This window comes from Nocardioides sp. NPDC047086, assembly GCF_040643685.1.
In the GTDB taxonomy this organism is placed as follows: Bacteria; Actinomycetota; Actinomycetes; order Propionibacteriales; family Nocardioidaceae; genus Nocardioides.
Genome location: NZ_JBEYUV010000020.1, coordinates 1 through 56,121, shown reverse-complemented (window position 1 = coordinate 56,121; position 56,121 = coordinate 1). Strand labels below are relative to the sequence as shown.

Below are 56,121 nucleotides of genomic sequence, written 5' to 3'. Positions count from 1 at the left end.
AGCTGGTCGGCGCGACGCTGAAGGCCGCCGAGATCCCGTTCGCACTGGCCGGCGGGTACGCGGTCTGGACCCGAGGCGGCCCCGAGAGCACCCACGACGTGGACTTCGTGCGCCCCCAGGAGTGCGTCGAGGACGCCGTGCGCAACCTGGTCGAGAACGGGATGGACCGGGTCGGCGCCCCCGAGGACTGGCTGGTCAAGGTCGGTCGCGACACGGTGGTCGTCGACCTCATCCACCGGCTCCCGACCGGGCCCGTCGACGAGGAGCTGCTGGTGCGCTGCACGGAGCTGCCGGTCGACTCGGTCACCATGCCCGTCATGTCCGCGACGGATCTGCTCATCTCGCGCATGCTGGCCCTGAGCGAGCATGCCTGCGACCTCTCGCCGATTCTCGGCGCCGCCCGTGCCCTGCGCGAGCAGGTCGGCTGGCGGCTGGTGCGACAGGAGGCGACGATGCCTGACCCGATTCGTGTGGCGGCAGTGGGTGACGTACATCTGGCCGACGACCTGCGCGGCCGCTACGCCCCGCTCCTCACCGACATCTCCGAGGAGGCCGACGCGCTGCTGGTCGCCGGAGACCTCACCCAGCACGGGACGGTCGAGGAGGCCGAGGCGTTCGCCGACGAGTTCGACGCCGCCGACGTGCCCGTCCTCGTCGTGCTCGGCAACCACGACTACCACTCCGGGGCCGAGCGGGGCATCGCCCGACTGCTGGAGGACCGCGGGGTGACCGTCCTCGAGGGCACCTCGGCCACCATCGACACCGATGCCGGCCGCCTCGGCGTCGCCGGCATCAAGGGCTTCTGCCTCGGCTTCGTCGGCCGGAGCGCCGCGGACTTCGGCGAGCCCGAGATGAAGGCCTTCACCGGCCACGGCATCGAGACCGCCAGCCTCCTGCGCAGGGCCCTCGACGACCTCGCCACCGACGAGCCGGACGTGACCGTCGCGCTGTCGCACTTCTCCCCCGTCGACGACACGCTCATCGGCGAGCCGAAGGAGATCTGGCCGTTCCTCGGCAACTACCGGCTCGGCGAGGCGATCGACGAGACGGGTGTGGATCTGGCGGTCCACGGCCACGCCCATGCCGGGCGCGAGAAGGGTCTGACCCCGGCCGGGGTGCCCGTACGGAATGTCGCCCAACCCGTCATCCAGTCGGCGTTCCGTGTCTACGACGTCGTCCCCAGGAGGTCGGCATGAACGAGCAGAAGACGCGAGATCTCGAGCGCGCGATCGCGACCGACCCACGCACCCACGAGCTGGGCATCCGGGTCCAGGTACGCGGCGACCACCTCGTCGTCTCCGGCGAGGTGGCCTCCGAGGAGCGCCGGGCCACGGTGCTCGAGGTCGTCAGGGAGCACGAGCCCGGGCTCGACATCGTCGACCACATCATGCTCAGCGCCGAGCCAGGTCCGGGAGGACCCGACCACGAGCAGATCGACCCGCCACGAAGGAGCTGATCATCGATGAACGGCACCATCGTGGCGGTCGTGGTCGGGATGATCCTGTTCTGGAGCGTCCTCACGCTCATCGCAGCGCTCCTCGACCGGCGCCGCAGCCGGCAGATCGACGACGACCTGGCCAAGATGGAGCGCAAGCACCACCTCGTCGGCCGCGACCGGTACGGGAGCTTCGACCAGCGAACCCGCTGAGCCCGCTCAGGCCCCGGGTGGAAGCCTGGTGAAGTCGGGCTCTCGCCCCTCGGCGAAGGCGACCAGCGCCTCGATGTTGGCCGGCCCGCCGAGAAGCTCGGCGAACTTGGCGTTCTCGAGCTCCCGCGCGGCCTCGATCCCGGGACGCAGCGACGCGATCATCGTCTCCTTGACCGCCACCAGGCTGCTGATCGGCCTCGCGGCGAGCGTGGCGGCGTGGTTCCAGGCCACCTCGAGGAGCTCCTCGGGCGCGGTGACGCGCCAGACGAGCCCCATCTCGTGGGCCTCCTCGGCACTGAACCAGTCCCCCGACAACAGCATCCAGGCCGCGTTCTGACGTCCGATCAGTCGCGGGAACAGGAAGCTCGAGGCCGCCTCCGGCGCCACCCCGAGGGTGGTGAACGGCGTCTTGAACCTCGCCTTCGTCGAGGCGAGGACCAGGTCGGCGAAGCCGAGGAGCGTCACGCCGATGCCGAGCCCCAGACCGTTGACGGCCACCACCAGCGGCTTCGAGAACGCGGCCAGGGCGTCGACGAGGCCGATGAACCCGTGCGAGGCACCGTCGTCGGCACCCGAGGCGGTCTCCTTCATCTCCACGAGATCGGTTCCGGCCGAGAAGGCCCGACCAGTCCCGGTCAGCAGCACGACGGCCACCTCCGGGTCCTCGTCGGCTTCGCGCAACGCCTCCGCGAGGGCGACGTAGAGCGACTGGCTGAAGGCGTTGAGCTGATCGGGACGGTTGAGGGTCAGCGTACGGACGCGGTCGCGGTCCTCGATCAGGAGCAGGTCGGACATCAGGCCCCCAGGATCAGGTCGGCGGCGCGCTCCCCGATCATGATCGAGGGCGCGTTGGTGTTGCCACCGGTGATCGAGGGCATCACGCTCGCGTCGGCGACGCGCAGGCCGTCGATGCCCAGCACCTTCAGGGACGGGTCGACCACGGCGCGCTCATCCGACCCCATCCGGCAGGTGCCGACGCCGTGGTAGACGCTGTGCAAGATGTTGGGCAGCAGCTCACGGGTCGCCTCCGGGGTGGCGTAGGACGGTCCGGGCGAGATCTCGCCCTGGTTGTCGCCGAGGCCCACCATCATCTCGCGCACCTTGGCGATCCCGTCCAGGAGCACCTCGGTGTCCTTGCCCGCCGTCAGGTAGGCCGGGTCGAGCAGCGGGTGCGCGAGCGGGTCGGCGCTGGCCAGGCGTACGGTGCCGCGGCTCTCGGGATAGATCAGCGTCGGCAGGATGCACAGACCGGGCTTGCTCGTCGGCGGCCGGATGGCCTTGTCGCCGTCCTGGTTCGGGAAGGGGTAGACCCAGTACAGGACGTGCAGCTGCAGATCGGGGACCTGATCGGCCAGGGCGCTGCGTACGAAGCCGAACGCCTCGAACTGCGAGCCGGCCGCCCAGCCCTTGCGGGTGAGCCGCGACTTCGCGAAGCCTGCGGCGAAGTACGCGGGCGTGGGCCGCCGCAGCGCCGAGTCCATCCGGAACGAGACCGGCACGAAGAGATGGTCGTGGAAGTTGTCGCCCACCGGGAGGTCGGCGTGGACCTGGATGCCGTGGTCGCGGAGGTGGTCGGAATGACCGATTCCGGAGAGCATCAGCAGGTGCGGCGAGCCGTAGACACCGGCCGAGACGATGACCTCGCGGGTCGCCCGGATGGTCTGCTTGTCGCCGTCGGCACCGACGACCTCGACGCCGGTGGCGCGAGAGCCCTCGATCCGGACCCGAGTGACCTGGGCCTTGGTCAGGACCAGCAGGTTCTCGAGCGGCTGCTCGCGCAGGTAGGCCTTCGAAGCCGAGTAGCGGCGGCCCTCGGCGGCGCTGAGCTGGACGACGCCGACGCCCTCCTGCTCCTTGCCGTTGTAGTCGTCCAGCGCACTGACGCCGAGCCGCTTGGGCGCCTCGTCGAGCCAGGTCTGCGTGGCGGGGGTGAGGTCCTTCTGGTAGCGCACCTTGACCGGTCCACCCTGGCCGCGGAACTCGTCCCCGCCACCCTCGAAGTCCTCCATCCGCTTGAACGCCGGCAGCACGTCGTCGTAGGACCATCCGGTCGCACCGTCGGCCGCCCAGTCGTCGAAGTTCTGGCGGTTGCCGCGCACCCAGAGCATGCCGTTGATCGAGGACGAGCCGCCCAGCACCTTGCCACGGGTCATCGGGATGACCCGGTCGAGGGCGGCGCTCTGCGGGACCGACTTGTAGCCCCAGTCGACCAGCTTCTTCAGCTGCGGCGTCGAGAGCATCGCGGCGACGGCGCCGGGGAGCTCGAGGAGGTTCTTGATCCCGAAGGCGGTGTCCTTGGTGCCCGCCTCGATCACGATCACGCTGGCACCGCTCTCGGCCAGCCTGCGGGCGGTGGCACAGCCCGCGCTCCCGGCGCCTACGACGATGTAGTCGGCTTCCATGTTCACTTCTCTCTCCCGGTGATCCCTTCCGCAAAGACTAGAACACGTTCTACTGTTGTGTCATGCGCCACGGCATCGTCCTGTTCACCTCGGACCGCGGCATCGCGCCCGCCGAGCTCGCCACCGCCGCGGAAGAGCGTGGCTTCGACACGTTCTACGTGCCCGAGCACACCCACATCCCGGTACGCCGCGACGCCCTGCACCCCACCGGCGGCGCCGAGCTCCCCGACGACCGCTACCTGCGTACGCTCGACCCCTGGGTGACGCTCGGGACGTGCGCGGCCGTGACGTCGAGGATCGGACTCTCGACCGCGGTCGCCCTGCCGGTCGAGTCCGACCCGATCACGCTCGCCAAGACGATCGCGACCCTCGACCATCTCTCCGGCGGCCGGGTCTCCCTGGGTGTCGGCTTCGGCTGGAACACCGACGAGCTCGCCGACCACGGCATCCCCGGCGACCGCAAGCGCACCGCACTGAAGGAGTATCTGGAGGCGATGCGCGCACTGTGGACCCAGGAGGAGGCGGCCTACGACGGCGAGTTCGTCTCCTTCGGCCCGTCCTGGGCCTACCCGAAGCCTCCGCAGGGCCGGATCCCGACGATCGTCGGCGCCGGCGGCGGACCCAAGACGCTGCGCTGGATCGCCCGCAACGCCGAGGGCTGGATGTCGACGCCGACCGAGGCCGGCATCGGCGACAAGGTGAAGACGCTGCAGGACGAGTGGGAGTCGGCCGGCCGCGAGGGCAAGCCCGAGGTCCGGGTGCTGGTCGCCAAGAAGCCGACTCCGGAGGACCTCACCGAGTGGTCGGTCGCCGACGAGCTGATCTGGGGCGTCCCCGACACCGAGCCCGCCGGCGTTCTCGACTACCTCGACAAGCTCGCCGGACGCCTGGATCTGACCTGACCGACCGCCGACTCGGCGTCATCGGCTCGCGAGCACTCCCCTGAGGAAGGTCACCACGCGGGCGAGGCCGGCCCGCGACGCGGGCGAGATCCCGGGCAGGGTGAGGTATGCATGGGTCGCCAGGGCCGGGCGATGGACGGCGACCTCCACCCCAGCCGTACGCAGCGCCGCGGCGTAGCGCTCGGCGTGCGAGCGCACCGGGTCGAACCGCGCGGTGAGCACCAGCGCGGGCGGCAGACCCGCATGGGACCGCGCTCGCAGCGGCGAAGCCGACCACTCCTCGGCGAGCGACCCGTCGCGGCCGAGATAGTGCCCGACGATCCCGCCCAGCCCCGGACCGCGCAGGCCGACGAGCACGGTCCAGCAGTCCTCGACGGCCGCCGGATAGGGATGCTCCGGCGCGAGCCGGCAGGCCGGTACGACCACGACCGCCCCCGTACGGACCGCGATCCGGCCCGCCATCCAGCGCGACTGCTCGGGCGATCCCCAGCACCAGCCGCCACCGTGGAACGCCAGCACGATCGGCCGCCCCGAGGACGGGGCGGCCCGCGGGGCGTGGATGCGCATCCGGATGCCACCGGCCCAGGCCTCGCGCACCGTCGCGCCCGGTTCGTCGGCTCCGAAGACCCAGGTCAGGCGACGGTCCGCCAACAGCGCAGCCCGCCGCCGGCGCAGCTCGACCAACCCGTCCACACCGCGATCCTGCACCTGGACAGCGGTCCTCGTCATGACATCCGGCCGACCGGCGACCGAACGCCGGCCCACAGCTCACCCAGGCTGCCCGCACGGTAGAACACGTTCTACTATGATCGGGACATGAGTGACATCAGCGAGATCGAGCAGCTCAAGTACCGCTACGTACGCCTCCTCGACACCAAGCAGTGGGACGAGTTCGCCACCTGCTTCTGCGATGACGCCACCGCCGACTACGCCGGGCTCTCGTTCACCTCACCCACCGAGCTGGTCGACTACATGCGGGCCAACCTGCCCCCGGAGATCATCACGATGCACCACCTCCACCACCCCGAGATCGCGGTCGACGGCGATGCGGCCACCGGCCGCTGGTATCTCCACGACAAGGTCTTCGCCCCCGCCTTCGAGTTCGCCCTCGAAGGGGCCGCCTTCTACGAGGACCGCTACACCCGTAAGCCGCAGGGCTGGCGCATCGCCCACACCGGCTACCAACGCACCTGGGAGCTCACGACCAGCCTCAAGGACCTGCCCAGCAGCAAGTTCACGGGCCCGGGCGGACCGGCCACCCGCGCCTGAGGTCAGGAGTCGTACGCCGTGCGGTGCCGCGGCTGGTAGATCTGGACGTCGTCGGCACCGGGGACACGCACCATCGCGACCAGGCCGTAGCCGTGGTCGGCGACGTCTCCGTCGAAGATCGCGCCGCGAGCCTCGAGCTCGGCCTTGGTCGCCTCGATGTCGTCGCAGATGAAACTGATCTGGTGATGGCGAGGCGAGGAGTAGTCCCGTCCCTCGTGGGTGCCGCCGGTGGGGTGGATGCCCATCTCGCTGGGACCGGTGGCGAAGATCAGCCACCCATCACCCTCGTCGATGTGCGGGAGCTGGAGCACGTCACGGAAGAACGCCCGGGTGGCACCGGGATCGTCGGAGTAGACCAGCGTGTGACAGGCGAGGATCATGCCGCCGACGCTACCCCCGGCGATAGGTTGGGGCCATGCGGATCGCGTTCGGAGCCGACGACGAGAACGAGACGACGCGAGCCGTGCTCGCCGAGCTGCGCGAGCGCGGGGAAATCGAGGTCATCGAGACCGACTCCTGGCCCGACCTCGGTGCCGGCATCGGCCGGGCGGTCGTCGAGGGCCGCGCCGAGGTCGGCGTGGTGATGTGCTGGACCGGGACCGGCACGGCGATCGCCGCCAACAAGGTCGCCGGCGTGCGCGCCGCCCTCGCCTGGGAGCCCTGGATCGCCCGCGGCGCGCGCCTGTGGAACGACGCCAACGTCCTGGCGATGAGCCTCAAACGACTCGCTCCCGACATCGCGGTCGAGGTCACCCGCGCATTTCTCGACGAGACCGATCCCGACCCCGAGGAAGAGGCCGCGATCAACCGCCTCGACGAGCTGTGAGCGCGGCAGCGCCGACGTCCGGGGTCACCAGTTCACCTCATGACACTGCCGGGTCGGGGCGGTCTCGGTCTGGAGGGTGGCGTGCTCGATGCGGTGCCGGGTAGCGAGCGCGGTCTGCGCATCGGCCAGCACGGCCTGGGCATCGGTGCCGGCGCCCAGGACGAGATGCGCGGTGGCGACGTGCATCCCGGAGGTCAGCGTCCACAGGTGCAGGTCGTGGACGCCGTCCACGCCCGGGACCGCTTCAAGGTCGGCGACGACCTCGTCGACCTCCATGCCGTCGGGGACGTGCTGGCCGAGGACCGCCAGCACCTGCCGTCCCAGAGCGACGGCGCGTACGGCGACGAAGACCCCGATCGCGACGGCGACGGCCGTGTCCCACCACGCTTGCCCGGTGGCGGCGACCAGCAGTCCTGCCGCGATCACACCGACGCTTCCGGCCGCGTCGGCGACCACCTCGAAGTAGGCGCCCTTGAGGGTGAGCGACTCGCTCGCCCCCGCGCGCAGGAGCAGGATCGAGACCAGGTTGACGGCCAGGCCGATCGCGCCGACCACGAGCATCGCCCCGGTCTGGACCTCGGCTCCCTCCCCGACGCGACCGATGGCCTCGAGCACCACGTATGCAGCGACCCCGAGCATCACCAGGACGGTGAGCCCGGAGGCGAACACCTCCACCCGGTAGGAGCCGTAGGTGCGCCGACCGGAGGTGTCGGCGCGAGTGGCGATCCGGGTCGCGACCAGCGCCGCACCCAGAGCGACGACGTCCGCGGTCATGTGGCCGGCGTCCGAGATCAGGGCCAGCGACCCCGACCACAGCCCGGCGACGAGCTCGACCACCAGGAACGCCGCTACCATGACGAAGGTGACGGCCAGCCGCCACCGGTGCCTACCGCCGGCGTGGCCCACAGCGGCGCCGTGTCCATGTCCGTGACCGTGGCCCATCAGCAGCAGCCCTGCTCGGCGGAGTCGTGGCACGCCTCCGGGTCGGTGACCAGGATCAGGTCGTGCAGGTCGGCCAGCGCGTGCGCGATGCGACCGTCAGCGAGCTCGTAACGCGTGCGCCTGCCCTCGGGGACGGCGACCACCAGCCCGCAGCCGCGCAGGCAGGCCAGATGGTTCGACATCGACTGGCGGGTCACCCCCAGCGAGTCGGACAGCTCGGCCGGGTACGCCGGGCCCTCGCGCAGCTGCATCAGCACGCGGGCCCGGGTCGCATCGGAGAGGGCGTGCCCGAACCGGGCGAGGGCGTCCAGCGAGGAGGTGGTGGCGGTGACCATGCCGCGACAGTACAGCAAACTATGTATCCATCAAAAGCTGAACCATGGCGACCTCGGTCAGTCCAGCTCCCGGTAGTTGCTGCGGAAGAACAGCAGCGGCTCGGTCACGGCGCCCTCCTCGAGGTCCAGGACGCGGCCGACGACGAGGTAGTGGTCGCCCTCCTCGTGGACCGAGTGGACGGCGCAGTCGAGATAGCCGACCGCCCCGTCGAGGTGCGGGTCGCCGTGGTGCGCCGACGGGGTCCAGGAGATGTCGGCGTACTTGTCCGCGGCACGTGAGGCGAACTGGTTCGAGACGGCCTCCTGGCCGGCGGCGAGGATGTTGACCGAGAAGTGCCCGGCGCGACGGATCCGGGCCCAGGCGCGCGAGGACTTGGTCGGCGCGAAGAGGATCAACGGTGGTCGCAGCGAGACCGAGGAGAACGACTGGCAGGTCATCCCGACGGGTCCCTCCGCGGTCTGCGCCGCGATCACGGTGACCCCGGAGGCGAACCGGCCCAGCACCGTACGGAACAGGGCGTCCGCCTCGGCGTCGGCCGAGGTCTCCGGTGGCGACGGTGGCGCCTCGAAGTCGAAGCGACCGTGGAAGGACTCGATCAGCTCCGGATGCGGCCAGCTCTCGGCGGCATCGGGAGACATCCCATCAGGCACCTCTATACGCATACCCGATCACTGGCCTACGCCGAAGTCGTGGCCCCAGTACGAGACGGCCGTGGACTCCCGGGCGACCCATCTCTGGTCGTCGACCTGCAGTCCCTCGGTGCCGAACTCGATGTCGAAGCCACCCGGCGACTTCACGTAGAAGGAGACCATCTCGTCGTTCATGTGCCGACCGAGCGTCGCCGAGAGCTTCGCGCCGTACTTCTTGACCCGCTCCAGCGCCCTGCCGACGTCGTCGAGCTTGTCGACCTCGAGCATGATGTGGACGCACTTGGAGTCGTTGGGGAACGGCAGGAACGCCAGCGAGTGGTGGCGCGGGTTGATCCCGAGGAAGCGCAGCCAGATCTTCGTGCCCGGCTCCTTGCCGGCGAACTCGCCGGGCATGCTCATCGAGTCGCGCAGGCGGAACCCGAGCGTGTCGCGGTAGAACTCCAGCGCCTCGACGTCGTCGGAGACCGGGATCACCACGTGGCCCATCCCCTGCTCGCCGGTGACGAAGGTGTGGCCGTAGGGCGAGACCGCCGGGCGACGCTCGTAGGTGATGCCGTGGAAGAGCTCGAAGACGTTGTCGAAGGGGTCGCGGAAACGCAGCATCTCCTGCACCCGGCGCTCGGCGAGCTCCTCGGGAGTGCCCTCCTCCACCTCGACACCGGACTTCTCCAGGTGCTCGCGCGCCTGTGCCAGCGCGGTGTGGTCGGCAACCTCCCAGCCGACGCAGCTGAGCTGGTCCACCTCGCCGGGCTCGATCACGAGCCGCGCCGAGACCTCGTCGATGCGGTAGTACAGGTGCTCCGGGTTCGGACCCTTGGCCGTCACCAGCCCGAGGACCTTCTCCGCGAACGTACGCCATTCCTCCGGGTCGGCGCTGGTGACGCGTACGTAGCCCATGGACCTGATGTCGATCATGCGCGCTCCTTGTGCCTCTTCAAGCTGTGCCGTTTTAGAAACGCGACCGCGATCTCGCGGAACTCGTCGGCGGCCTCGATCTGTGCCCAGTGCCCACAACGCGGAAAGACATGCAGCTGCGCCTTGGGAATCAGCTTCAGGGCGGGGAACGCGCCGTCGAGCGGGTTGACCCGGTCCTCGCGTCCCCAGGTGAGCAGGGTGTGGTGCTTGAGCTGGTGCGCCTCGCGCCACAGCATGCCGTCCTCGGCGGTCTCGGGGTTGTAGAACGACCACCCCATCGACGCCATCGCCTCGCGCGCGCCGGGTGCGGTCGCATCCGCGAACCGCTCCTCGACCAGCTCGTCGGTGACCAGCTTCTGGTTGACGACCATGGTCGAGATGAACGCCTTCAGCGCCTCGCGGGTCGGGTCGCCGGAGAAGTCCATCAGGCGCTGTACGCCCTCGGTCGGATCGGCATGGAAGAGGTTGAGCGAGAGCCCGCCCGGTCCCATCAGCACCAGCCGGCCAACTCTCTCCGGATACGTGAGAGCGATCCGCATCGCCGTCCCACCGCCGAGCGAGTTGCCCAGCAGGTGCACCTTCTTCAGGCCCAGCTCGTCGAGAAGGGCGATCACCGCGTCGCCGGCGAAGCGGTAGTAGTTGCCCACGACCTCCGGCTTGTCGGAGGCCCCGAAGCCCGGCTGGTCGACCAGGATCGTGCGGAAGTCGGCCGCGAAGCCCTCGAGCGCCGAGCCGAAGTTGGACCACGACGAGGCCCCGGGGCCCCCGCCGTGAAGCATCACCAAGGGCAGTCTGTCGTCCTGAGACGCACCGAGGTCGTAGTAGCGCAGCGAGATCTCCCCCGCCGCCTCGGTCTTGATCGCGACGTCGTGAGCGACGTCCTCCTTCAGCAAGGCCATGTCAGTACATCCCCGGGTCGACCTTGTGCCCGAACTCGGAGGCGCCGTACATCTGCAGCGCCCGCTCGGGATCGTTGGCGGCGTGGACACGACCCGCGTGGGCATCGCGCCAGGCGCGCTGGAGCGGGGTGCCGTTGGCCAGCGCGCGGCCGCCGGAGGCCTCGAAGAGCAGGTCGATCGCGTCGATCGCCCGCTGGGTGCCGAGGACCTGGTCGCGGCGGATCCGCAGCCGCTGGGTGATCGGGATCTTTTCGCCGCGGGCGACGTGGGCCTGCTGCTCGCGGATGTTGCCCATCAGCAGCGCCCAGGCGGCGTCGATGTCGGAGGAGGCGGTCGCCACGCGGACCGCGGCGAAGGGGTCCAGCGACGCTTTCTCACCGTAGGAGGCGCGGACCCGGTTCTGCTGCATCGTCACGTGCTCGTCGTAGGCGCCACGGGCCATGCCGATGATCGGCGTCGTGATCGTGGTGGTGAACAGCGAGTGGAACTGCAGCTTGTAGAGGTCGCCGGTGTTGACCGCCTGCCCGGGACCCTTGCACCGACCGGTCTCGGCCATCGAGAGCGTGAAGCTCTCCGGGATGAAGACGTCCTCGACCACGATGTCGTTGGAGCCGGTGCCGGCCAGACCGACGACGTTCCAGACGTCGACGATCTCGTAGCGCTCGCGCGGCACCAGGAACGTACGGAAGTCGACCACATGGCCCTCGTCGTTGAAGACGAGCCCGCCGAGCAGCACCCAGGTGGCGTGCGCGCAGCCGGAGGAGAACGACCAGCGTCCGGAGAGCTGGAATCCGCCCTCGACCAGCGAGGCCTTCCCCATCGGCGCGTAGGAGGAGGAGACCCGGGTGTCGGGGTCCTCGCCCCAGACCGCCTGCTGGGCCTCGTCGTCGAAGAGCGCGATCTGCCAGGGGTGCACGCCCAGGACGCTGGAGACCCAACCGGTCGAGCCGCACGCCGAGGCGATGTCGCGTACGCAGGTGTAGAAGTCGACCGGCTCGGCCTCGAGACCGCCGAACCGGGTCGGCTGGAGGAGCTTGAAGAAGCCGACCTCCTCCAGCTCCTTGACGCTCGCCTCGGGCACGACCCGGAGACGCTCGGTCTCCTCGGCACGCTCCCTGATCGCGGGCAGCAGGTCCTGCACCCCGTCCCTGACGGTCTGTGCGTCCTTGTGGGGGCGCTGTGTCGGTTCGCTCACCGCTCTGCCTTCCTGCATGGTGTCCCAGATGTCCTCGGGCGGCGCGGGTCGTGCGCTGCCGATGGATCAATCCTAGAACACGTTCCAGTTTTGTCGAGTCCCCGGGCGTGTTTCGTCGACTGTCGTCTATGGTAGAACGTGTTTCAGTTCTTAGATAGCACCGGCTGATCGCACGAGGTTGAGGGAGCACCATGGGACGAACCGACGAGGAGACCTACGACGTCGTGGTCGTGGGCGCCGGAGGCGCCGGGATGACCGCCGCGCTCGCGGCCGCCCGCCGTCACGGGCTCGAGACCGTCGTCATCGAGAAGAGTGCGTACTTCGGTGGATCGACTTCGCGCTCAGGCGGCGGGGTCTGGATCCCGCGCAACCACGCCCTCGAGGCGGCCCACCAGAAGGACTCCCCCGAGGCCGCCAGCCTCTACCTCGAGTCGATCGTCGGCGACGTCGTGCCCAGTGAGCGCCGCGAGACGTTCCTGGACCGTGGCCCGGAGGTGCTCTCCTTCGTGTGCGAGAAGACGCCGGTGCGGTTCAAGTGGGTCCCCGACTACGCCGACTACCACCCCGAGGCCCCCGGCGGCCGCGGCGCCGGCCGTTCCGTCGAACCGGTCCCGCTCGACGCCCGGGTGATCGGCTCCGAGCTCGACCGGCTGCACCCGCCCTATACGAAGTCGCCGGTCAACATGGTGGTCACCCAGGCCGACTTCCGAAAGATCAGCCTCGGCATGCGCACGATCAGGGGCCCGATCACGATGGTCAAGATCGCGGTCGCCCGGATCCTCGCCGGCCTGCTCGGCAGGAAGATGTACGCCATGGGCGCGGCGCTCGCGATCGGGCTGCGCAAGGGGCTGAGCGAGGCGGGTGTCCCGATCCGCTACGAGACCGAGCTCGTCGGCCTCGTCACCGAGGGCGGCCGCGTCGTCGGCGTCGAGGTGCGGAAGGGTGAGTCCGGTCCGACCAGCGTCATCCGGGCGCGCCGCGGCGTGATCCTCGGCTCCGGTGGCTTCGAGCGCAACCTGGAGATGCGGGAGAAGTACCTGCCCGCGCCGACGTCGGTCGAGTGGACCACCGGCGCCTTCTCCAACACCGGCGGCGGGATCCTGGCCGGGATCGCGGCCGGCGCCGACACCGACCTGATGGACGAGTCCTGGTGGGGCCCCACGATCCCGTTCCCGGGGCGGCCGTGGTTCGCGCTCGCCGAGCGCAACCTGCCCGGCTCGATCATCGTCAACGGTGCCGGCAGGCGGTTCATGAACGAGGCGCTTCCCTACGTCGAGGCCGTGCACGAGATCTATCGCGGCCAGGAGAGTGGCATCTCGCACGTGCCCGCCTGGCTGGTCTTCGATCAGCGCTACCGCAACCGCTACATCTTCGCCGGGCTGGGTCCGGGCCAGCCGTTCCCGGGGCGCTGGCTCAAGGACGGCGTCGTCGTGAAGGCCTCCACGGTGGTGGCACTGGCCGAGAAGATCGAGGTGCCCGCCGACGGCCTGCGCGAGACCCTGGCCCGTTTCAACGGCTTCGCCGAGTCCGGTGTCGACGAGGACTTCCATCGCGGCGAGTCGACCTACGACAAGTACTACTCCGACCCCACCGTCAAGCCGAACTGCTCGCTCAACGTCATCGACCAGGCGCCGTTCTACGCCGTCAAGATGGCCCCCGGCGACCTCGGCACCAAGGGCGGTTTGGTCACCGACGAACGCGCCCGCGTGCTCCGCCCCGACGGCTCCGCCATCGAGGGCCTGTACGCCGCCGGCAACGCCTCCTCCGCCGTCATGGGCCGCACCTACGCCGGCCCCGGCGCCACCATCGGACCGGCCCTGGTCTTCGGCTATCTGGCCGCCGAGGACTGCGCTCTGAAGGCTGTCTCACCCGAGCAGGGCAACTGATGCCCATCGACCCCACCAAGGCCATCGGCGCCTCGCTGCCCTCCCAGTCGTTCTCGTGGACCTCGTCCGACGTGCTGCTCTACCACCTCGGCATCGGCGCCGGCTCGCGTCCCGGTGACGCGACCGACCCGGCGGCGCTGCGCTATACCCTGGACTCCGAGGCCCTGACCGTGCTGCCGTCCTTCGGGGTCGTGGCGCCCACCTTCCACGTCACCGAGCCGCCCTCGCTCGACCTGCCGGGCTGCGACATCGACCTGGCCTCGGTGCTCCACGGCTCCCAGGAGATCAGGGTCGACGGCCCGATCCCCACCTCCGGCGAGGCCGTCGTCTCGACCCGGATCGTCGAGGTCTGGGACAAGGGCAAGGCGGCCGTCATCGTCCAGGAGGGCGTCGCCGCGACTCCGTCCAGCGACCCGCTGTGGACGGTCCGGAGCTCGATCTTCGTACGCGGGGAGGGCGGCTTCGGGGGTGAGCGCGGGCCCTCGACCTCGCTGCCGGTTCCCGACCGAGCGCCGGATGCGGTGGCTGCGTACGACGTCACGGAGCAGCAGGCGCTGCTCTACCGGCTGTGCGGCGACCGCAACCCGCTGCACGCCGACCCCGGTTTCGCCGCGAAGGCCGGATTCCCGAAGCCGATCCTGCACGGGCTGTGCTCCTACGGGATCGTCCTGCGCGAGGCGACCGGCCTGCTCCTGGACGGCGACGCGACCCGCGTGGCCGGGTTCGGCGCGAGGTTCGCCGGGATCGTCTTCCCCGGCGAGACGATCTCGATCGAAGCCTGGGACGAAGAGCCGAAGATCCTGATCAGAGCCACGATCTCCTCGACGGACCCGGCCCGCGACGGCGCCCCCGTCCTCGCCGACTGCTACCTGGAGGCGACCGGAGCGAGGTCGCGCGGCGAGCTTGCTCGTCCGCTTGCGCCGAGCGAGGGAGCGACCGAGCGAAGCGAGGAGGTGCGATGAGCCGCGTACGTCGGTCGAGCCGGATTCGTGAGGAACGAGCGAATCCGTGTCGAGACCAACACAGTCGATCCGCGTCCCGTGAGGGCTGTGTTGGTTTCGACACGCCTCCGCCTAACGGCTCCGGCGGCTCAACCAGCGGGAGGCGGGTGCGATGAGCATGAGCGGCACAGCGCTCCCTGACGTACTCTCCCCCGCCGACGTCGAGGAGCGCTTCGGCGGCTGGTCGGAGGAGACCGACGTGATCGTGGTCGGCTTCGGCGTGGCCGGCGGCGCCGCGGCGCTGGAGGCGGCCCGGGCCGGCGCCCGCACGATCCTCCTCGAGCGCGCCGCCGAGCCCGGCGGCACCTCGGCGATGGCGGGCGGCCACTTCTACCTCGGTGGCGGCACCGCGGTGCAGAAGGCGACCGGGATCGAGGACTCGGCCGAGGAGATGTTCAACTACATCCACGCGGTCTCCAAGGAGCCCGAGGACGACAAGATCCGGGCCTACTGCGACGACTCGGTCGAGCACTTCGACTGGCTCGAGGCGCTCGGCTTCGAGTTCGAACGCACCTTCTGGCCCGGCAAGGCCGTCATCCAGCCCGGCACCGAGGGGCTGATGTACACCGGCAACGAGAAGGTCCACCCCTTCCGCGACCTCGCCGTCCCGGCACCGCGCGGCCACAAGGTGCCGGTTCCGGGCGACACCGGCGGCGCCAAGCTGGTCGTCGACCGGATGGCCGACCGCCTGGCCGAGACCAGCGCGGAGATCCGCTACGAGACCGGGGCCACCAACCTGGTGATCGACGACGGCCGGGTCGTCGGCCTGGCCTGGCGCCGGTTCGAGCAGCGCGGCGCGATCCGGGCCAAGGCGGTCGTCCTCGCCGCCGGCGGCTTCGTCGGCAACGGTGACATGGTCGCCGAGCACACGCCCCGGCTCGGCGAGAAGCTCTTCCCGCTGGCCTCCACCTACGACGACGGTCTCGGGCTGCGCCTCGGCGCCTCGGCGGGCGGCCGCTGGCGGTTCATGGACGAGCCGTTCCAGACCGCGCCGTTCTACCCGCCCTCGATCCTGCTCACCGGGATCATCGTCAACAAGCACGGCAAGCGGTTCGTGCCGGAGGACTCCTACCACGCCCGTACGGCCGCCTTCGTCATGGAGCAGCCGGACTCGGCCGCGTTCCTGATCGTCGACTCCGCGCACATCGAGCACCCGAAGATGCCGCTGTGCCCGTTCATCGACGGCTGGGAGACGGTCGAGGAGATGGCGGCCGGCCTGGGCGTACCCTTCGACGCCCTGAACGCGACGCTGACCTCCTACAACACCCACGCCGCCGACGGCGAGGACCCGGAGCTCCACAAGGCACCGGAGTGGACCGAGCCGCAGGACACCGGTCCGTGGGGCGCCTACGACCTCTCCCTCGGCAAGGCGCTGTACGCCGGGTTCACCATGGGCGGTCTGGCGACGACCGTCGACGGAGAGGTACGCCGCGAGGACGGCTCCGCGATCGCCGGCCTCTACGCCGCCGGCGCCTGCGCGGCCAACCTCGCCCAGGACGCCAAGGGCTACGCCTCCGGCATGCAGCTCGGCGACGGCTCCTACTTCGGACGACGGGCCGGGAGGCATGCTGCCGGACTGGGCTGACCGGCCCAGGCGACGGGCCCAGGTGACGGGCCTCACAGACGCGGCGCGTTCGGCGAGGCCACCCGTCGGCCGACTCCGGCGCCCGACTATCCTTGACAGACGCGCACGAGGCGAACTGTTGCCATATCACATATCTGCCCAGACGTGAATGGCCACGGTAAAAATTGGGACCTTCGACCCTACGCGCATCGAGAGCTCGGCTGGTTATGTATACGCGACGCCGCGGGCATCGCCGGTGCTGCCGCTCCCGACGCGTCCGCAGGCCCTCGTTCCCCACTCGACGCCTGTCGCCGAACTAGCCGAAAGGAATCCCCATGTTCGACTTCCGGAGCCCGGCCGGCCTCATGGTCATCGCCGCCCTGGTCGTCATCGCACTTGTGGTGGTCGGCGCTATCGCCGGCAACAGCCCTTCCTGATCCTGAGCTTCCTGGCAAGGAAGCCGCTGGCCCCGGCTCGATGAGCCGGGGCCGCGTCTGTTCTGTCTCGTTCGTCCGGCTCAGCGCGTGAAGACCGCCACCGTCCGGGCCGGCACCGTGAAGGTGCCCGAGCCCGCCTCGAACGAGGCCGACCTCACGACCGCGTCCGTGCCCTCGGCCTGGGTCGGGTGCAGCCGGTAGCCGGCGCCCGCGGCCTCCTTCACCCGCTGCTGCTGCGTCGTCGTGGTCGCGTTGAGGACGACGACGAGGTCACCCAGACGCATGGTGATGACACCCGGCGTCTCGTCCTTGCCCGAGAGCGGGAAGCTGAGCTTCTCCTGGACCTGGCCGGTGGTGGCCAGGTGGAAGGCCGGCTCGGTCGTACGGATCCTCAGCAGGTCCTGATAGGCGGCCGAGGCACCCTCGATGTCCGCGCAGTCGGGGCCGGCGGCCGAGGCGAGCAGCGGCTTCGCGTAGGGCCACTTGTCGCGGTTGTCGGTGGCCGGCGGCAGACCGCGACCGAAGCCGTTGCCGTCCTCGCAGTCCCAGTGGATGGCGTTGAACCAGTCCCCGGAGTCGTAGGAGTTGCGGTCCAGCGACTTCGAGCGCAGCAGGTCGGTGCCCGCCTGGGAGAGCGCCGGACCCTGCGAGAGCGCGGCCGTCGCCATGGCGAGCACCTGCATCCGGGAGCGGTCCGCGGTGCTGGTCAGGGCGGGCAGCTTGAAGGTGAGCGCGTCGTAGAGCGACTCGTTGTCGTGGGCGTCGGCGTAGGCGAGCGCGTCTCCCGGCGCGGCCGCGTACCCGGCCGGCGAGCCGTTGTAGTCGACCTCGGCCCCCTTCACCTGGCGGCCGTGGGTGTCGGTGAAGGTGTAGTCCGCGAGGTTGCCGGACAGCCCGACCTTGATCAGGTCCTGGTAGTGCATCAGCCGGGCCCGCTGCTCCGCCTCGGAGCCGTTGGCGGTCGAGGAGTTGGGATCGGTGTAGAGGCCGCTCGCGAACCCCTGGACACCCGGATCGGCGTCGAACGGGCCGCCGCCGCGTACGGCATCTCGGGCACGGTCGCTGAAGGTCGCGATGCCGGTGCCGGCCATGTTCTTCTGGGTGGCCTGGACGAAGCGGGCGTCGTCGGCGATCTCACCGAAGTTCCAGCCCTCGCCGTAGAGGACGATGCTCTTGCCGTCGACCCCGTCCTTCTCGAGGGTGAGCGCGTCGAGGGCCTCGCGGACGGCCAGGATGTTGGCCTTGGGGTGGTGGCCCATCAGGTCGAAGCGGAAGCCGTCGACCTTGTACTCCTTGGCCCAGGTCACGATCGAGTCGACGACGAGCTTGCCCATCATCGCGTTCTCAGGAGCGGTGTTGGCGCAGCAGGTGGAGTTGGCCACCGAGCCGTCGGCGAGGAGCCGCTGGTAGTAGCCGGGCACGATCTTGTCGAGCACGGACGTCTTCGCCTGGCCGCTGCTGGTGGTGTGGTTGTAGACCACGTCCATGACGACGCGCAGGCCGTCCTCGTTGAGCGCCTTCACCATCTCGCGGAACTCCACGGTGCGGTCGGCGCCGTCCGGGTCGGTGGCGTAGGAGCCCTCCGGGACCGTGTAGTGGTAGGGGTCGTAACCCCAGTTGTACGCATCCCCCGCGGCTGCCGCGGCGACGCACTCCTGCTGCTTCTCGCTGTCCGGGGCGTACGACTCGAGGTCGCAGTCCGGGGTGGCCTGGTCGCTCTTCTCCTCCGGGATGGTGGCGATATCGAAGGCCGGCAGCAGGTGGACGTACGACGTACCGGACTCCGCCAGCTCGCGCAGGTGCTTCGAGCCGTCGCTGTCCTTGTCGGCGAAGGCGAGGTAGCCGCTCGGGTGGTCGCTGGTCTCGTCCTCGACGGAGAAGTCGCGGATGTGGAGCTCCTGGATCTGGGCGTCCTTCATGGCCACGGCCTTCGGCTTCTTCAGACCGGTCCAGCCCTTGGGGGCGAGCGCCCTGTCGCCGAGATCGACGAGGAGACTGCGTTCGGAGTCGGCGGTGAGCGCGACCGAGTACGGGTCGGTGACCTTGTTGGTGACGACCTTCTGCACGCTCGGTGCCCACACCGTCACGAGGTAGCGGTACTCCTTGCCGCGCCAGGCCGAGGCGGACCCGGTCACGGACCAGACGCCGCCGGCGTCGTCGCGACGCATCGGCACGGTCTTCCCGCCGACCTCGAGCTTCACCGTGTGCGCCGTCGGCGCCCACACGGACAGCGTGACCCTGCCGCCCTTGAACACCGGCCCGAGCGAGGCCTTCTTCGCCTTCGCGGCGTAGAGGTCGTCGAGGATGCCCTGCGTCTGGACGCCGGTGCCCGTGACCAGGGCGCCGTTGCCGAGACGCTGGGTGAGCACGACCTGGCCGGCGAGCGCCTCCCGGATCCGGTCGCGGTCGCGAGGATCCACGGTGAAGGCGGCGTACTCCTTCAGGTGCGGGAACCGCGCCTTCTGCGCCTCGCTCAGCGACGCGGCCTGGAGCCGCAGCCAGCGGCCCTCGCTGCTGAGGGCACCCTCCTCGACGCTGATGCCGCCGTCGCGGTCGTAGGCCAGCTGGGTGGACAGCGCCGAGCCGCTGGCCCTCTCCTTCGGCAGCACGACGGTGGTTTCGTCGATCCACTGTGCGTGCGCCTTGGCGAGGTCGAGCTCGGGGGCCGAGCCGACCGAGGGGAGCAGATAGCCGGTGTCACCGGAGTTGAGCCAGACCTCGTGGCCGTACGTGGTCAGGTCGAGCGAGCGGTCGTTCGGGATGTCCTTCTCGTCGCCCTTGTGGACGATGTAGTTGAGCGAGGTGGCGCCGTCGACCAGCGGCACCTCGAAGGTGACACCGTAGGCGTCCTCGCCGGTGGGCTGCAGCGGCTTGGACCACTCGGTCGGGGTGGCCGCACCGGTCCAGGTGTGCAGGCCCCAGCCGGCGTAGTCGCCGTCGGCGCGGTGCAGGTGGATGACGGCCTTCGACGTGTCGGGCGCCGGGTAGACCCCGTCGGGCCTGGTGGTCTGCTGGCCGTCCCTGCCGGCCTCGACCCAGACCTCGCCGGTCTCGGCGAGGTCGATCGTCCGCTGGGCTCCGTCGGCGGTGCCGTCCTTCTCGAGCGTGTACGTCACCGAGGACGCGCCGTCGGCTAGCTTCACCCACGCGAAGGTGCCGTAGGCGTCGCGGCCGCTGAACCTGCCGCCCTGATCGCCGGCCCGCAGGGTCCAGCCGCTGTAGTCGCCATCGGCGCGCCGGTAGTGCACAACGGCGTAGTCCCGGTCGACGGCGCTCGGATTCTCGGCCTCAGGGACCGCTCCGGCCGTCGTCTCGGCGAGGTCGCTCGCGGTGCGCCCGTCGCGGTCGACCACCACGGCCTTGTAGCGCAGGGCGGTGCCCTCGGCGACGGCCGCAGGGACGTACTGGGTGATCTTGTAGGGGGCGTGGTCGACGGAGCCGAGGGTGCGCCACTTCCCGTTGCCGATCTGGGCGGCGAAGACGACGCGGGCGCCGGCGGTCTTTCCCGGGTCGGCGGTGAGGGTGACCATGCCGGTGGCGCCGGCCTCCGGGGCGTTCAGCGAGAGCGCGGGCCTCACGTCGGCCTTCGGGAGCTCGTCCTCGGCGCGCAGCACGACCGAGGAGAGCGCGGGGACGGTGACCTCGAGCTTCCCGTCGACCGCCTCCGGGGTGGCCTCGCCGCCGTAGACCGCCTGGAAGGCGGCCGACTCCACCGGCAGCGTGACGGTCTTCGCCTCTGTCGCGTTGTTGACCGCGACGACGTACTCACGGTCCTCGCCGGTGCGCGAGAAGGCATAGACGGAGTCCGCGGCGTAGAGCTCCTTCTGGACCCCGTCGGTCAGCGCCGGGTGGTCCTTGCGGAGCTTCGCCAGCGCGGCGATCGCGGTGTAGATCGGGTGGCTGGTGTCGTACGCATCCACCGCATGGGTGCGGTCGGTGCCGAGCTGGTCGTCGTCGAGGTAGTCGGCGACCTTCGAGGCGAACAGGGTCTGACGGGCGTCCTTGTCACCGCCGGCGCCGGTGAAGCCCTGCTCGTCGCCGTAGTAGACGACCGGGTTGCCGCGGGAGAGGAACATCAGCTCGTTGGCGAGCCGGGCACGCTGGACCAGCTCGGCGTCGGTCGCGTCGGGGTGGTCGGCCGCGAGGAAGGTGCCGATCCGGCCCATGTCGTGGTTGCCGAGGAAAGTCACCTGCTCGTAGGCGTTGGCCTTGTCGGTGGCGTACTTGTAGTCGTCGGCGAAGACTCCTGCGAGCCGGTCGACCGGAGCGCCCAGCGAGGCGTAGGCGCGGGCCGCGTCCTGGAGCGGGAAGTCGAGGGTGGCGTCGAGACGGCCACGGGTGACGTACGGAGAGGTGACGTCGCTGTCGGCGGAGTAGACCTCGCCGAACATGAAGAAGTCCTCGCGACCCTGCTTGGCGGCGTAGGCGTCCAGGGCGGTCGCCCACTCGGTCCAGAAGTCCAGGTCGACGTGCTTGACGGTGTCGATGCGGAACCCGTCGATGTCGAAGTCGCGGACCCACCGCTGGTAGATCTTCGTCATCCCCTCGACGACCTCGGGGCGCTCGGTCCACAGGTCGTCCAGGCCGCTGAAGTCGCCGTAGGTGGTCGACTCGCCCTCCCACGTGGAGTCGCCGCGGTTGTGGTAGAGCGTCGGGTCGTTGAGCCAGGAGGGCACCATCTCGCCGGTGCTCGCCGGGGTGTAGGGGAACGAGTCCTCGTCGACCTTCACCCCGTCGGAGGCCGGGTCGGCGTCGTCGAATGGACGGCCCTCGGAGTCGAGGTAGGGGAAGGCACCCTTGGGGCGGTAGCCGTACGTCTTCTCGGCGTAGTCGACGGTGTCGGCGGTGTGGTTGGTGATGACGTCGAAGAAGACCTTCATGCCCTTGGCGTGGGCCGCGTCGATGAGGGTCTCGAGGTCCTCGTTGGTGCCGAAGTGCGGGTCGACCTGGGTGAAGTCGGTGATCCAGTAGCCGTGGTAGCCGGCCGAGGCGTTCGCGCCCTCGCCCTGGACGGGCTTGTTCTCGAAGATCGGCGCCATCCAGATCGCGGTGGTGCCGAGGCCCTTGATGTAGTCGAGCCGCTCGGTCAGACCCTGCAGGTCGCCGCCCTGGTAGAACCCCTTGTCGGCCGGGTCGAACCCGGTCGACATCCGGGTGCCGGTCAGGCCGCCCTTGTCATTGCCGGTCTCGCCGTTGGCGAACCGGTCGGGCAGCACGAAGTAGAACTGCTCCTTCGTCGCGTCGTGACGGGCCGGCTCGGCGGCCAGCTTCGCGTCCGAGGGTGGCTTCGGCGCGGCGGCGGTCGCCGGGGCCGATGTCGCCGTCTGCAACGCCGTGGCGAGCAGTGCGGTCGCGAGCGCGGTCGCGACCATCCGGGGCGCGCCGTGTGCGCCACTTCTTCGATTCACCGGTGGGGCCTCTCTGGGTTGGGCGGGGTCAGGTGGCCGACCGTCCGGCACCCCTGCGTTCGGGTGCCGGACGGTCGGCGCAAGGGGTCAGCTGCAGGTCATCGCGCCGACGTGCAGCGCGAGGGCCGTGTTGGACCCGAGGGTGGCGGTGAACTGACCGGAGCCGTTCACGGTGACGTTGTTGCCGGTCTGTACGTCGCAGTAGGTGCCCGCTGCCAGCGACGTCTGGAAGGTGCGGGTCAGCGAGGAGGACTCGTGGTTGATCGCGACGTACGCCTTGCTGCCGCGACCGAAAGCGATCTGGTCGCCACCGTTGTCCCACCAGTTCGTGACGGACTGGCCGCGGGCGGTGTTGCGGAAGGCGACCATCTTCTTGATCTCCGGCCAGGCGTGCTGGCACTTCCAGCCGTTCTGCCAGCAGGCTGTGACCGCGCCGGCGTTGGGCGGGCCGGCGTCCTTGTCGCTCCACTCGTAGCCGGAGTTGATGTCGGGCGAGCCGTAGGGCCAGGCCAGCATGAAGACGTTGGCCAGGGTGTAGTTGGCGCCGTCCTTGTAGTTGAGGGTGTCGCCGCCGCGCTCGGTGTCGTGGTTGTCGACGAAGACCGCGGAGCTGCCCGAGGCCATGTAGCCCCAGCCCTCGCCGTAGTTCTTCAGGTAGGCGAGGTTCTCGTTGTTGAAGACGCGCTTCAGGTCGCGGGCGTAGCGGAACTCCTGGACGTCGCCGTTGCCGAGGTACTCGCTGGGCGAGACCGCCTCCCCCGCGCCGAAGATGGCCTCCTGCTTCCAGTAGACGTTGGGGTTGCTCAGCCGCGACTTGATGTTGGCCAGGTCGGAGGCGGCCATGTGCTTGGCGGCGTCGATCCGGAAGCCGTCGACGCCGAGCGAGAGGAGGTCGTTGAGATAGCCCGCGATCTTGCCGCGGACGTAGTCCTCGCCGGTGTCGAGGTCGGCGAGACCGACCAGCTCGCACTCCTGGACGTTGGTGCGGTCCTGGTAGTTGCTGATCGTGGCCGTGCAGTTGTCCAGGTCGTAGCTCGAGTAGAGGCCGGGGTAGTCGTACTTGCTGTACGACGAGCCGCCGGTGCCGGTCCCGGAGCCCGCGGACATGTGGTTGATGACGGCGTCGGCGACGACCTTCACACCGGCGGCGTGGCAGGTGTCGACCATGTTCTTGAAGGCGGTGCGGTCGCCCAGCCGGCCCGCGATCCTGTAGCTGACGGGCTGGTAGGACGTCCACCACTGGGCGCCCTGGATGTGCTCCTGCGGCGGGGACACCTGGACGTAGCCGTAGCCGGCCGGGCCCAGGGTCGTGGTGCATTCTTTGGCCACCGATGCGAAGTTCCATTCGAACATCACCGCGGTGACGTCCTTGGTTCCCGGTGGCGCGGCCTGTGCGGGGGTGGAGAACGGGATGGTGAGCGCGGCAGCGGCTCCCGCCGAGAGGGCAAGTGCGGCGGCCATGGCCCTTCTCCCGATGAACTGTCTGGCCATGGTTCCTCCTGCGTCGAAGGCTGAATCTTGCTGCAAGATCTTGCAGAGAGACCGTAGAGTGATCACCATCACACGTCAACCCTCAGGAGTGCACAGAGAGAACTTGCACCGTCAGAACGAGATCTGACGGTGCAAGTGTTTGCGCAATCTTTCAGCGCGAGGTCAGGAGGAGGTCAGCACCAACCCGCTCGTGGGTACGCCGGTGCCCGCGGTGACGAGCACATGGGCGGCGCCGGCGACCTGGTTCACGGAGGTGCCGCGCACCTGACGTACGCCCTCGGCGATGCCGTTCATGCCGTGCAGGTAGGCCTCGCCGAGCTGGCCGCCGTGGGTGTTGATCGGGAGGCGGCCGCCGAGCTCGATGGCTCCGTCGCGTACGAAGTCCTTCGCCTCTCCCCTGGCGCAGAAGCCGAGCTCCTCGAGCTGCATGAGTACGTAGGGGGTGAAGTGGTCGTAGAGGACGGCGGTGTCGATGTCGGCCGGGGTGAGGCCGGACTGGCGCCAGAGGTCCTTGGCGACCACGCCCATCTCCGGGATGCCGATCTCGTCGCGGTAGTAGGAGGTCATCACGTACTGGTCGGCGGCGCTGCCCTGGGCGGCCGCGGCGATCGTGACCGGCGGGTGGGGCAGGTCGCGGGCGCGCTCGGGGCTGGTGACGACGATCGCGACCGCGCCGTCGGACTCCTGGCAGCAGTCGAGCAGGTGCAGCGGGTCGGCGATCAACCGGGAGGCCTGGTGGTCCTCGAGCGTGATCGGCTTCTGGTAGAAGAACGCGTTCGGGTTGGTCGCGGCGTGGCGCCGGTCGGCGACGGCGACCGCTCCGAAGTCGGCGCTGGTCACGCCGAAGTCGTGCATGTAGCGGCGCGCCTGCATGGCGACCGTCGCCGCGGGCGTGCTGAGGCCGAGCGGGTAGGTCCAGGAGTTGTCGATGCCGTTGGTGTTGACCTGCTGCGCGGCCCAGGGCTGCACCTGGCCGAAGCGCTGGCCCGAGCGCTCGTTGAAGCCGCGGTAGGCGACGACGACGTCCGCGACCCCGGTCGCCACCGCCATCGCGGCCTGCTGGACCGTCGCGCAGGCCGCGCCGCCGCCGTAGTTGATCCGGGAGAAGAACCTCAGGTCACCGAGACCCAGCTCGCGCGCGAGGGCGATCTCGGAGCTGGTGTCCATGGTGAACGTGGTCAGCCCGTCGACGTCTGCCGGCTCGAGGCCGGCGTCCTTCAGGGCGGCTCTGGTCGCCTCGACGCTCAGCTGGAGCTCGGAGCGGCCGGACTCCTTGGAGAACTCGGTCGCACCGATACCGACGATCGCGGCCTTCTTGCTCAGACTCACGCGGCGACCCTCACGGTTCCGGTCACGTGCGCACCGAGGGAGACCGCGCCGGTGACGGTGATCGTGGCGATCCCGTCGCTGACGTCGGTGACCTCGCCGGAGAACGACAGCGTGTCGTAGGGGTAGGCCGGGGCACCGAGGCGGATCGAGATCCCCTTGATCTGCACGTCGGTCCCCGCCCAGTCGGTGACGTAGCGCTCGCACAGCGCCGTCGAGGTGAGGATGTTCATGAAGATGTCCTTCGAGCCGGCTGCCTGGGCCCGGTCGCGGTCGTGGTGCACGTCTTGGAAGTCGCGCGTCGAGAGCGCGGTCGAGACGACCAGCGTCGGGGTGATCGGGAGCTCCCAGAGCGGGATCTCGTCGCCGACCTTCACTGTGCCGACCTTCATCATGGCCTCCTCCAGATCGGGAGCGTCAGCTCCTCGTCAATGACGTTCCAGTCGACGACGAGCCGTTCGCCGATCCGCAGGGCGTCCTGGCCCTCGGGCGGCACGCCGGTCACCTCCGCCACCATGCGTACGCCCTCGGGCAGGTCGAGAAGCGCCACCACCAGCGGAAGCTCCTTGCCGGGGAGCTTCGGGGCGTGGATGACGGTGAACGAGTAGACCGTGCCCTCGCCGCTCGCGACGACATGGCCGCGGTCGTAGGCCTCGCAGCTCAGGCACGCGGGCCCCGGCGGGTGTCGCAGGGTGCCGCAGGCGTTGCAGCTCTGGATCCGCAGCTCCTGCTTGGCGGCGCCATCGAAGAAGTACGCGTTGTCCCGGCCGATCACCGGCCGCACCGGGCCGCTCATGCCGCACCGCCCTTGGCCTTGGGGATGCGCCGTATCGAGCTTGTCGAGATGAACTTGAGGACGCGGAACAGCATCGTCGCGACCCGCTCCTCACCGACGTACCAGGTGCTTCTCGAGGTCACGAAGTAGCCGACGCCCATGCCGGTGCTCTTCGGGCCGACGACGGAGTCGAGCGCGGTGGTGACGCGGACCTGCTCGCCGACGCGGAGGTAGCGGTCGTAGCTCTGCTCGGAGTTGGTGCCGAGGACGCCGTTGAAGCCGGCGTCGGTGAGCACGTTCATCATCGCGTGGAGCGGATCGCGGTCGGGATGACGACCGCCCTGGCCGTACATCGTCCACACCTGCGCCATCGACGGCGGCGCCTCGCCCTGATGGAAGCGCTCGGACTCCAGACCCATGGCCTCGAGCCAGTTGTTGATCGTGGGCTGGTTGACCAGGTCACGAGCCTCGCGCTCGGCGGCCTCGCCCCACGCCTTGACCTCCTCGGCGGCGGCCATGATCTTCTCGTGGATCGCGTCGTCCACCAGCGACTGCTCCGGCGCGCTCATCGCGGCACCCTCGGCATCCCGAGACCGAACATCGCGATCAGCTCGCGCTGGACCTCCTGGACGCCGCCACCGAAGGTGAGCACGAGGTTCCGCTTCGCTTGGGCGTCGAGGTAGTCGAGCAGACTCTTCGTGACCGGGTCGCCTGGATCGCCGTGTCGATGGACCAGCGCGATCAGGTCGGCGAGCAGGTGCTGAACCTGGTCGGCGGCGAAGACCTTCGAGGAGGACGCGTCCGCGACCTCGATCTCGCCCGCCTCGGCCGCTCGGGCCACCTCCCAGTTGAGCAGCTCGTTGACCCGGAAGACGGCGGTGGTCTTCCCGATCAGCGCGCGTACGTCCGGACTGTCGGTGACACCCTGGGCCGTGGCCCAGCGCAGGACCCGGTCGCGCAGACCCTCGATCCGCCCAGCCGGGCCGAGCATGACGCGCTCGTGGTTGAGCTGGGTCGTGATCAGCTTCCAGCCCTTGTTCTCCTCCCCCACCAGCATGTCGGCGGGGACCCGGACGTCGTTGAAGTAGGTCGCGTTGACGTGGTGGGAGCCGTCGGCGGTGATGATCGGGGTCCAGGAGAAGCCGGGGTCGGTGGTGTCGACGATCAGGATCGAGATGCCCTTGTGCTTCGGGGCGTCCGGGTCGGTGCGTACGGCCAGCCAGATGTAGTCGGCGGCGTGACCGCCGGTCGTCCACAGCTTCTGACCGTTGACGACGTAGTGGTCGCCATCGCGGCGTGCGGTGGTGCGCAGGGAGGCCAGGTCGGTGCCGGCCTCGGCCTCGGAGTAGCCGATCGCGAAGTGCACCTCACCGGCGAGGATCCGGTTGAGGAACGTCTCCTTCTGCATCGAAGTGCCGTAGCGGATCAGCGTCGGGCCGACGGTCTGCAGGGTCACCGCCGGCAGGTGCACATCGGCGTACTGCGCCTCATTGGCGAAGATCGTCTGCTCGACCTCGCCGAGGCCGTGGCCGCCGTACTCCTTGGGCCAGCCGACCCCCATCCAGCCGTCGTCGCCGAGCTGCTTGATGAGCTTCTGGTACGTCGGGCCGTGCCGGTCCCAGGAGCCCTCGGGTCCGGGGTCACCCGGCTCGCCCTCATGCGAGAGCCCGGCGAAGTAGGTCCTGACCTCGGCCTTCAGCGACCGCTGCGCCTCGGTCAGCTCGAGGTTCTTGGCTTCGGCGGTCTCGACGGGGACCGACGAAGCCGGCGTGTCGAGCAGGTGGGCGATGTCGGTGCCCCAGGTGGTGAACCCGAGCAGCGGGTAGGTCACGTCGACCCCCATGCCGCCGTGGAGGTGGTGGCAGGTGCGGAAGGCGTACGGCGCGACCTGGCTGGCCCAGTAGGCGGCGACCTTCAGGTCGACCGTGGCGGCTCGCTGGTCCGCGATGGCGGCGACCGCGTTGTCGGCGGCGAGGTCGAGCGTGCGGGAGGTGACGTAGACGTCGGCCATCTGCAGCGCGACCGCCTGGAACTGCGCGAGGGCTCGGCCGAACTGCTGCCGGTCCTTCACGTAGGCGGCGGTGAGATCGCGCGCACCGGCGAGCACGCCTGCGGCGCTCACCGCCAGGCCGGCGGTCGCGAGAGCGGTCAGGGCCTCGAAGGCACCCTCGCCCAAAGGGTCGGCCGGAGCGTCCTCGAGCACGACAGTGTGCTGCGGCACCTCGCCCGACACGCTCGCGGGCGCCAGCGTGACACCCGGCCCGCTCGGGTCGACGAGCACCACCACCGCCTCACCGGTGTCGGCGGAGGTCGCGGTGACCAGGAGGTGCGAGCTCTCGGCGGCGTACGTCACCTCGGTCCGGCGCCCACTCACCGTGCCGTCCCGATAGGTCGCCGACGGGGTCTGGGGCCGTCCCGGCTCGAGCCATGCCGGGGTGAGCAGGGTCTCGCCGCCGGCCACCCCGGGCAGGATCGCGGCCTGCTGCGCCGGCGTACCGTGGCCCGCGAGCGTCAGCGCGCCGACGGCGAGCGTCTCCCAGACCGGCACGCGGACCGCATGGCGACCCGCCTCCCGCAGCAGCACAGCGATCTCGGTGAGGCCGAACCCCTCACCACCCTGGGCCTCCGGCACGGGCAGTGCGGTCAGGCCGGCGCTCGCCCAGGCCGACCAGTCACCCCGGTCGGACTCGCGGGCAAGGACCTCGGCCACCACGCTGCGTACGGCATCGAGCGTCTCGTCTCCCATGCCGAAACTGTAACGTGTTCTACTTCGAGGCGCGAGGGTCGGCCTACAGATTCAGAGGATCAGGTTGCCCAGATCACGGACGATCTGCTGACCGATCTCGGCTGCGCCCTGGTTCGCACCTACGACGGCACCGGTCGCGATCCCCGCGACCACGCCCTTGAGGTAGTTGATGCCCCGGCGTACGACGGTGCGATCAGGCTCCTCCTTGGCGACCTCCGCCAGAACCACCCGGCCTTGGACGACCGCGTCGTTCAGATCGTCCTCGGGGAGCCCGAGGGCGCCGAGCTGCTTCAGCACCTGAGCGACGACCGTCGCGATGTCCTCCCCCGCACCCACCGAGATGGACTGACGCTGGACGCTCTTGTGGTTGCCCATCGCCATCTGCCCGTTGAAGTCCCCGAAGAACATCGGCTCGTTGTAGATGTTCCCGCCCTCACCGCTGCCGCTCATCGACCTTCTCCCTCACGTCTCTGGATCTGCTCCACGGACTCGTTGCCCGTGGCGATCTGCCCGCTGAACTCCTTGAAGAAGATCGGGGTGTTGTAGATGTTCGTCACCTGCGCGACGATCTGGTCCTTCGCGCTCGCGGCGCTGGTCGTGATCGTCCGAAGCGAGGAGGTCAGTCCGACGACACGTACGTAGTCGTTCTTGGTCACCGCGAGCCCGGCGGCCGCCGTCGGTGCACCCGGCGATCTGACCACTGCACTTGTCGAGCAGACGGAAGCCGATGTCCGCCGCGTCCTTCACCGTGGTGTCTCTGACGTCGACGAAGGCGTCATGGAGCCCGATGACGCCGATCGCGCCGGGTCTCAGGAGCCGGCTGCCGTCGAGCACCAGTGTGCTGGTGGCCATCGCGATCATCCCGAACGACTCCAGGTCGCGCAGCTCGGAGCTCTTCACCACCAGGCTCGCCGAGCCCTGGACGCCGGCCCCGGCCCCGGAATCCGCCACGACGCTCTCCGAGATCGTCAACCGGGCCTCGTCCACCACCGAGACGGCGAGCGGGCGGCACTCGCTGAGCATCGCCCGATCGAACCTCCCCACCGAGGTCCCGCGGGCGTCCAGCCCGACCGGGGTGTCGGTCACGATCAGCTCGTCGAAGGTCGCCGACGAAGCCCCCAGGAGCCGGACACCGGCGAAGCTGAGCCGGTTCAGCCGACAGTCCCGGAAACGGCCCTCCGCCCCTTCGACGACGATCCCCACCGAGGCGCCCTCGAGCGTGCAGCGACTGACGTCGACCGTGCCCCAATGACCCACCTCAGCGCCGTCACCCTTGATGAACACCCCGATCGTCCCGGGTCCCGGATGACGCAGTCGCTGAAGGTTCCAGCGCCCCGCTCGGAGATGTTGACGCCGGTCTCCACACAGTCCAGGAACTCGCAGTCGTTCACGGTCGGGTTCGCGCCCGAGCGCGACGAGAACGCGTGCCTGGCCTGGCGCACCGTCACGTTGCGTACGCTTCCGGCCGCGACCTCGGCGAAGCCGATCGCGGTGCCGGTGTCCTCGATGATCGTGCCGTCGATCTCGGCCCGCGCGGCGGCGCCGATGACCGCAACCATCGTGTCGTAGCAGGAGACGAAGCGCCCCGAGTGGATCGTCGCCGACGAGCCTGCCTCGACACACACCGCGCTGTGACGAGGACGCTCGATGCGGCAGTCGCGAACATCGAGGCGCGCGCCCTCGATCACCGCGATCGCGTTGTCCGGACAGTCGAACAGCTCACAGCTCCCGACGGTCCCCACGGCTCCGGCGAAGAGGACGCGTCCACCGCGGAAGGTGGAGTCGCGCGCCTCGACCCGGGTGCCCGGTGCTGCCCACAGAGCGATGTGGCCGCGGGTCTCGACGTCGATGTGGTGTGCTTCGAGCGACCCACCCCGACAGACGACCGCCTCCCCGGCATCGGCTTGGAACCGCAGCCCAGCCAGTCGCCCCATGCCGTCGCTGTCGAGAACCTGGCCCGCGGTCGAGCGGATCGTCACCGATCCGGGATCCCGGGCGATCAGCGACACATTTCCACGCACGACCAGCTGCTCGTCGTAGGTCCCCGGCTCGATCAGGATCCTGGTCTCCCTGAGCGAGCCGGCAGCCTCGGCGAGCGCCGCCCCGATGGTGGCATGGCCACGTCGCGCCCTGCCCGTCACGCGCATCGTCCTCACCGACAAGCGCCGCCTCCCTGGGTACAAGGTTCGACCCGAGCAGCCTAGCGGCTCGCGGCTGTGCCGCCGCGGACTATCTGGGCAGGCCGAGGATCTGCTCGGCGGCGACGTTGCGGAGCACCTGGGTGGTGCCGCCCGCGATCGAGAGGCAGCGGGTGAGCTGGGACTCGTGCAGATCCTCACGCACCTGCGGGTCGTCGGTGAGCGCCAGCGGGCCGAGCAGGTCGACCACGAGCTCGGAGGCGTCCTGGCGGTTGCGTACGGTCAGGAGCTTGGCCACCGACGACTCCGCACCGGGCCCGCGGCCGGCGAGCGCCTTGAGCGTGGAGCGGAACCCGAGCAGCGCGCAGACCGTGGAGAGGGCAACGGCGTGACCGACCCGAGCCAGGTCGGCCTCGCCTCGCCCGGTCGCGAGCGCGACGGCGCGCTCGACGCTGCCGCCGAGGTTGGTCGAGGCCATCGCGACCCGCTCGTTGGCCAGCGTCGTACGCGCCAGGCGCCAGCCGCCGTCGACCTCGCCGACGACGAGCTCGTCAGGCACGAAGACGCCGTCCAGGAAGACCTCGTTGAAGAGGGCGTCCCCGGTCAGCTCGCGCAGCGGGCGCACGTCGATCCCCTCGCTGCGCATGTCCACCAGGAAGTAGGTGATGCCCTTGTGCTTGGGGACGTCGGGGTTCGTGCGCGCCAGGCAGATCGCCCAGTCGGCCTCGGCCGCGAGCGATGTCCACACCTTCTGGCCCGTCAGCCGCCAGCCGCCCTCGACGCGCTCGGCACGGGTGGCCAGAGAGCCCAGGTCGGAGCCTGCGCCGGGCTCGCTGAAGAGCTGGCACCAGATGATGCCGCCGCGCAGCGAGGCCTCGACGAACCGCTCGCGCTGGGCGTCGGTGCCGTGCTTCAGGATGGTCGGCACGGCCCAGCCGGCGATCTTGATGTCGGGACGAGACACGCCTGCGGCCGCCAGCTCCTCGTCGATGACGAGCTGCTCGACAGGGCCGGCACCGAGACCGTACGGAGCGGGCCAGTGCGGCGCGAGCAGGGCCGCGTCGACGAGCGCATCACGGCGCTCCGCCTCGGGGAGCGCGGCGATCGCGGCGACCCTCTCCTGCACCCGTGGACGCGTGTCCTCGTCCTTGCCGTCCAGGTCGACCCGCACCGAGCGGCGGGTCCCGGCCACGGCGTGCCTCGCCAGCTCGACCGCATGGGCGTCGCCGCCACCGAGGAGGCTGCGCAGGGCGACCGCGCGGCGCAGGTAGAGGTGGGCGTCGTGCTCGAAGGTGAAGCCGATGCCGCCGAGGACCTGGATGCAGTCCTGCGCCGCCCGGACCGCTCCGTCGAGGGCGGTGACGCCGGCGACCTCGGCCGCGAAGGTCCACTGGTCGACGGCACCGTCCTCGGCCGCGGCGGCCGCGTCCCAGGCGGTGGCGGCCACCGCCTCGGCGGTCTCCAGCATCTGCGCGCACAGGTGCTTGATCGCCTGGAACGACCCGATCGGCGCCCCGAACTGCTCGCGCACCTTCGCGTACTCCACAGCCGTCGTCAGGCACCACTGCGCGAGCCCGGAGGCCTCGGCAGCAGCGAGCGTGAGTGCCGTACGCCGCACCGCCTCGCCGCGCAGACCCGGGACCTCGACGGCCTCGCCGGCGTCGATGTCGACGTGCACCTCGGCGGCCCGCTTGGTCAGATCGGGACCCGCGTGAGGGCGTACGTCCGCCCGCTCGGCCGCCACGAAGAACCAATGCTCCTCGCCGTCGGCGCCACGGGCACCGAGCAGGAGATGGTCCGCTCCCCCACCGTCGTAGACGACCGGGATCGTCCCCTGGAGCCGCTCGCCGAGCTCGAGGACCGGGTCGAGCGCGATCCCGCAGCCGCCGGCGGCGACGGCGCCGATCACGTCGTCGAGCCCGGCGGCCCCCGCATGGAAGGCGGCCACCGCGCTGCCGAGCAGCGGGCCAGGAAGCAGCTCATGGGCGCATGCCTCGAGCGCGACGGCCGCGTCCAGCAGGGTCCCGCCGCCACCGTTCGGCTCGGGCGCCGCGATGGCGGCGACACCGTACTCCTCGACGCCTCGCCACACCTCGCCGAAGTCCGCGTCGGCGGAGCCCTCGGCAGCACGGGCGAGCGCGATGCCACCCAGCCCCTTGGCCCAGTCGCGCAGGCTCTCGCTCAGGGCTTGATGGTCGTCGGTGATGCCGATCGGCACAGGAACCTCCTACTATTTCCGTGGCCTTCTGGAATAGAGACTGATGTAGAACGTGTTACAAGTCTAGACTCACGGAGGAACGTGTTTCACTCTCGGGCGCCGATGCGGTTAGCCTGAGATCCACAGATCGAGATCCGGTCATAGTCCTAGGGGGGACAACCAGTGACGTCCGTCAGCACGGAGCCACGAGAAACCGACGGCCCGACGCCGGCCACCGCACCCACCGGCGGCTCCGCGGCCCAGCGAGAGCGCCGCCGGCGCATCCTCGACGCCACGATCACGCTCGCCGCCGAGGGTGGCTTCGACGCCGTGCAGATGCGCGCCGTCGCGGAGCAGGCCGAGGTCGCGCTCGGCACCCTCTACCGCTACTTCCCCTCCAAGATCCATCTGCTGGTCTCAGCGCTGGCGCGCGAGTTCACCAAGGACGTCGACCGCTCCGCCATCCGCGCGACGCCGGGCGACACCGCCCACGAGCGGATCATGTACGTCCTCAACCGCCGCACCCGCGCCCTGCAGAAGCAGCCCAAGCTCACCGAGGCCCTGGTCCGCGCCTTCATGTTCGCCGACCAGTCGGTGACCGGCGAGATCCACGAGGTCGGCACCAGCCTGACCACCGTCATCTCCCGCGCCATGCACGGCACCCCCGATCACGGAGAGGTCACCGAGGAGGAGGCCGCCATCATCCGGATCATCTCCGATGTATGGCTCTCCGCGCTCATCTCCTGGGTCACCGGCCGCATGGACGCCGAGGACGTCGAGAAGTCGATCGACGTCGCCGTACGCCTCCTGCTCCGCTGACCCGCCGAGACGTCACCCCCGTCGGCCGAGGCGTCACTAAGGTCGGTCGAGTCGGCATCACGGTGACGTCTCGAGCGACGTACGTGACGCCTCGGCTTGCGTTGTGACCACTCGGTCGATCAGCAGTCGGCCGGTATCCCGATCGCGTCCACTTCCTCGGGCGTCATCGCGCGCTTACAGGCAACGCTCCAGGTGGCGCCGTAAGGGCGGTCATCGATGAGACCCGTGATCGCGAAGGGACGATCGCCAGGGGCCTTGATCGTCATCGTCTCGCGCTTGCCGTGATCGACATAGTCGGCCTCGAGCATCCACTCACAGGTCGGTCCCTGACTGGTCGCCTCGATCGAGATCACCACCGTCTCGCCCTTGGCCAGCGTGACCGTGCCGTCGTCGAAGTACGCCGTGCCGTCATCTGCCGAGATCAGCTGCGGGACCTTCGCGTCGATAGCCGCCTTCAGCTCGATCTTCGTGCCTTCACCCTGCGGGACGTCCTCCACGATCGTTCCGGCCTCGAGCCGCTCCGTGCAGGGTCCGGTCCTCTCCGGACGCAGGTCGGTGATCACCACCGGGTCGCTGTGGCGCCCGACGAGAGTCACCTCCCAGGTGATGTAGCCGGCGGCGTACCACTCGTGCTCAGCCTCCCACTCGGGGTCGTTGACGGAACTCGTCGCATCGGCCCGGTCATCGAACTGCGCCGATTCGGGGTCCGGGATCAGTACGCGACCGCTCAGCGGCTGACGGCGTACGTCCACGACCTTGATGCCGTCGCCCGGCTCGCTCCATCCGTCGGGCAGCAGACCGGCGAACAGGCTCTGCAGACCCGAGCTGAAGGTCGCCCCCAGGGCGACCAGGATAACGCCGACGACCCACGTAGCGGGCTTCGTCAGCAGCGACGCCACCCGTCCGCGCCCATCGCGCGGACGCACGTCGCCCCCGTCAGGCCCTTGTTTCGACATCAGTGCGCGCCCCTCTCGAGAGTCGATGGGAGATCGCTACGGCGACCCCGGTCGTCCAGCCGAAGCAGGCAGCGAACCTCACCCCGTCGGCGGCTATCTCGAACCCCCAGTAGAGCGCCGATCCAGCGAACTCCTCCTGCTGCACCAGGGCGCCCTCGAGCAGACCGACGACCGCCGCCAGCACAGCCACCACACCCCAGCACTGGACGAGGATGGACAACACGCCCGGCCCTCCCCTGCGAGGCCAGCGCGCCACGATCAGCAGCATCGCCAGCCACACCAGCAGCACCAGAGCGATCGAGCTCAACGTACGCGGCAACCACACCGAGGTCTCGAAGCTGCCGGTGAGCGCATGCGGGTTGTGCGGCGGCGACAGGCTCGCGTGAGCGAACCAGACCAGGCGAACCCACGCCTGTCGCGAGTCGACGGCCACCCCGTACGGATCCGCGTCCGGACCGTAGTCCCAGACGAACCCGCCGACGAGGGCCAGCACGAGGATCGGCAACACGCTCCAGGTGGCGATCCGCGCCGCCCGGGCTCTTCCGTAGACGTCTTCCGAGGCGTCGCCTTCGACGGAGTCTTCTGTCCCAGCATCGCGGAGGACAAGCGCGGCGATCTTGGCGAACGCCGCCGCTGCATAGGCGGCGTAGCCACCGAACACGCCCACGACCAGACCGAGCCAGATCCCATCGTCGGGTAACGCCCAGATGACCGTCGGCAAGGAGGCCAGCCCGCCGCGCACCTCCAGGACGGTCTGGAGGACCACGAAGAGATTCGTCAGGCCGCCCGCGAGGACGCTCGCACACAGCACCCGTCCGGCAACCGCGTAGGCGCCGTCCGAGGCGGTCCGCACACTCGCATAGACCAGGACGACGAGCAGCACGACGAACACCACCGTCGGCCAGGCGGAGGCAGGCGCGACGGGGTACCCGTCATCCATGACGGCCGATCCCCACAGGAATGAGAATGCGTCCACCAGCCGGCCCAGCACGTCGCCGAACCAGGCGTGCCCGCGCGTGCTCCAGAGCGCCGAGATGTCGCCGACGTAGACCGGGATCGCGAGGGTCAGGCTGTAGAGGAAGGCGAAGACACCGAGCACCACGACGGTGGTGAACGCACTACGTCGTCGCGACATGTTCTGATGGCCTTCGGTTAGCCCCCCGGTGACTGAAACCTGCCCGGCGAAGTATGCCGGAGACCGACCCCGTGCGTGGCCGACTCACCCATGCCGAGGCGTCAGCCCCGTCGGCCGAGCTGGCACCACGGTGACGCCTCGGCCGACGTACGCGACGCCTCGGCCGACCGGGGTGACGCCTCGACTGACGGGGTCAGCCGCCGTAGGCGTGGGTGGCGGTGGCGCCGCCGTCGATGGCGATCTCGGCGCCGGTGACGAAGCCGGACTCGTCGGAGGCGAGGTAGACGTAGAGCGGGGCGATGTCCTCGGGGTGGCCGACGCGCTTGAGGGCGACCTTGGCGGCGCCGAACTCCATGGCGGCATCGTCGGCGCCGACGCCGCGGGTCATGGGCGTGTCGATCATGCCGGGGTGGACGGAGTTGACCCGGATGCCGCTGGGGCCGAGCTCGAGGGCGGCGGCCTTGGTCATGCCGCGGATGGCGAACTTGGTCGAGGTGTAGCCGGCCACGAACGCCATCCCGGCCAGGCCTTCGATCGAGGAGGCGTTGATGATCGAGCCGCCGCCGTTCTCCTTCATCGTGGAGATCACCGAGCGCATCCCGAGGAAGCAGCCGAGGGTGTTGACCCGCCACAGCAGCTCGAACTCCTCGACCGGCTGGGTCAGGATCTCGCCGAAGCGCAGGATGCCGGCGTTATTTGCGAGAACGTTGACCGGGCCGTACGCCTCGGCGGTCTCGGCCACCAGCGACGTCCAGGACTCCTCCGAGCTCACGTCGTGGTGGACGAAGAGCGCCGACTCCCCCAGCTCCTCGGCGAGCAGCTTGCCGGGTTCGTCGGCCACGTCGGCGATGACCACCTTGGCGCCCTCGGAGACGAAGGCGCGCGCGATGGCGGCTCCCTGCCCCTGCGCGCCACCGGTGACGATCGCTGTCTTGCCCTGCAGACGTGCCATCACTGCTCCTCTTGGTCTCTCAGCTTGAGCTGCATGATCGAGTCGGCCGAGAACCCGGCCGCGGGGTCGCGGTCGGCGAACCAGCCGCCGACCTGCTTGTCGAGCGAGTCGAGGTCCCAGGCGGCGTTGTCGAAGCGCTCAGCCACCGTGGGCGGCGCGAGGACGGCGATCATCCCGCCGTAGACGACGAAGACCTGCCCGGTGACCGCGGCGGCGGCCGGCGAGGCGAGATAGGTGACCAGCGGCACCACGTGCTCGGCCCCGTAGGAGTCGCCCGTGAGCACGCCCTCGGTCATCGCGGTCGCGGCCCGCGGGCAGATCGCGTTGGCGCGTACGCCGGAACGGCCCATCGAGCGGGCCGTCGACATCGTCAGCGCGGTGATCCCGGCCTTCGCGGCGCCGTAGTTGGCCTGTCCGGGAGGCCCGGCCAGGAACGCCTCCGAGGAGGTGTTCACCACTGCGGCGTCGACCGGTGCGCCCATCGACTTCGCGACCGAGCGCCAGTGGGCCGAGGCGTTGCGGGTCAGTAGGAAATGACCGCGCAGATGGACGCGTACGACAAGGTCGAACTCCTCGTCGGACATGTTGAAGAGCATCTTGTCGCGGGTGATGCCCGCGTTGTTGACCACGATGTCGAGCCCGCCGAAGCCGTCGACGGCCGCGGCCATCATCGCGTCGGCGGTGGCACGCTCGCTCACGTCGCCGGCCGCGATCACCGCCTCGCCACCGAACCCGCGGATCTCCTCGGCCGCCTCTTCGGCAGCGCCGGGGAGATCGTTGAGCACCACCCGCGCGCCCGCCCGGGCCAGCGCGACCGCCTCCGCGCGCCCCAGACCCGCTCCGGATCCGGTGACGATCGCGACCTTGCCGTCCAGATCTACGCTCACGTGGGGCTACTCCTCGATCCTCAGGGCGGCCTTGGGACAGCCGGCCACGGCCTGCTCGATGCGGTCGCGGTTCTCCTCGTTCACCGTCGGGTCCGCGATCTGCAGGTAGTCGTCGTCATCGATCTCGAACACGTCAGGCGCGAACGACTCGCACATGCCGTGGGACTCGCACAGGTCGAAGTCCGCGATCACCTTTGCCATGTCCGTCTCCTTGTCCTCGTCGTCGTCGACGTCAGCCTTGGCCGGGCAGCGCGCCCAGCTTGCGGTGGTCCCAGCTTGCAACCTTGTCGGGCTCGATGACGATGCCCACGCGCTTGTGCGCCTGCTTCGAGACCAGGTCCTCACCGAGCTCACCCAGATCTGCTCCGCCGGCCATCCGGGTCATCACCCGCGACCCGATGCCCTTGATCTCGTCGTAGTCCTCGACGAGCCGCGCCCGCCCGGTGATACTCACCCCGCGCAGCTCGAAGTAGTCCACGCCGTCCTCGACCAGGCAGGTGACCCGCGGGTCACGCCGCAGGTTGCGGACCTTCTGCGAGGACCCGTAGGTCCAAAAGACGATCTTGCCCTCGTCGAGCACGTAGAACAGCGTGGTCAGGTGCGGGGCGCCGTCGGGACCGACGGTCGCGACCTGCACCTTCATCTGCGATCCGAGGAAGTCCTCGATCTCGGTATCGGTCAGCTGTACGGACTGGCGTGAGCCGGCCATGTGCCCTCCTCGAGCAGTAAAAGTAGAACACGTTCTACTATATCAGGGATGGAGCGGCCCCTCGACAGGACCTCATGGTGAGACTAGGCCCACGTCTCGGGCTCCGCTTCGACCTACGACGCAGCCTTCATCTCAGAGATCAGCCAACCACCGCCGTCCTTCACCAGCGTCAGCACCTCCCAGGTCGGGCTGACCACGGTGTTCTTCGTCTTCGGCGCGGTCGCGCTCTGGTTGACGAAGAGCAGCACCTCGGCCGACTCCTCCGTCGCGGAGATGATCGAGGCGGCACAGTCGTCGTCGACGCAGGCCTTGCCCTCCTCGGCGGCCTTCGCGCCCTCCACGGAGAGCGGCGCCACCTCGGCGTCGACCTTGATGCCGAGGTCGGCCTGCTCCTTGCGCTTGTCCGCGCCGGGCAGCGTCTTTTCGTAGTCCTTCTGCATCGCCGGCGTCATCAGCTTCTTCGCCGCCGCGATGTCCTTCTCCGCACTCGCGGCCTGGTAGGACATCACCGTCTGCGCGAGTCCGACCGAGTGCTCCATGATCGCCGCCCGGGAGCCGGCCGCGGTCAGCTCGCCACCCGGTGCCACGTCGTCCTTCGACGCCATGTCGACCGCCAGCCAGAGCAGGCCGCCGGCCACCAGGACGAGTACGCCGAGAACGGCCGTCAACACCCGGCTGCCGTCGCCCAGCCACCGCTCGGCGAGCCCGGCGCGCGCCTCGTCCTCACCCTCACCCTCATCTTCAGCTTGAGGCTCGGCGGCCGCCGTCTCAGCCTCCTCGGGCTCAGCCGAACCAGCAGCGCTCTCCTGCGGAGCCTCGACCTCCTCGCGTACGTCCTCGTCCGGCTCCTCGGCCGGAGGAAGCAGGTCGGAGCCGCAGTAACGGCACTTGATCGCGGCGGCCTTGATCGTCTCCGCGCAGAAGGGGCACTCCTTCTGGCCGGCGGAGACCGATCCGTTCGCTCGTACGCCCGTCATCAGTTGACTCCTGCCAGGTCGGACATGCGCCAGCCGTCCTTCGTCTTGTCCAGCGACACCTTGAAGCGGTACTTCGAGCACCGCGCACCCTCATAGGGACAGGTGTCGCTCTTCTTCAGCTCTGCGGTCTGGCTGCTGGTGACAACCGAATCGACGGCGACCAGCACGACCGCCTTCTTCGACCCGACCGCGCGGATGCCGACCTGCCTGACCTTGCCCTTGGAGATGGTCTGGGCGGGGATCGCAGCCTGCCGGATCTGCTCGGCGATGGCGGTGTACTCCCTGCCGAAGGTGCCGGTCGAGATCTCCTTGACGGCCTGGATCCTCGGATCCATGTCGCGGTAGTCGACGTCGAGGAAGGCGATCACGCCGTCCTCGGCGACCGCCGCCACCTCGTCGTAGTCGGCGGCCGCCGCCTCGGCGGGCGTGGTCCAGGGAAGCACCCGGGCGCCGCCGATGAAGACGGCCGCCGCCAGCACGACCAGGATCACGACCACCGTCGCGAGCACGGTGTTGACCCGCCCCAGTCTGGCGAGGGAGAGCTTGACCTCGAGAGCGTTCCTGGCAGGATCGGCGGATTCGGGCACCGGACTCACTCCTCTCCCATGATCATCGATCGCCAGGAGTCGTCGGACAAGGCGGAGACGAGGCCTCCGTCATCGTTCGGGGTGGACATCGTGACCGTCTTTCCATCGGGAAGCTTGGTGCGCCCGGTCTTCGGGTCGTAGGTCGTGACGTACTTCCCCACGCCCTCGGGCTCGGGGACCATGTTGACGCCGCGCTGCATGATCGGGTTGTCGCCCTCGTAGCCGGGCTGGGCGCGCTCATCGGTGCACTTGGCCGGATAGAGCGGCTGGTCCTCCATCACGGTGCCGGGGATCCACTGGTCGGCGGGCTTGTAGCCCTCCTGGCACGGCGGTGTGGTGTAGACGAAGCCCATCGACAGGTGACCGTAGCCGTCACCGGGCGAGCCGGTCCAGCCGGTCGCCACGACGCGCGGGAAGGTCACCAGGGTCTGCTCGATCGCGGGCAGCCGGGCGGTGAGCACCTCGTTGACGGTGCTCAAGTTGGCCAGGAAGATCGGCAGGAGCGGCTGCAGCCCGTCGATCAGCGACTGCACCTGGACCGCGGTCGCCTCGCCGCCCTGGAGGATCTCGCGCAGCTCCGGGTCACGCTTGTCCAGCGTCGCAGTGACCTCCTCGAGCCCCTTGGCGAACTCGCGGATGTCGCCACTGTGCTCCTTCTGCGTCTGGAGCACGGTCTGGCTGGTGTCGAGAAGCCGGATGGTCTCCTTCTGGTGGGCGGAGGCCTGGTCGACCAGTGTGGAGCCCGAGTCGAGCAACGTACGCAGGTTCTCGGCGTTGCCGCGGAACAGCGTGCCGAGCTCGGCGACGACGGTGCTCAGGTCCTCGCCGTTGATCGAGGTGGTGAAGCTGTTGAGCTCGGTGAGCAGCTCGTCGGTGGTGCCGGGCATCGACTCGGGTCCGGCGGTCACGACGTCACCTTCGGCGAGGTAGGGCCCGGCAGCCGAGTCGGGGATGAAGTTGATGTACTGCTCCCCGACCGCCGAGAGGTTGTGGACCTCCACCTCGGCATCCCGCGGCACCTCGGTGCCGGGGTCGAGCTCCAGCTCGGCCCGTACGCCCTCCTCGGTGACGATCATCGAGGCGACGCGGCCGATGCTGATGCCGCGGTAGTTGACCTCGCTGCCCTCGTACAGACCACCGGAGGCCGGCAGGTCGACCGAGACGTCCACGTGGCGGCCCAGGACCCGGTCGACGACGCCGAGGTAGGCGGCCGAGACGTAGAAGATGCCGACCGCGGCGAGGATCAGGAAGATGACCAGCTTGTTCCGGACGCTCCGTGTCATCAGCTACCGCCTCCCAGCAGTCCGAGGAGGCCGGCCAGGCCTCCGGTCGTCGGCTCGGCCGTAGGCGACTCGGTCTCCGTCGGGCTCGAGAGGCCCTCGGCGATCTCCGGGACCAGGTCGTCGAGCCCGGGTGTCTTGGTCGAGGTCGAGCTCTTGGGCATCAGGTCGGAGACGTCTGGGATCTTCGGCATCTTCTCGCCCTTCTTGAGCGGGGTGTCCTCCTTGCCGACCACCGAGCAGACCAGGTTCAGGTTGGTCAGGTCGCAGAGCGCCTTGGCCAGGGGCTGGACCGCTGCGCACCCCTTGGAGTAGGAGAGGCAGATCTGGATGACCTGCGGCAGGATGCCGGTCGACTTGCCGTTGGTGAGGCTGCCGACCAGCTTGTTGAGGTCGAGATCCATGTGGAACAGCGCGTTGGAGTAGTCACCCATCGCCAGCCCGGAGGCGTTCTCTGGGAACGGGAAGCTGGCCGCCATCATCAAGCCGCGCGGCAGCGAGTCACCGGCGTCGGCGAGCTCACGCAGCGTCGGTGCCAGCTCGTCCAGCGCCGTGGTCAGGTTGTCGCCGCTCTGGTTGATCACCCGGGTCGCGACGACCCCGAGCCGGTCGAGCGCCTTCATCATCTTCATCAGGTCGGCGTGCTGTTGCTGAAGCACCTCGAGCGCTGGCCCGAAGGAGTCGATGGCGGCCTCGATCTTCGCTGACTCCTTGTTGAGGGTGCGGGTCAGCCTGTCGACCTGCTCCATCGCCTTGATGATCGAGCCCTTCTGCTGGTTGAGCGAGGCGACCGTGGTCTCCAGGTTGCCCAGCAGCGCCCGCATGTCGCCGGTGCGCCCGTCCATCATGGTGTTGAGCTCGTCGCTGATCGTCTTCAGCTGCCCGACGCCGCCACCCGCCAGCAGGAAGGAGAGCGCACCGAGCACCTCCTCGACCTCGGGGTTGCGGTCGGTGCGGTCGAGCCCGATGGTGGCGCCGTCGCCCAGCTTGCCGGCGCTCGCGATGGTGGACCCCTCGGGTGCCACCAGGGCGATGTACTTCTCCCCCAGCAGGCTGGTCTGGCGTACGTTGGCCAGCGCGTCGGCCGGGAGCTCGATGTTCTTGCGCAGGGTCATGGTGACCTTCGCGTGCCAGCCCTCCCGCTCGACCTTGTCGACCTGGCCGACCGGCACGTCGTTGGCCATCACCTTGGTGCGCGGCACCACGTCGACGACGTCGTTGAACTCCGCGATGACGACGTAGCCGTCGCCCTCGCCGACCTCCTTGCCGGGCAGCGGCAGGTCATAGGCCTGTACGCCGCACCCGCTCGCCACGGCGAGGACGCCGAGCATGGCCAGGATGGCTCTGATCCTCACTTCTTGCCTCCTGACATCAGGTCCTGCAGCGACCCGCTCAGCGCACCGATCCCGCCCTCGGTGACCACCTCGGGCTCGACCTCGGGCTGTTTGGCCTTGGTGCCGTTCGTCGGCCCGATCGGCAGCCCGGTGGCGGTGTCACGACCGGTCGGCGCCGCGGCGTCGGTCAGCGCCTTGCCCGCCGGCGCGGTCGACCCGGTCGGCAGCAGCGCCTTGAACAGTGCGCAGATCTCCTTGGCCCCCGGGATCTGGTCGTTCTCCACGACCATGCAGAGGATGTTGGACAGGTCGGAGCCGATCGGCCCGACCTGCAGCCGGAAGCCGACCGAGCCGGAGGCCGGGTCGAAGGACTCGGCCAGGTTGCCGATACCGAGCGGCGCCAGGTCAATGACGGTGCCGAGGGTCTCCTTCTCCTTGGCCAGGATGTTGAGCGTCTTGTTGAGCTGCTTGACGTCGCCGACCAGGGCGTCGGAGTTGTTCTCCACGAAGGACTTGGTCACCTTGACCGCCTGCGCGATCGCGACGAGCGCCTGGTCGAGCTCGTCGCTCTCCCCGGCCAGCTGACCGGAGACGGTGGAGAGGTCGGTCAGGAACTTCTCGGTGGTGTCGTCGTTCTTCGCCAGCGTCCTGGTGACCTCGGAGAGCTGGGAGAGCGTGCTGAAGAGCTGCTCGGAGTTGCCGCCGAGCACCTGGGCGGCCTCGGACATGTCGGCGATCGCCTGGTTGCCGATCTTGCCGTTGCCCTCCAGGGCGTCGGCGCCCTCACGCAGGACGTCGCTCAGCGCGCCGTTCTTGTCGGCCCCGTTGGGCCCCAGCGCCGTGGTCAGCTCGGAGAGGCTGGCGTAGATGCGGTCGAGCTCGACCGGGACCGCCGTGCGCTCGATCGGGATCTCTCCGCCGTCGGCCATGGCCGGCCCACCCGTGTAGGCCGGGGTCAGCTGCACGAACCGGTCGGCGACCAGCGTCGGGGTGACGATCGCCGCCTTCACGTCCTTGGGGAGCTTGTAGTCGCTCTGGTACTCGATCACCGCGTCCACGTGGTCACCCTTCGGCTCCAGCGAGGCGACCTTGCCGACCTTGACGCCCATGATGACCACGTCGGAGCCCTCGTAGATGCTCACCGCCTGCGGGAAGCTGGCGGTCACCATCTTGGTGTCGGGCGCGGCCACCTCGGAGACGAGCAGCAGCCCGCACATCAGCACCAGCGCGATGGGCAGCGCGGCCCACTTTCGGCCCCAGAAGTTCTTTGTCATTCCACGATCCCTGGTCGTCGTCCGGGCACGAACTCGCCGCTCACGATGCCGGTCAGGTTGGCGAGGTAGGCGTCGAACCAGGGGCCGGTGCCGATGATGTTGATCAGGATCGACGCGTACGGCCCGTAGTTCTGGATGGTCTTGGTCAGGTCCTGATCGCGCGCGTTGAGGAACTTCAGCGCCGTCTCGAGCGCGTCCAGCGCGGGCCCGATCTGCTTCTCGTTCTCCTTCACCAGGGCCTGCAGCTGCTCGGCCAGCGCGGTGGCGTTGACCAGCAGCTGGTGGATGGCCTGGCGGCGCGAGATGAGCTCGGCGAAGACCTGGTCGCCGTTCTCCATGACGCTGACGATGTCCTGCTTGCGCTCGTTGACGAGCTGGACGACCTGCTCGGCGTCCTGCAGGAGCGACTCCAGCTCGTCGCCGCGGGCGGCGATCGTCTGGGAGAGCGCGGCGATGCCCTGGAAGGCGCCCTGCACCTCGGGCCCGGCCTTGTCGAGCGTGCCCGACATCGTGGTCAGCGCCTTGGCCAGCTGCTGGGTGTCGATGGCCTCCGTCGTCTCGGCGAGGTCGCCGAAGGTGCCGACGATGTCGCTGCCGGCGCTGGTTCGCGCCAGCGGGATCGTCGAGCCCGCATCCAGCGTCCGGCCGCCCTGCGGGGTGACGTCGAGGTACTTCTCCCCCAGCAGGTTGAGCACCCCGATCTTCGCCTCGCTGCGGTGGCCGATCTCGGTGCCGTCGACCGAGAAGGAGACGACCACCTTGGCGCCCTCGATCTCGATGTCGCTGACCCGGCCGACCCGGATCCCGGCGATCTCCACCCGGTTGCCCACGTGCAGGCCGCTGGTGTCGGAGAACTCGGCCTGGTAGGTCGTGCCGGCGAACCACGGCAGCTTGCGCAGGTTGAACGCCGCGGTCAGGGCCAGCGCGATCGCGACGATGGTGATCACGCCGGTGCGCTTGAGCTGGGTGTCGGAGTGGTGACTCATAGCTTGCACCTCTCCGCCCGGCTGTAGAAGGCCAAGTTGTCAAGCTGCTTCTGGATCGCCTTGACGGCCGGTGAGTTGTCGAGCAGCTCACCGAGCGAGGGCAGCTTGATCGAGAAGTCGAGGTCGCAGAGGTAGTAGTTGTACCAGGAGCCGTAGCTGCCGATCCGCGCCTGCGACTCGAGGGTCTCCGGGAGCCGCTCGAGGGTCTTGTCGAGCAGCTTCTGGTTGCCCGGTTTGTTGAGGATGTCCACCACGCGCTTGAGCTGCTTGATGTCCTCCTTGAGGAACGGGCGTACGTCGGTGAGCAGCCCGGCCAGCTCGTCGGTCAGGTCGCCGATCGAGGAGATCGAGTCGCCGATCGCCTCCTTGTCGCGCGCCAGGTCCTTCATCCAGCCGCTGAGCTGCTGGATGAGGTCGGCCAGCTCGGTGTGGTGCTCGTTGACGGTGTTCAGCGTCTTGGACAGGTTGGTGATCACGTCCCCGATCAGCTGGTCGCGCTCGGCCAGGGCACTGGTCAGGTCGGCCGTCTCCGAGAGGAGGCTCGCGACCGTGCCGCCCTCCCCCTGCAGCACCCGGATCAGGTTGAGCGAGAGCTTGTTGACGTCCTTCGGCTGCAGCGCCTGGAAGAGCGGCTGGAAGCCGTTGAAGAGCTCGGTGAGATCGAGCGCCGGCGTGGTGTTGGCCACCGCGATCGCCTGCCCCTCGCGCAACGGGGTGGCGTCGGCCTCGGGGTCCTGGGAGCCGGCGTCCTGGGTCAGGGCCAGGTAGCGGTCGCCGACCAGGTTCAGGTAGCGCACCTGGGCGCCGCTGGCGTTCGTGAGCGGCACCGTCTTGTCGACCCGGAAGGTGACCATCGCGTGGTCACCGCCCTCGATCTCGACGGCGAGCACCTCGCCCACGGTGATGCCGGCGACGCGTACGTCGTCCCCCTCGCTCAGGCCCGAGGCGGTGGTGAACTCGGCGCGGTAGGGCACCCGGTCGCCGAAGCCCACGTTGCCCATGATCGAGGCGAGCGTGCCGGTGACGAGGATCGAGAGGACGGTGAAGAGGACCACCTTGGTCCCGGCGACCGCGGTCTTCAGATCGCGCTTGTTCACTGCAGGCCCCCGTTCCCGGGCGCCCACGGGATGTCCTCGGTGCCGTTCTTCAGCTCGTTCGGGCCGGCCGGCACCTTCGGGTTCGGCAGCCCGTCGCACCACGGCCCGTGGCCGATCTCGCCCCACTCGGGACGGTCGTCACGGCCGTACGCCGGCTTCTGGGTGCCGTCGAGGACCATCGTCTGGCGCACGCGGTTCTGCTGGAAGACGGTCGCCAGCAGCTCGGTGTAGTCGTCGAGGCCGCGCAGCAGGCAGGTGTACTCCGGTGAGTAGTCGGCGAGGAGCTTGAGCAGCGGGACCGCCAGCTCGGTCTCGTACCTGATCGCCTTCTCGTTCTCGGCGAGCAGGTTCTTGGAGGTGTCGGCGACTCCGGTCACCGAGGTGAGCAGGCCGCCGAGCCGGGCTCGCTGGTCGGTGATGGTGTTGGCGGTGGTCGTGGTGTTCTCGAGGACCTTGACCAGGTCGGGTGCGGCCATGGAGTAGGTCTCGGCGACGTCTGCCATGTCCTCGAGATCGCGTTCGAGTGTGGGGAGGTGGACGTTCATCTCTTCGAGGTAGTCGTTGAGCTGGACCATGGTCTCGCCGAGCTTCTCCCCGTTGCCGGAAAGTGCGGTGGCGAGGGCGTGCAGGGTGCTGTTGAGGTCTTGGGGACGGATCGACTTCAGCAGCGGGAAGAGCCGGGCCAGGATCACGTCGAGCTCGACGCTGGTTCGAACCCGGTCGGCGGGGATCACGGTGCCGTCGCTCAGCGCGCCGGTGCGCTTCCCCTCGGGGTCGATGAACTCGACGTACTTCTGCCCGAACAGCGTCGTCGGCTTGATCGCGACGCTGACGTTGGCGGGGATCTGCTCGGCCTGATCAGGCTCCAGGCCGAGGCGGATGACGGCCTTCTTGCCGTCCTGGTGGACCTCGCGGATCTGGCCGACGATGACGCCGTGCATGCGTACGTCGCCGTAGCGCGGCAGCTGCAGGCCGGCCCGGTCGGCCTCGACGCTCACCGTGGTGAACTGAACGAACGCCTTCTGGTAGATCGCCACGCAGAGCGCGATCAGCAGGGCGAGGGTCACCGTGAAGGCGATCCCGGAGACGAAGAGCTTGGTGTGCTCGGCGCGGGTGTCGCGCTGGATTCCCATCAACATCCGGCTACCCCGTGATCCGGACGGTGGTGGTCGAGCCCCAGATCGCGAAGCTCAGGAAGAAGTCCGCGACGACGACGGTGACGATGGACGTACGGATCGCCTTGCCGACCGCGATGCCGACCCCGGCCGGGCCGCCGGAGGCGGTGTAGCCGTAGTAACAGTGGATCAGGATGATCGCGACCGCGAGGATGATCAGCTTGAGGAAGCTGTAGAGGATGTCGATCGGCGGCAGGAATGCCAGGAAGTAGTGGTCGTACGTCCCGCCCGACTGTCCGTACATCAGCGTCGTGATCAACCGCGGGCTGAGGTAGGAGGCGCACAGGGCGACGATGTAGAGCGGGATGACGGCCAGGAACCCGGCGATCATCCGGGTCGTGACGAGGTAGGGAAGGCTCGGCACGCCCATCGCCTCGAGCGCGTCGATCTCCTCGCTGATGCGCATCGCGCCCAGGCGTGCGGTGTAGCCGCAGCCGACGGTCGCGGCCAGCGCGATCGAGGAGATCAGCGGGGCCACCTCGCGGGTGTTGAAGAAGGCCGAGATGAACGCGGAGAACTTCGCGACACCGATCTGGCTCAGGCTGGCGTAGCCCTGGATGCCGACCTCGGAGCCGGCGAAGAAGGCCATGAAGGCGATCACGCCGACGGTGCCGGCGATCATCGTCAGGCCGCCGGCACCGAAGGCGACCTCGGCCAGGATGTTGAGCACCTCCCGCTTGTAGCGGCGGATGGTGCGGGGCGCCCAGGCCAGGGCCTTGACATAGAAGAGCAGCTGGTCGCCATAGCCCTCGACGGCCTGGCGCTGCTCCTTGACGATCTGGTTGCCCACCTGGGCGAGCGTGTTGGACACCGGGGGATCACAACCCGTCCTGAGGAACGATCTGGAAGTAGACCGCGGTCATGATGGAGTTGAGGACGAACAGCATCATGAACGCGATGATCACGGCCTCGTTGACCGCTCGGCCGACGCCACTGGGACCACCTTGGGCGTTGAGACCGTTGTAGGCGCCGATGATCGCCGCCAGGAACCCGAACAGGGCCGACTTGACCATCGAGATGTAGAGGTCGGGAAGGCTCGCCAGGGCGGTGAAGCTCGACAGGAACGCACCGGCCGAGCCACCCTGGACGATCACGGTGAAGAAGTAGCCGCCACCGATCCCGGTCGCGATCACGATCCCGTTGATCATCACCGAGACGAACAGGCACGCCAGGACCCGCGGGATCACCAGCCGGATCACCGGGTCGATGCCCAGCACCTCCATCGCGTCGATCTCCTCACGGATCTTGCGCGATCCCATGTCGGAGCAGATCGCCGACCCGGCGGCACCGGCGATGATCAGCGCGGCCGCCATCGGCGCCGCCTCCCTGACCACGGCGAGCACCGCCGTCGCTCCGGCGAACGACTGCGCCCCGAGCTGGCCGGCGAGGTTGCCGACCTGCAGCGAGATGACCGCCCCGAACGGGATCGCGACCAGCACCGCGGGCAGCAGCGTGACGCTGGTGATGAACCAGGCCTGCTCGAGGAACTCCCGGAGCTGGAACTTGGTCGTGAACGTCCCCTTGACGACCTCGCCGGTCATCAGACCCATCCCGCCGACACCTCGGACCAGGGAGGCGAACTGCACTGCCATCCTTCACCTTTCGCGTGGTCTTGTGACTCGGCTCACGTTTCAAGCCTGTAGTAGAACATGTTTCAGTTCTGAGGGCAACGACCCGCCGCGACATGCCCGGGAACAGGGTGGGAGGTATCTCGGTCCAACGACTTACCCGTCGGTAGGTGACGGGGATCACAGGATCCTCCACCAGCGCGCCGCGGTCGGAGAAAGGGCGATGTCGCAGACTGGTCCGAGCGTGATCGCACGCGCCGGGGCGTGTGCTCACGCGCCAGAAGTCCGCACCGGTGTGTCTCACCACGCGGAGCCAGTTAGATTGGTGGCTGTGATGAGACTGTCGCCGGGGGGCGTCATGAGGTTCCTACGCCGCCTGCTCCTCGTCGTCTTCGGCGTACCGGTCGCACTCGCCGTCGCGATGAGCCTGGTCGACGGCTACCGCAGCCGCGGCCAACGCGGCAGAAGAGGCAAGCCGTTCCCGGTGACGCCACCGCTGACCAACAGCGTCGGCGACGGCACCGTCACCACCTACACCTTCGGCACCGACCTCTACGAGGACATGATCGCCGCCATCGAGGGCGCCAAGAAGCAGATCTTCCTCGAGACCTACATCTGGAAGGGTGACGAGGTCGGGCAGCGGTTCAAGCAGGCGCTCGCCTCGGCGACCGAGCGCGGGGTCGACGTCTACTGCATCTACGACGAGCTCGCCAACCTCGTGGTGCCCTCCCGCTTCAAGCGCTTCCCGGAGGGGATGCACGTCCTGCGCTACCCCACGTATGCGGCGGGCTGGCGCTTCTTCGACCTCTCGCGCTACGGCCGCGACCACCGCAAGATCCTGGTCGTCGACGACACCGTCGGCTTCGTCGGCGGCTACAACATCGGGACCGCGTACGCCACCGAGTGGCGCGACACGCACGTTCGCATCACCGGCCCCGGGGTCTGGGACCTGCGGCGCGCGTTCGCCGACTTCTGGAACCTCAACCGGCGGCGGCCACACCCGCTGAACCACCACAACGGCGCGGAGGGACCGCTGCTCATCGAGACTGCGCCGTCGTGGGAACCCGATCTCCGGTTCCACCGCAACGTGCCTCGGCTGTGGATGTTCCCGATCCGGTCGATGTACCTGGAGGCGATCAACCGGGCCTCCCGCAACATCTACCTGACCACCGCCTACTTCGTCCCCGACGAGGACTTCGTGGATGCGCTCAAGGCCGCGGCGCAGCGCGGGGTCGACGTACGCATCCTGCTGCCGCTGAAGTCGAACCACATCGTCGTCGACTGGATCTCGCGCGGCTACTTCTCCCAGCTCCTCGGCTCGGGGGTGCGGATCCTGCGGTTCAAGGACGCGATGATCCACGCCAAGACCGCCACCGTCGACGGCTTCTGGTCGACCGTCGGCACCGCCAACATCGACCGGCTCTCGCTGACCGGCAACTACGAGATCAACCTGGAGATCTTCGACCGCGACGTCGCCAAGCAGATGGAGGAGATCTTCGCGCTCGACGAGTCCAATGCGATCGAGCTGACCGCCGAGGAGTGGGCCTCGCGCGAGATCCACCGCAAGTTCACCGAGCTCGTCCTGACCCCCTTGCGCCCCCTGCTCTGAGGCCGACTCGGCAGTAAGACCAGAAGCTCAAGAAGGCAAGTGCGTCCGAGGCGACATCTTCGGCCCCCGCCGAGGCCGCTTCCCGGCACCGCGGTAGATCAGCGCAACGACGCGGGCACGGTGCGGACGGAAGCTCTCCAGGTAGTCGCGCAGTCGGTCGTCGTCCCAGGGCGCGTTGGTCAGCGCCCAGCCGACGTCCTTGGCGAGGTGGTAGTCGCCGAAGCTGACCGCGTCGGGGTCACCGAGCGCGCGCTGGCGAACCTCGGCGACGGTCCACTCGCCGATGCCGGGGATGGACGTCAGACGTCGCTCCACCTCCTCGCCGGGGAGGCCGACGGTCCGCTCGACCGCGGGCGCGACCCTGGCCGCGTGCAGAACCGCCTTGGAGCGGGCCGGGTCGACCGGTAGGCGCAGCCAGTCCCAGCTGGGGATCGTCCGGAGCGCCTCGGGTGTCGGCTGCAGCCGCAGACCATGATCGGCACCGGCGCCGGGGGCCACGTCGCCGAAGCGCCTGGCCAGGTTGCCGAAGCCGCAGAACGCCTCGTGGTTGGTCACCTTCTGCTCGATGATCGAGGGCACCAGCGCCTCCATCACCAGCCCGGTACGCCCGAAGCGCGGCACCTCGAAGCGCTCCAGCAGCGTCGCGAGCAGCGGGTCCTCGGTGCGGAACTCCTCGGGTCGGTCTTCTGCGCCGAGCAGGGCAGGCACGTGCTCGAGCGCCCATTCGGCGCCCTCGCCCCACGCCTCGGACTCCACCTCGGTGTCGCGCTGGCGCAGCCTGAGAGTGGCCGGACCCTGCGGCGTACGGATGGCTCGCCAGTGGTCATCGCCGAGGACCTTGTACGTCGGGTCGCCCAGCCCGCGACGAAGCGGCCGCAGCATCGAGGCCAGGCCCACGGCATAGCCGGGACGGACCGTCCGCTGCGCACTCATGCCTCGAGGTTAGCCCGCGGGAAGACCCGGCTGGTGGTCAGATGGGTCGCGCGGCCGGCGGGGTCGCTGCCGGTGAACCCGAAGACGTGGTGCGCGCCGTGGAGGGCCTCGGCCGTGACGACCTGGTCGGTGGCGTACGGGAGGACCTCGTAGCTCTGCGGCTCGTCGCCGACGGCGGCCGCCTCGGGGCCGGGGACCTCCTCGACCCACAGCCGGCCGTCGGGGTGCCGGCGCAGTGTCCAGTCGACGATGCGGGCGCGGTAGGTGCCGACGATCCGGTCGGCGTCGAAGCCGGCGGGCGTCCGGTCCGGCGCGACCGGGTCGGGCGCGATCCTGACGCCCGCGAGATCGTCGAGAAGGTGGCCCACGACGTCGTGGTAGAGCCCGTGGGTATCACCGCCGTTGGTGAGCAGCGCGACCGCCAGGCCGTGCTCGGGCACCATCCGGAAGAACGCCGACTGCCCGATCGTCTGGCCGTCGTGGCCCACCAGCCCCTGGCTGGTGTCGTCGAGGGACCAGCCGAGACCGCGGGCGTCGGAGCGGGTCGATGCGGGATGGTCGACCTGCCGGGTGAGCATCTCCGCACAGGAGGCGGCCGAGACCACCCGCGTGCCGTCAGGAGCCGTCCCGGCGGCCAGATGCATGGCGGCGAAGCCGAGCAGGTCGCGTACGCGCATCGACAGCATCGCGCCGACCGGGCCGCTGGCCCGGGCCATCCCCCAGGACGGACCCGGGCGGAGGACATGCTCGGGGCCCGGGTCGATGTGGCCCATCGCGGTGCGGAACCTGATCGCGTCGTAGGGCGTGGTGGCGACGTGGGTGAGGCCGAGCGGAGCGGCGAGGTGCTCGTGGAGGGCACGGTCCCAGGTGGTGCCGCGGAGGACCTCGACGAGGCGGCCGAGCACCGCGAAGCCCGCGTTGGAGTAGGAGAACCGCTCCCCCGGGGCGAAGATCTGCGGCAGGTCGCCCATCGAGGCGACGAAGCGCTCGACCGCGTCGTCGCCCGGCCCGTGGTCGGTGAAGACGTCGCCCTCGAAGCCGGCGGTGTGGGAGAGGAGCTGACGGACGGTGATCGCCGCGGCCGCCTCCTCGTCGGCGACCGCGAACCCCGGCAGGTGACGCCTGATCTCGTCATCGAGGCCGACCCGGCCCTCGCCGACGAGCTGCATCACCAGGTCGGTGGTCCACAGCTTGGTGATCGAGCCGACCTGGAACAGCGAGTCGGTCGTCGCCTCCACTCCCGTCTCGAGGTTGAGGATGCCGCCGGCGTGGTCGATGACCTGCCCGTCCTGGAGCACCCCGACAGCCGCCGCCGGCACGCGGTGACGGGCCAGCAGGGTGGGCAGCTCGGACTCGATCCAGGAGCGGGCGACAGCAAGCGACATGGGGCGAGGATAGGCGGGGCATCACCTCGCGCGTCGGGCGGGACGGAGGAAGCCGGACGACGACTGTCGGTGGCGTGATGTTCACTGGACACATGCTGCTCGCCGACATCGTCTCCACCTCGAACGCCGTCGCCGCGACCCGGTCGCGGAAGGCGAAGGTCGCCGCGTTGGCAGAATGTCTCGGCGCGGCCACGCGCAACGAACTGGCGGTGGTGACCGCCTATCTCGCCGGCACGCTGCTGCAGCGGCGTACGGGGCTGGGGTGGCGCTCCCTCACCACGCTGCCCCCACCCGCGGCCGAGGCATCACTGACGGTCAGCGACGTGCACGAGGCGTTCGAGCGGATGTCGCTGCTCGCGGGCCCGGGCTCGCAGGTGGCCCGGGCGGCCGAGGCCGAGACGCTCTTCGGCGCCGCGACCGCCGCGGAGCAGGCCTGGCTGCGAGGCGTGGTGACCGGCGAGGTACGCCAAGGGGCGCTCGACTCGCTGGTGCAGGAAGCGCTCGCGGTGGCCGCCGGGGTGCCGTTGCCCGCCGTACGCCGCGCCGCGATGCTGGCCGGCTCGACCGTGGTGGTCGCCGGTCTCGCCTTCGACGGCGAGGAGGCGCTCACCGACGTCGGCCTGGTCGTGGGACGGCCCGCGCTGCCGATGCTCGCGTCGTCCGCGGGCTCGGTCGAGGAGGCCATGGCGAAGCTCGGCGAGCCGGTCGTGGTCGACACCAAGCTCGACGGCATCAGGATCCAGGCCCACAAGTCGGGCACGAAGGTACGCATCGCGACCCGCACCCTCGAGGACATCACCGAGCGGCTGCCCGAGGTGGCGGAGATCGTCGCCGCCTTCCCCGCCGAGACGCTCGTGCTGGACGGCGAGGCGATGACTCTCAGCCCCGACGGGCGGCCTCGGCCGTTCCAGGAGACCGCCTCGCGCACCGCGACCCGGTCGGCTCCCGGCACGGTCGTCGCGCCGTACTTCTTCGACATCCTCCACGTCGACGGCCGCGACCTCATCGACCTGGCGCTCGACCAGCGCCTCACCGAGCTCGACCGGGTCGTCCCCGAGCAGCACCGCTCACCACGGCTGGTCACCGTGGACGCCGAGGAGGCGGAGCGGTTCGCCACCGACGTGCTCGCCGCCGGCCACGAGGGCGTCGTCGTCAAGGGGGTCGGTCTGCCCTGGGAGGCGGGGCGGCGTGGCTCCGGCTGGATCAAGGTCAAGCCCGTCCACACCCTCGATCTGGTCGTCCTCGGCATCGAGTGGGGCTCGGGACGGCGCAAGGGCTGGCTCTCCAACATCCACCTGGGCGCGCGCGGACCGGACGGTTTCGTGATGATCGGCAAGACGTTCAAGGGCATGACCGATCAGATGCTGGCCTGGCAGACCGAGCGGTTCACCGAGCTCGCCCTGAGCGACCCGCACAGCGACTGGGCGGTCGAGGTCAGGCCCGAGCAGGTGGTCGAGATCGCCTTCGACGGGGTGCAGCGCTCGACCCGCTATCCGGGCGGTGTCGCGCTCCGGTTCGCCCGGGTGGTGCGCTACCGCGACGACAAGACCGCGGCGGAGGCGGACACGATCGAGACCGTGCGAGGCTTTCTCGATTAACACTATAGGGATACCGGTTAAAGACTCCCTCCACCCATCCCCTAATCTCACTGCGTATGCCCCCACATGCCCGGTTCGCCACGCTGCTCGCAGCGCTGGTGATGGTTCTCGGCCTGGCCGCCTCCACCCCAGCCCCTGACTCCCCCGCCCCCGCGGGGACCGTTGCGGTGGCAGCCCCGAGCTCGAGCGTCGCCCGGCCGATCCCGCACGAGACCTTCACGCTGAGCGGTTCGCTGGGCCCGAGCGTGCCGCGTGTGGTGCGGCCGCAGACCTACGACGAGGGCGAGTGGCGGGTCGTGCAGAAGCAGAGCGTCGCGAGGTCGGGTGACTACTCCTTCGAGGTGACCCAGCCGTCCTCGGTGCGGACGCGGTGGCGGGTCCTCGCCTACGGCATCAAGCGCGAGGGGCGCGGCTGGCGGGAGCGGGTCACGGCGCCGCGTACGCTCTTCGGACAGCCACAGACGGTCACGACCAGCGTGGCGCGGTCCGTACGCGCCGGCAGCGCCCTGAGGCTCACCCTCTTCGCCGCGCCGGCGCGCCCCGGCAGGGTGCTCGCCCTCCAGCGCGACAGCGGCCAGGGCTGGCAGAAGGTCACCGACCTCACCACCGACGCGACCGGCCATGCGACGTACGCCTTCCGGACCCGGGGCGTGGCGAAGACCCGGTTCCGGGCGGTCGCCCGCGCGCATCACGGCGCCCCGGCGGTCGCGGGAACTGCGGCGGCGGTCTACGCCATCGGGGACAGGCCGGTCGGTGTGATGGCCTGGCGCGGCGACTCCCTCAACTACCCGGAGAACACCCTGGACGCGTTCCGCAGTGCGGTGCACCGCCAGGGCGCCAAGGTCGGGACCTGGCCGGCCGTCGGCACCGCGTCCGTGCTCCGCGCCGCCGTCTCGGGGGTCGACTTCGTCACGACCGATGACGTCGCCGGCGCACGGAGCGCGCTGCTCCGCTAGGCCGATGTGAGGACGGACACTCATAGTGCAACTCCGAGTTGCACGCCGCGTACAGTGTGCTTGTGAGCACCCGACCAAGCACCTCCCACTCCACCTCGGGCTCCGCTTCGGCCCACGGCTCCGAGCCTGACGGCCGCCGCTCGGCTGCCGCTGCCCGACGCCGTGCCCGCGAGGCAGACATCGTCGCCGCCACCCGCAGGATCTTCGACGAGCGCGGCGTGAGCGACGCCCAGATCGAGGACATCGCCAAGGCGGTCGGCATCAACCGCGCGATCGTCTACCGCCACTTCACCGGCAAGGACGAGATCTTCGCGCTGACCCTGGTCGGTTACCTCGACGAGCTCCGCGAGCGGATGCTCACCGCGACCGAGGGCGACAGCGCACCCACCGACGTGGTCCGCGACGTCGTCGGCACCTTCGTCGACTACGGGATCGAGCATCCCGCCTTCGTCGACTGCGCCCAGACGCTGATGCGCCGCAGCGGCTCCGACCTGCTCGACGAGCTCTCCGAGAGCGCCCTGTTCCGCCTGGGCCGCGCGATGAACGGCTGCCTCACCATCCTCACGACGGTCTTCGAGGACGGCGCCGCCTCCGGCGAGCTCCACGTCAAGGACGCCAACCTGCTCGCCAACACGCTCTACGCCTCCGGCCTCGGCGCCCTCCAGCTCGCCCGCGTCGGCATCCTGGTCTCGGAGTCCGCCCCCGGCGTACCCACCGTCGGCTCCGTCTCACCCGACCAGGTCCGCGACTTCCTCGTCACCTCCGCCCTGGCGCTCACCGCCAAGTAGCCCCGCCGAGTCCTCAGTTCTGGCGCGGCGAGAATGCAGTTGTGGGGGGGGGGGGGCGGGGGAGGGGAGCCGGCAAAAAACACAAGACCCACCCCCGCCACCGCCGCCACAGGACACCGGGAGCGAAAGACCGGCGCGCCCCCGGCCCCGCCCCGGGCGGACG

General features: G+C 69.5%; 53 protein-coding genes (1 of these 53 only partly in view). 14 read left to right on the top strand and 39 right to left on the bottom strand.

All coding sequences use genetic code 11. From position 1 onward, the window contains the following. The 3 genes in view from ABZ796_RS15765 to ABZ796_RS15755 are tightly spaced (at most 6 nt apart) and all read left to right on the top strand, a layout consistent with a single transcriptional unit that may run on beyond the window. Positions 1-1,196: the 3' portion of a metallophosphoesterase gene (locus ABZ796_RS15765; protein ID WP_357338052.1), read on the top strand. The gene continues 55 nt to the left of window position 1, outside the view; the window shows 1,196 of its 1,251 coding nt (coding positions 56-1,251); its start codon lies beyond the left edge, outside the window; the stop codon is at positions 1,194-1,196. Further along, a complete protein-coding gene (locus ABZ796_RS15760; protein WP_357338051.1) occupies positions 1,193-1,456 on the top strand; it encodes a BON domain-containing protein in 264 nt (87 codons plus the stop codon). The genes ABZ796_RS15765 and ABZ796_RS15760 overlap by 4 nt, the downstream gene beginning before the upstream one ends. A gap of 6 nt (positions 1,457-1,462) precedes the next feature. Further along, positions 1,463-1,648 (top strand): hypothetical protein, encoded by a 186-nt coding sequence (locus ABZ796_RS15755; protein ID WP_357338049.1) that lies wholly within the window; start codon positions 1,463-1,465, stop codon positions 1,646-1,648. A gap of 6 nt (positions 1,649-1,654) precedes the next feature. On the opposite strand, the gene ABZ796_RS15750 is transcribed toward ABZ796_RS15755, so the two are convergent. Both ABZ796_RS15750 and ABZ796_RS15745 read right to left on the bottom strand, forming a co-directional pair. Beyond that, positions 1,655-2,443, bottom strand: coding sequence for an enoyl-CoA hydratase-related protein (locus ABZ796_RS15750; protein ID WP_357338048.1), 789 nt, complete (start codon positions 2,441-2,443; stop codon positions 1,655-1,657). Beyond that, positions 2,443-4,050, bottom strand: a complete 1,608-nt coding sequence (locus ABZ796_RS15745) for an FAD-dependent oxidoreductase (protein ID WP_357338046.1) — start codon at positions 4,048-4,050, stop codon at positions 2,443-2,445. The genes ABZ796_RS15750 and ABZ796_RS15745 overlap by 1 nt, the downstream gene beginning before the upstream one ends. 62 nt (positions 4,051-4,112) lie before the next feature. Here ABZ796_RS15745 and ABZ796_RS15740 point away from each other — a divergent pair, with 62 nt between their 5' ends. Continuing rightward, positions 4,113-4,952 carry an LLM class F420-dependent oxidoreductase gene (locus tag ABZ796_RS15740; protein WP_357338044.1) on the top strand — a complete coding sequence of 280 codons (840 nt, stop codon included), beginning with the start codon at positions 4,113-4,115 and terminating at the stop codon, positions 4,950-4,952. Positions 4,953-4,970: 18 nt separating this feature from the next. On the opposite strand, the gene ABZ796_RS15735 is transcribed toward ABZ796_RS15740, so the two are convergent. Then, positions 4,971-5,681 (bottom strand): alpha/beta hydrolase fold domain-containing protein, encoded by a 711-nt coding sequence (locus tag ABZ796_RS15735; protein ID WP_357338043.1) that lies wholly within the window; start codon positions 5,679-5,681, stop codon positions 4,971-4,973. A gap of 87 nt (positions 5,682-5,768) precedes the next feature. Here ABZ796_RS15735 and ABZ796_RS15730 point away from each other — a divergent pair, with 87 nt between their 5' ends. After that, the gene (locus ABZ796_RS15730; RefSeq protein ID WP_357338041.1) at positions 5,769-6,221 is read left to right on the top strand and encodes a nuclear transport factor 2 family protein; all 453 of its coding nucleotides are present in this window, start codon (positions 5,769-5,771) and stop codon (positions 6,219-6,221) included. Between the two features lie 2 nt (positions 6,222-6,223). On the opposite strand, the gene ABZ796_RS15725 is transcribed toward ABZ796_RS15730, so the two are convergent. Next, positions 6,224-6,601, bottom strand: coding sequence for a VOC family protein (locus tag ABZ796_RS15725; RefSeq protein WP_357338040.1), 378 nt, complete (start codon positions 6,599-6,601; stop codon positions 6,224-6,226). A gap of 35 nt (positions 6,602-6,636) precedes the next feature. On the opposite strand from ABZ796_RS15725, the gene ABZ796_RS15720 reads away from it, so the two are divergent. Then, the gene (locus ABZ796_RS15720; protein WP_357338038.1) at positions 6,637-7,047 is read left to right on the top strand and encodes an RpiB/LacA/LacB family sugar-phosphate isomerase; all 411 of its coding nucleotides are present in this window, start codon (positions 6,637-6,639) and stop codon (positions 7,045-7,047) included. 24 nt (positions 7,048-7,071) lie between these two features. Here ABZ796_RS15720 and ABZ796_RS15715 read toward each other — a convergent pair whose 3' ends face one another. The 6 genes from ABZ796_RS15715 to hsaA are packed head-to-tail and all read right to left on the bottom strand — an operon-like array spanning position 7,072 to position 11,984. Then, positions 7,072-8,022 (bottom strand): cation diffusion facilitator family transporter, encoded by a 951-nt coding sequence (locus ABZ796_RS15715; RefSeq protein ID WP_357338036.1) that lies wholly within the window; start codon positions 8,020-8,022, stop codon positions 7,072-7,074. Then, complete coding sequence (locus ABZ796_RS15710) at positions 7,989-8,324, bottom strand: metalloregulator ArsR/SmtB family transcription factor (RefSeq protein ID WP_357338035.1); 336 nt, start codon at positions 8,322-8,324, stop codon at positions 7,989-7,991. Before ABZ796_RS15710 ends, ABZ796_RS15715 begins: the two co-directional genes overlap by 34 nt. Positions 8,325-8,381: 57 nt before the next feature. Further along, complete coding sequence (locus tag ABZ796_RS15705; protein WP_357338033.1) at positions 8,382-8,963, bottom strand: flavin reductase family protein; 582 nt, start codon at positions 8,961-8,963, stop codon at positions 8,382-8,384. Positions 8,964-8,993: 30 nt separating this feature from the next. Further along, entirely contained in the window at positions 8,994-9,890 is an 897-nt protein-coding gene (gene hsaC, locus ABZ796_RS15700; protein WP_357338031.1) for an iron-dependent extradiol dioxygenase HsaC, read from the bottom strand. After that, positions 9,887-10,789, bottom strand: coding sequence for a 4,5:9,10-diseco-3-hydroxy-5,9,17-trioxoandrosta-1(10),2-diene-4-oate hydrolase (gene hsaD, locus ABZ796_RS15695; RefSeq protein WP_357338029.1), 903 nt, complete (start codon positions 10,787-10,789; stop codon positions 9,887-9,889). Before hsaD ends, hsaC begins: the two co-directional genes overlap by 4 nt. A 1-nt stretch (position 10,790) precedes the next feature. Continuing rightward, positions 10,791-11,984: a 3-hydroxy-9,10-secoandrosta-1,3,5(10)-triene-9,17-dione monooxygenase oxygenase subunit gene (gene hsaA / locus ABZ796_RS15690; RefSeq protein WP_357338027.1), complete on the bottom strand. Its 1,194-nt coding sequence runs from the start codon at positions 11,982-11,984 to the stop codon at positions 10,791-10,793. A 191-nt stretch (positions 11,985-12,175) separates the two neighbouring features. Here hsaA and kstD point away from each other — a divergent pair, with 191 nt between their 5' ends. The 3 genes from kstD to ABZ796_RS15675 all read left to right on the top strand — a co-directional run bounded on the left by kstD (position 12,176) and on the right by ABZ796_RS15675 (position 16,456). Further along, entirely contained in the window at positions 12,176-13,870 is a 1,695-nt protein-coding gene (gene kstD / locus ABZ796_RS15685) for a 3-oxosteroid 1-dehydrogenase (RefSeq protein ID WP_357338025.1), read from the top strand. Then, the gene (locus tag ABZ796_RS15680; protein WP_357338024.1) at positions 13,870-14,832 is read left to right on the top strand and encodes a MaoC/PaaZ C-terminal domain-containing protein; all 963 of its coding nucleotides are present in this window, start codon (positions 13,870-13,872) and stop codon (positions 14,830-14,832) included. The genes kstD and ABZ796_RS15680 overlap by 1 nt, the downstream gene beginning before the upstream one ends. A 157-nt stretch (positions 14,833-14,989) precedes the next feature. Further along, positions 14,990-16,456 carry an FAD-binding protein gene (locus ABZ796_RS15675; protein WP_357338022.1) on the top strand — a complete coding sequence of 489 codons (1,467 nt, stop codon included), beginning with the start codon at positions 14,990-14,992 and terminating at the stop codon, positions 16,454-16,456. Positions 16,457-16,952: 496 nt separating this feature from the next. On the opposite strand, the gene pulA is transcribed toward ABZ796_RS15675, so the two are convergent. From pulA to ABZ796_RS15620, 11 genes are all read right to left on the bottom strand, one after another. Then, complete coding sequence (pulA, locus tag ABZ796_RS15670) at positions 16,953-22,280, bottom strand: pullulanase-type alpha-1,6-glucosidase (RefSeq protein WP_357338020.1); 5,328 nt, start codon at positions 22,278-22,280, stop codon at positions 16,953-16,955. Between the two features lie 87 nt (positions 22,281-22,367). Beyond that, entirely contained in the window at positions 22,368-23,771 is a 1,404-nt protein-coding gene (locus tag ABZ796_RS15665; RefSeq protein WP_357338018.1) for an alpha-amylase family protein, read from the bottom strand. Positions 23,772-23,933: 162 nt separating this feature from the next. After that, positions 23,934-25,100: a lipid-transfer protein gene (locus ABZ796_RS15660; RefSeq protein ID WP_357338016.1), complete on the bottom strand. Its 1,167-nt coding sequence runs from the start codon at positions 25,098-25,100 to the stop codon at positions 23,934-23,936. Beyond that, positions 25,097-25,489: a MaoC family dehydratase gene (locus ABZ796_RS15655; RefSeq protein WP_357338014.1), complete on the bottom strand. Its 393-nt coding sequence runs from the start codon at positions 25,487-25,489 to the stop codon at positions 25,097-25,099. Before ABZ796_RS15655 ends, ABZ796_RS15660 begins: the two co-directional genes overlap by 4 nt. Next, positions 25,489-25,893, bottom strand: coding sequence for an OB-fold domain-containing protein (locus ABZ796_RS15650; protein WP_357338012.1), 405 nt, complete (start codon positions 25,891-25,893; stop codon positions 25,489-25,491). The genes ABZ796_RS15655 and ABZ796_RS15650 overlap by 1 nt, the downstream gene beginning before the upstream one ends. Continuing rightward, the gene (locus ABZ796_RS15645) at positions 25,890-26,441 is read right to left on the bottom strand and encodes a MaoC family dehydratase N-terminal domain-containing protein (RefSeq protein WP_357338011.1); all 552 of its coding nucleotides are present in this window, start codon (positions 26,439-26,441) and stop codon (positions 25,890-25,892) included. Before ABZ796_RS15645 ends, ABZ796_RS15650 begins: the two co-directional genes overlap by 4 nt. Beyond that, on the bottom strand, positions 26,438-28,618 hold the full coding sequence (locus tag ABZ796_RS15640; protein WP_357338009.1) for an acyl-CoA dehydrogenase: 2,181 nt from the start codon (positions 28,616-28,618) through the stop codon (positions 26,438-26,440). Before ABZ796_RS15640 ends, ABZ796_RS15645 begins: the two co-directional genes overlap by 4 nt. Positions 28,619-28,669: 51 nt before the next feature. After that, entirely contained in the window at positions 28,670-29,068 is a 399-nt protein-coding gene (locus tag ABZ796_RS15635) for a hypothetical protein (RefSeq protein WP_357338008.1), read from the bottom strand. Positions 29,069-29,080: 12 nt separating this feature from the next. Then, on the bottom strand, positions 29,081-29,821 hold the full coding sequence (locus tag ABZ796_RS15630) for a right-handed parallel beta-helix repeat-containing protein (protein ID WP_357338006.1): 741 nt from the start codon (positions 29,819-29,821) through the stop codon (positions 29,081-29,083). Then, on the bottom strand, positions 29,770-30,759 hold the full coding sequence (locus ABZ796_RS15625) for a right-handed parallel beta-helix repeat-containing protein (protein ID WP_357338004.1): 990 nt from the start codon (positions 30,757-30,759) through the stop codon (positions 29,770-29,772). Before ABZ796_RS15625 ends, ABZ796_RS15630 begins: the two co-directional genes overlap by 52 nt. An 88-nt stretch (positions 30,760-30,847) precedes the next feature. Continuing rightward, entirely contained in the window at positions 30,848-32,974 is a 2,127-nt protein-coding gene (locus ABZ796_RS15620; protein ID WP_357338003.1) for an acyl-CoA dehydrogenase, read from the bottom strand. 162 nt (positions 32,975-33,136) lie between these two features. Between ABZ796_RS15620 and ABZ796_RS15615 the strand changes: the two genes are divergently transcribed. Then, complete coding sequence (locus ABZ796_RS15615; protein WP_357338001.1) at positions 33,137-33,772, top strand: TetR family transcriptional regulator; 636 nt, start codon at positions 33,137-33,139, stop codon at positions 33,770-33,772. Positions 33,773-33,891: 119 nt separating this feature from the next. On the opposite strand, the gene ABZ796_RS15610 is transcribed toward ABZ796_RS15615, so the two are convergent. The 16 genes from ABZ796_RS15610 to ABZ796_RS15535 form a co-directional block, all read right to left on the bottom strand. Further along, positions 33,892-34,698 (bottom strand): hypothetical protein, encoded by an 807-nt coding sequence (locus ABZ796_RS15610; protein WP_357337999.1) that lies wholly within the window; start codon positions 34,696-34,698, stop codon positions 33,892-33,894. Positions 34,699-34,708: 10 nt separating this feature from the next. Beyond that, positions 34,709-35,863 (bottom strand): hypothetical protein, encoded by a 1,155-nt coding sequence (locus tag ABZ796_RS15605; protein ID WP_357337998.1) that lies wholly within the window; start codon positions 35,861-35,863, stop codon positions 34,709-34,711. Between the two features lie 193 nt (positions 35,864-36,056). Further along, positions 36,057-36,815 (bottom strand): glucose 1-dehydrogenase, encoded by a 759-nt coding sequence (locus ABZ796_RS15600; RefSeq protein ID WP_357337996.1) that lies wholly within the window; start codon positions 36,813-36,815, stop codon positions 36,057-36,059. Further along, positions 36,815-37,702, bottom strand: a complete 888-nt coding sequence (locus tag ABZ796_RS15595; RefSeq protein WP_357337995.1) for an SDR family NAD(P)-dependent oxidoreductase — start codon at positions 37,700-37,702, stop codon at positions 36,815-36,817. Before ABZ796_RS15595 ends, ABZ796_RS15600 begins: the two co-directional genes overlap by 1 nt. A gap of 6 nt (positions 37,703-37,708) precedes the next feature. After that, positions 37,709-37,903, bottom strand: a complete 195-nt coding sequence (locus tag ABZ796_RS15590) for a ferredoxin (RefSeq protein WP_357337994.1) — start codon at positions 37,901-37,903, stop codon at positions 37,709-37,711. A gap of 31 nt (positions 37,904-37,934) precedes the next feature. Then, entirely contained in the window at positions 37,935-38,411 is a 477-nt protein-coding gene (locus tag ABZ796_RS15585) for a TIGR03618 family F420-dependent PPOX class oxidoreductase (RefSeq protein WP_357337993.1), read from the bottom strand. Positions 38,412-38,524: 113 nt separating this feature from the next. Then, positions 38,525-39,388, bottom strand: coding sequence for a hypothetical protein (locus ABZ796_RS15580; protein WP_357337992.1), 864 nt, complete (start codon positions 39,386-39,388; stop codon positions 38,525-38,527). Continuing rightward, positions 39,388-39,975: a hypothetical protein gene (locus ABZ796_RS15575; RefSeq protein WP_357337990.1), complete on the bottom strand. Its 588-nt coding sequence runs from the start codon at positions 39,973-39,975 to the stop codon at positions 39,388-39,390. Before ABZ796_RS15575 ends, ABZ796_RS15580 begins: the two co-directional genes overlap by 1 nt. A gap of 5 nt (positions 39,976-39,980) precedes the next feature. After that, the gene (locus ABZ796_RS15570; RefSeq protein ID WP_357337989.1) at positions 39,981-41,258 is read right to left on the bottom strand and encodes an MlaD family protein; all 1,278 of its coding nucleotides are present in this window, start codon (positions 41,256-41,258) and stop codon (positions 39,981-39,983) included. Further along, positions 41,258-42,610, bottom strand: a complete 1,353-nt coding sequence (locus ABZ796_RS15565; RefSeq protein ID WP_357337988.1) for an MCE family protein — start codon at positions 42,608-42,610, stop codon at positions 41,258-41,260. Before ABZ796_RS15565 ends, ABZ796_RS15570 begins: the two co-directional genes overlap by 1 nt. Beyond that, a complete protein-coding gene (locus ABZ796_RS15560) occupies positions 42,607-43,863 on the bottom strand; it encodes an MCE family protein (protein WP_357337986.1) in 1,257 nt (418 codons plus the stop codon). The genes ABZ796_RS15565 and ABZ796_RS15560 overlap by 4 nt, the downstream gene beginning before the upstream one ends. Beyond that, positions 43,860-44,849, bottom strand: a complete 990-nt coding sequence (locus ABZ796_RS15555) for an MCE family protein (RefSeq protein ID WP_357337985.1) — start codon at positions 44,847-44,849, stop codon at positions 43,860-43,862. Before ABZ796_RS15555 ends, ABZ796_RS15560 begins: the two co-directional genes overlap by 4 nt. Next, a complete protein-coding gene (locus ABZ796_RS15550) occupies positions 44,846-45,946 on the bottom strand; it encodes an MlaD family protein (RefSeq protein WP_357337984.1) in 1,101 nt (366 codons plus the stop codon). The genes ABZ796_RS15555 and ABZ796_RS15550 overlap by 4 nt, the downstream gene beginning before the upstream one ends. Next, entirely contained in the window at positions 45,943-47,085 is a 1,143-nt protein-coding gene (locus ABZ796_RS15545) for an MCE family protein (protein ID WP_357337982.1), read from the bottom strand. Before ABZ796_RS15545 ends, ABZ796_RS15550 begins: the two co-directional genes overlap by 4 nt. Positions 47,086-47,089: 4 nt before the next feature. Further along, positions 47,090-47,932, bottom strand: coding sequence for an ABC transporter permease (locus ABZ796_RS15540; protein WP_091041523.1), 843 nt, complete (start codon positions 47,930-47,932; stop codon positions 47,090-47,092). Between the two features lie 7 nt (positions 47,933-47,939). Continuing rightward, entirely contained in the window at positions 47,940-48,671 is a 732-nt protein-coding gene (locus tag ABZ796_RS15535; RefSeq protein WP_357338122.1) for an ABC transporter permease, read from the bottom strand. Positions 48,672-49,047: 376 nt separating this feature from the next. Between ABZ796_RS15535 and ABZ796_RS15530 the strand changes: the two genes are divergently transcribed. Beyond that, complete coding sequence (locus ABZ796_RS15530) at positions 49,048-50,298, top strand: phospholipase D-like domain-containing protein (RefSeq protein WP_357337981.1); 1,251 nt, start codon at positions 49,048-49,050, stop codon at positions 50,296-50,298. 27 nt (positions 50,299-50,325) lie between these two features. Here the strand turns inward: ABZ796_RS15530 and ABZ796_RS15525 are convergent, their stop codons facing one another. Then, entirely contained in the window at positions 50,326-51,231 is a 906-nt protein-coding gene (locus ABZ796_RS15525; RefSeq protein WP_357337980.1) for a DNA-3-methyladenine glycosylase 2 family protein, read from the bottom strand. After that, positions 51,228-52,616 (bottom strand): serine hydrolase domain-containing protein, encoded by a 1,389-nt coding sequence (locus ABZ796_RS15520; protein WP_357337978.1) that lies wholly within the window; start codon positions 52,614-52,616, stop codon positions 51,228-51,230. Before ABZ796_RS15520 ends, ABZ796_RS15525 begins: the two co-directional genes overlap by 4 nt. A 92-nt stretch (positions 52,617-52,708) precedes the next feature. On the opposite strand from ABZ796_RS15520, the gene ABZ796_RS15515 reads away from it, so the two are divergent. From ABZ796_RS15515 to ABZ796_RS15505, 3 genes are all read left to right on the top strand, one after another. After that, on the top strand, positions 52,709-54,214 hold the full coding sequence (locus ABZ796_RS15515) for an ATP-dependent DNA ligase (RefSeq protein ID WP_357338120.1): 1,506 nt from the start codon (positions 52,709-52,711) through the stop codon (positions 54,212-54,214). Positions 54,215-54,270: 56 nt separating this feature from the next. Continuing rightward, on the top strand, positions 54,271-55,170 hold the full coding sequence (locus tag ABZ796_RS15510; protein ID WP_357337977.1) for a hypothetical protein: 900 nt from the start codon (positions 54,271-54,273) through the stop codon (positions 55,168-55,170). Between the two features lie 62 nt (positions 55,171-55,232). Next, positions 55,233-55,958 carry a TetR/AcrR family transcriptional regulator gene (locus ABZ796_RS15505; RefSeq protein ID WP_357337976.1) on the top strand — a complete coding sequence of 242 codons (726 nt, stop codon included), beginning with the start codon at positions 55,233-55,235 and terminating at the stop codon, positions 55,956-55,958. The last annotated feature ends 163 nt before the right edge of the window (positions 55,959-56,121 follow it).

What these genes read in the sequence shown, in the direction of transcription:
- ABZ796_RS15760 (WP_357338051.1), top strand. Translation starts at nt 1,193, where the DNA reads ATGAACGAGCAGAAGACGCGAGATCTCGAGCGCGCGATCGCGACCGAC.
- ABZ796_RS15755 (WP_357338049.1), top strand. Translation starts at nt 1,463, where the DNA reads ATGAACGGCACCATCGTGGCGGTCGTGGTCGGGATGATCCTGTTCTGG.
- ABZ796_RS15750 (WP_357338048.1), bottom strand. Translation starts at nt 2,443, where the DNA reads ATGTCCGACCTGCTCCTGATCGAGGACCGCGACCGCGTCCGTACGCTG.
- ABZ796_RS15745 (WP_357338046.1), bottom strand. Translation starts at nt 4,050, where the DNA reads ATGGAAGCCGACTACATCGTCGTAGGCGCCGGGAGCGCGGGCTGTGCC.
- ABZ796_RS15740 (WP_357338044.1), top strand. Translation starts at nt 4,113, where the DNA reads ATGCGCCACGGCATCGTCCTGTTCACCTCGGACCGCGGCATCGCGCCC.
- ABZ796_RS15735 (WP_357338043.1), bottom strand. Translation starts at nt 5,681, where the DNA reads ATGACGAGGACCGCTGTCCAGGTGCAGGATCGCGGTGTGGACGGGTTG.
- ABZ796_RS15730 (WP_357338041.1), top strand. Translation starts at nt 5,769, where the DNA reads ATGAGTGACATCAGCGAGATCGAGCAGCTCAAGTACCGCTACGTACGC.
- ABZ796_RS15725 (WP_357338040.1), bottom strand. Translation starts at nt 6,601, where the DNA reads ATGATCCTCGCCTGTCACACGCTGGTCTACTCCGACGATCCCGGTGCC.
- ABZ796_RS15720 (WP_357338038.1), top strand. Translation starts at nt 6,637, where the DNA reads ATGCGGATCGCGTTCGGAGCCGACGACGAGAACGAGACGACGCGAGCC.
- ABZ796_RS15710 (WP_357338035.1), bottom strand. Translation starts at nt 8,324, where the DNA reads ATGGTCACCGCCACCACCTCCTCGCTGGACGCCCTCGCCCGGTTCGGG.
- ABZ796_RS15705 (WP_357338033.1), bottom strand. Translation starts at nt 8,963, where the DNA reads ATGTCTCCCGATGCCGCCGAGAGCTGGCCGCATCCGGAGCTGATCGAG.
- hsaC (WP_357338031.1), bottom strand. Translation starts at nt 9,890, where the DNA reads ATGATCGACATCAGGTCCATGGGCTACGTACGCGTCACCAGCGCCGAC.
- hsaD (WP_357338029.1), bottom strand. Translation starts at nt 10,789, where the DNA reads ATGGCCTTGCTGAAGGAGGACGTCGCTCACGACGTCGCGATCAAGACC.
- kstD (WP_357338025.1), top strand. Translation starts at nt 12,176, where the DNA reads ATGGGACGAACCGACGAGGAGACCTACGACGTCGTGGTCGTGGGCGCC.
- ABZ796_RS15680 (WP_357338024.1), top strand. Translation starts at nt 13,870, where the DNA reads ATGCCCATCGACCCCACCAAGGCCATCGGCGCCTCGCTGCCCTCCCAG.
- ABZ796_RS15675 (WP_357338022.1), top strand. Translation starts at nt 14,990, where the DNA reads ATGAGCGGCACAGCGCTCCCTGACGTACTCTCCCCCGCCGACGTCGAG.
- ABZ796_RS15665 (WP_357338018.1), bottom strand. Translation starts at nt 23,771, where the DNA reads ATGGCCAGACAGTTCATCGGGAGAAGGGCCATGGCCGCCGCACTTGCC.
- ABZ796_RS15655 (WP_357338014.1), bottom strand. Translation starts at nt 25,489, where the DNA reads ATGAAGGTCGGCACAGTGAAGGTCGGCGACGAGATCCCGCTCTGGGAG.
- ABZ796_RS15650 (WP_357338012.1), bottom strand. Translation starts at nt 25,893, where the DNA reads ATGAGCGGCCCGGTGCGGCCGGTGATCGGCCGGGACAACGCGTACTTC.
- ABZ796_RS15645 (WP_357338011.1), bottom strand. Translation starts at nt 26,441, where the DNA reads ATGAGCGCGCCGGAGCAGTCGCTGGTGGACGACGCGATCCACGAGAAG.
- ABZ796_RS15640 (WP_357338009.1), bottom strand. Translation starts at nt 28,618, where the DNA reads ATGGGAGACGAGACGCTCGATGCCGTACGCAGCGTGGTGGCCGAGGTC.
- ABZ796_RS15635 (WP_357338008.1), bottom strand. Translation starts at nt 29,068, where the DNA reads ATGAGCGGCAGCGGTGAGGGCGGGAACATCTACAACGAGCCGATGTTC.
- ABZ796_RS15605 (WP_357337998.1), bottom strand. Translation starts at nt 35,863, where the DNA reads ATGTCGCGACGACGTAGTGCGTTCACCACCGTCGTGGTGCTCGGTGTC.
- ABZ796_RS15600 (WP_357337996.1), bottom strand. Translation starts at nt 36,815, where the DNA reads ATGGCACGTCTGCAGGGCAAGACAGCGATCGTCACCGGTGGCGCGCAG.
- ABZ796_RS15590 (WP_357337994.1), bottom strand. Translation starts at nt 37,903, where the DNA reads ATGGCAAAGGTGATCGCGGACTTCGACCTGTGCGAGTCCCACGGCATG.
- ABZ796_RS15585 (WP_357337993.1), bottom strand. Translation starts at nt 38,411, where the DNA reads ATGGCCGGCTCACGCCAGTCCGTACAGCTGACCGATACCGAGATCGAG.
- ABZ796_RS15580 (WP_357337992.1), bottom strand. Translation starts at nt 39,388, where the DNA reads ATGACGGGCGTACGAGCGAACGGATCGGTCTCCGCCGGCCAGAAGGAG.
- ABZ796_RS15570 (WP_357337989.1), bottom strand. Translation starts at nt 41,258, where the DNA reads ATGACACGGAGCGTCCGGAACAAGCTGGTCATCTTCCTGATCCTCGCC.
- ABZ796_RS15560 (WP_357337986.1), bottom strand. Translation starts at nt 43,863, where the DNA reads ATGACAAAGAACTTCTGGGGCCGAAAGTGGGCCGCGCTGCCCATCGCG.
- ABZ796_RS15555 (WP_357337985.1), bottom strand. Translation starts at nt 44,849, where the DNA reads ATGAGTCACCACTCCGACACCCAGCTCAAGCGCACCGGCGTGATCACC.
- ABZ796_RS15545 (WP_357337982.1), bottom strand. Translation starts at nt 47,085, where the DNA reads ATGTTGATGGGAATCCAGCGCGACACCCGCGCCGAGCACACCAAGCTC.
- ABZ796_RS15535 (WP_357338122.1), bottom strand. Translation starts at nt 48,671, where the DNA reads ATGGGTCTGATGACCGGCGAGGTCGTCAAGGGGACGTTCACGACCAAG.
- ABZ796_RS15530 (WP_357337981.1), top strand. Translation starts at nt 49,048, where the DNA reads ATGAGGTTCCTACGCCGCCTGCTCCTCGTCGTCTTCGGCGTACCGGTC.
- ABZ796_RS15525 (WP_357337980.1), bottom strand. Translation starts at nt 51,231, where the DNA reads ATGAGTGCGCAGCGGACGGTCCGTCCCGGCTATGCCGTGGGCCTGGCC.
- ABZ796_RS15520 (WP_357337978.1), bottom strand. Translation starts at nt 52,616, where the DNA reads ATGTCGCTTGCTGTCGCCCGCTCCTGGATCGAGTCCGAGCTGCCCACC.
- ABZ796_RS15515 (WP_357338120.1), top strand. Translation starts at nt 52,709, where the DNA reads ATGCTGCTCGCCGACATCGTCTCCACCTCGAACGCCGTCGCCGCGACC.
- ABZ796_RS15510 (WP_357337977.1), top strand. Translation starts at nt 54,271, where the DNA reads ATGCCCCCACATGCCCGGTTCGCCACGCTGCTCGCAGCGCTGGTGATG.